The organism is Streptomyces sp. NPDC088745 (assembly GCF_044751045.1).
GTDB lineage: Bacteria > Actinomycetota > Actinomycetes > Streptomycetales > Streptomycetaceae > Streptomyces > Streptomyces cremeus.
On sequence record NZ_JBIVLB010000002.1, the window covers coordinates 86,125 to 142,917 of the forward strand.

At 71.6% G+C, this 56,793-nt stretch carries 52 protein-coding genes and 1 tRNA gene (2 of these 53 cut by a window edge); 18 read left to right on the forward strand and 35 right to left on the reverse strand.

The genetic code is table 11. From position 1 onward, the window contains the following. Positions 1-397, forward strand: partial view of a PepSY domain-containing protein gene (locus ACIP93_RS04980; protein ID WP_401755825.1) — the 3' portion only. It extends 197 nt beyond the left edge of the window; 397 of the gene's 594 nt are visible here — the last part of the coding sequence; its start codon lies off the left edge, out of view; its stop codon occupies positions 395-397. Here the strand turns inward: ACIP93_RS04980 and ACIP93_RS04985 are convergent. The 3 genes from ACIP93_RS04985 to ACIP93_RS04995 form a co-directional block, all read right to left on the reverse strand. Beyond that, positions 325-1,602 carry an MFS transporter gene (locus tag ACIP93_RS04985; RefSeq protein WP_401755828.1) on the reverse strand — a complete coding sequence of 426 codons (1,278 nt, stop codon included), beginning with the start codon at positions 1,600-1,602 and terminating at the stop codon, positions 325-327. The two genes, ACIP93_RS04980 and ACIP93_RS04985, sit on opposite strands and share 73 nt — an antisense overlap. 269 nt (positions 1,603-1,871) lie before the next feature. Continuing rightward, on the reverse strand, positions 1,872-2,831 hold the full coding sequence (gene meaB / locus ACIP93_RS04990) for a methylmalonyl Co-A mutase-associated GTPase MeaB (protein ID WP_345228372.1): 960 nt from the start codon (positions 2,829-2,831) through the stop codon (positions 1,872-1,874). Between the two features lie 37 nt (positions 2,832-2,868). Beyond that, positions 2,869-4,071 carry an acetyl-CoA C-acetyltransferase gene (locus tag ACIP93_RS04995; protein WP_401755831.1) on the reverse strand — a complete coding sequence of 401 codons (1,203 nt, stop codon included), beginning with the start codon at positions 4,069-4,071 and terminating at the stop codon, positions 2,869-2,871. Between the two features lie 138 nt (positions 4,072-4,209). Here ACIP93_RS04995 and mce point away from each other — a divergent pair, with 138 nt between their 5' ends. The 7 genes from mce to ACIP93_RS05030 all read left to right on the forward strand — a co-directional run bounded on the left by mce (position 4,210) and on the right by ACIP93_RS05030 (position 14,418). After that, positions 4,210-4,662, forward strand: coding sequence for a methylmalonyl-CoA epimerase (mce, locus tag ACIP93_RS05000; protein ID WP_345228374.1), 453 nt, complete (start codon positions 4,210-4,212; stop codon positions 4,660-4,662). Positions 4,663-4,903: 241 nt separating this feature from the next. Continuing rightward, positions 4,904-9,067, forward strand: coding sequence for a polarized growth protein Scy (scy, locus tag ACIP93_RS05005; protein WP_401755835.1), 4,164 nt, complete (start codon positions 4,904-4,906; stop codon positions 9,065-9,067). 262 nt (positions 9,068-9,329) lie between these two features. Further along, entirely contained in the window at positions 9,330-10,271 is a 942-nt protein-coding gene (locus ACIP93_RS05010; protein ID WP_345228376.1) for a cellulose-binding protein, read from the forward strand. 74 nt (positions 10,272-10,345) lie between these two features. Further along, a complete protein-coding gene (locus ACIP93_RS05015) occupies positions 10,346-11,344 on the forward strand; it encodes an ABC transporter ATP-binding protein (RefSeq protein ID WP_401755838.1) in 999 nt (332 codons plus the stop codon). 1 nt (position 11,345) lies between these two features. Next, positions 11,346-12,116 (forward strand): ABC transporter permease, encoded by a 771-nt coding sequence (locus ACIP93_RS05020; RefSeq protein ID WP_401755841.1) that lies wholly within the window; start codon positions 11,346-11,348, stop codon positions 12,114-12,116. A 203-nt stretch (positions 12,117-12,319) separates the two neighbouring features. Further along, positions 12,320-13,558, forward strand: a complete 1,239-nt coding sequence (locus tag ACIP93_RS05025) for an ABC transporter ATP-binding protein (protein ID WP_401755844.1) — start codon at positions 12,320-12,322, stop codon at positions 13,556-13,558. After that, positions 13,555-14,418 carry an ABC transporter permease subunit gene (locus ACIP93_RS05030; RefSeq protein ID WP_345228380.1) on the forward strand — a complete coding sequence of 288 codons (864 nt, stop codon included), beginning with the start codon at positions 13,555-13,557 and terminating at the stop codon, positions 14,416-14,418. The genes ACIP93_RS05025 and ACIP93_RS05030 overlap by 4 nt, the downstream gene beginning before the upstream one ends. Positions 14,419-14,496: 78 nt before the next feature. On the opposite strand, the gene ACIP93_RS05035 is transcribed toward ACIP93_RS05030, so the two are convergent. Continuing rightward, entirely contained in the window at positions 14,497-14,832 is a 336-nt protein-coding gene (locus tag ACIP93_RS05035; RefSeq protein WP_345228381.1) for an ATP/GTP-binding protein, read from the reverse strand. Between the two features lie 215 nt (positions 14,833-15,047). On the opposite strand from ACIP93_RS05035, the gene ACIP93_RS05040 reads away from it, so the two are divergent. Next, positions 15,048-16,076 (forward strand): LLM class flavin-dependent oxidoreductase, encoded by a 1,029-nt coding sequence (locus ACIP93_RS05040; RefSeq protein ID WP_345228382.1) that lies wholly within the window; start codon positions 15,048-15,050, stop codon positions 16,074-16,076. A 219-nt stretch (positions 16,077-16,295) separates the two neighbouring features. Here ACIP93_RS05040 and ACIP93_RS05045 read toward each other — a convergent pair whose 3' ends face one another. Next, positions 16,296-16,688: an SCO5389 family protein gene (locus tag ACIP93_RS05045; RefSeq protein ID WP_345228383.1), complete on the reverse strand. Its 393-nt coding sequence runs from the start codon at positions 16,686-16,688 to the stop codon at positions 16,296-16,298. A gap of 234 nt (positions 16,689-16,922) precedes the next feature. Between ACIP93_RS05045 and nucS the strand changes: the two genes are divergently transcribed. After that, positions 16,923-17,594: an endonuclease NucS gene (gene nucS, locus ACIP93_RS05050; protein WP_345228384.1), complete on the forward strand. Its 672-nt coding sequence runs from the start codon at positions 16,923-16,925 to the stop codon at positions 17,592-17,594. Between the two features lie 115 nt (positions 17,595-17,709). Here the strand turns inward: nucS and ACIP93_RS05055 are convergent, their stop codons facing one another. The 4 genes from ACIP93_RS05055 to ACIP93_RS05070 all read right to left on the reverse strand — a co-directional run bounded on the left by ACIP93_RS05055 (position 17,710) and on the right by ACIP93_RS05070 (position 22,807). Next, the gene (locus ACIP93_RS05055) at positions 17,710-20,385 is read right to left on the reverse strand and encodes an ATP-binding protein (RefSeq protein WP_401755851.1); all 2,676 of its coding nucleotides are present in this window, start codon (positions 20,383-20,385) and stop codon (positions 17,710-17,712) included. A gap of 266 nt (positions 20,386-20,651) precedes the next feature. Further along, positions 20,652-20,975, reverse strand: a complete 324-nt coding sequence (locus tag ACIP93_RS05060) for an STAS domain-containing protein (protein WP_345228386.1) — start codon at positions 20,973-20,975, stop codon at positions 20,652-20,654. Between the two features lie 178 nt (positions 20,976-21,153). After that, the gene (locus ACIP93_RS05065; protein ID WP_345228387.1) at positions 21,154-22,002 is read right to left on the reverse strand and encodes a 3-hydroxyacyl-CoA dehydrogenase family protein; all 849 of its coding nucleotides are present in this window, start codon (positions 22,000-22,002) and stop codon (positions 21,154-21,156) included. Between the two features lie 169 nt (positions 22,003-22,171). Beyond that, complete coding sequence (locus ACIP93_RS05070; protein WP_401755856.1) at positions 22,172-22,807, reverse strand: TetR/AcrR family transcriptional regulator; 636 nt, start codon at positions 22,805-22,807, stop codon at positions 22,172-22,174. 100 nt (positions 22,808-22,907) lie between these two features. On the opposite strand from ACIP93_RS05070, the gene ACIP93_RS05075 reads away from it, so the two are divergent. Genes ACIP93_RS05075 through ACIP93_RS05085 form a run of 3 tightly spaced genes read left to right on the forward strand, consistent with a single transcriptional unit; the run spans position 22,908 to position 25,071 of the window. Further along, complete coding sequence (locus ACIP93_RS05075; RefSeq protein WP_401755859.1) at positions 22,908-23,714, forward strand: ABC transporter ATP-binding protein; 807 nt, start codon at positions 22,908-22,910, stop codon at positions 23,712-23,714. A gap of 12 nt (positions 23,715-23,726) precedes the next feature. Then, the gene (locus ACIP93_RS05080; RefSeq protein ID WP_345228390.1) at positions 23,727-24,482 is read left to right on the forward strand and encodes an ABC transporter permease; all 756 of its coding nucleotides are present in this window, start codon (positions 23,727-23,729) and stop codon (positions 24,480-24,482) included. 16 nt (positions 24,483-24,498) lie between these two features. Continuing rightward, positions 24,499-25,071 (forward strand): cob(I)yrinic acid a,c-diamide adenosyltransferase, encoded by a 573-nt coding sequence (locus tag ACIP93_RS05085; RefSeq protein ID WP_345228391.1) that lies wholly within the window; start codon positions 24,499-24,501, stop codon positions 25,069-25,071. Positions 25,072-25,175: 104 nt separating this feature from the next. Here the strand turns inward: ACIP93_RS05085 and ACIP93_RS05090 are convergent, their stop codons facing one another. After that, positions 25,176-25,769, reverse strand: a complete 594-nt coding sequence (locus tag ACIP93_RS05090; RefSeq protein WP_401755863.1) for a hypothetical protein — start codon at positions 25,767-25,769, stop codon at positions 25,176-25,178. A 161-nt stretch (positions 25,770-25,930) separates the two neighbouring features. Between ACIP93_RS05090 and ACIP93_RS05095 the strand changes: the two genes are divergently transcribed. The 3 genes from ACIP93_RS05095 to ACIP93_RS05105 all read left to right on the forward strand — a co-directional run bounded on the left by ACIP93_RS05095 (position 25,931) and on the right by ACIP93_RS05105 (position 29,878). Then, a complete protein-coding gene (locus ACIP93_RS05095) occupies positions 25,931-27,154 on the forward strand; it encodes a sensor histidine kinase (protein WP_401755866.1) in 1,224 nt (407 codons plus the stop codon). Continuing rightward, on the forward strand, positions 27,151-27,828 hold the full coding sequence (locus ACIP93_RS05100) for a response regulator transcription factor (RefSeq protein ID WP_345228394.1): 678 nt from the start codon (positions 27,151-27,153) through the stop codon (positions 27,826-27,828). The genes ACIP93_RS05095 and ACIP93_RS05100 overlap by 4 nt, the downstream gene beginning before the upstream one ends. A gap of 199 nt (positions 27,829-28,027) precedes the next feature. Further along, a complete protein-coding gene (locus ACIP93_RS05105) occupies positions 28,028-29,878 on the forward strand; it encodes a glycosyl hydrolase family 18 protein (protein WP_401755871.1) in 1,851 nt (616 codons plus the stop codon). A gap of 104 nt (positions 29,879-29,982) precedes the next feature. On the opposite strand, the gene ACIP93_RS05110 is transcribed toward ACIP93_RS05105, so the two are convergent. The 25 genes from ACIP93_RS05110 to ACIP93_RS05230 form a co-directional block, all read right to left on the reverse strand. After that, entirely contained in the window at positions 29,983-30,429 is a 447-nt protein-coding gene (locus tag ACIP93_RS05110; RefSeq protein ID WP_345228396.1) for a DUF2550 domain-containing protein, read from the reverse strand. A gap of 166 nt (positions 30,430-30,595) precedes the next feature. Then, entirely contained in the window at positions 30,596-30,970 is a 375-nt protein-coding gene (locus ACIP93_RS05115) for a F0F1 ATP synthase subunit epsilon (RefSeq protein WP_345228397.1), read from the reverse strand. A gap of 135 nt (positions 30,971-31,105) precedes the next feature. Beyond that, positions 31,106-32,557, reverse strand: a complete 1,452-nt coding sequence (gene atpD, locus ACIP93_RS05120; protein ID WP_345228398.1) for a F0F1 ATP synthase subunit beta — start codon at positions 32,555-32,557, stop codon at positions 31,106-31,108. Then, the gene (locus tag ACIP93_RS05125) at positions 32,558-33,475 is read right to left on the reverse strand and encodes a F0F1 ATP synthase subunit gamma (RefSeq protein ID WP_345228399.1); all 918 of its coding nucleotides are present in this window, start codon (positions 33,473-33,475) and stop codon (positions 32,558-32,560) included. A 20-nt stretch (positions 33,476-33,495) separates the two neighbouring features. After that, positions 33,496-35,091, reverse strand: coding sequence for a F0F1 ATP synthase subunit alpha (gene atpA / locus ACIP93_RS05130; RefSeq protein WP_345228400.1), 1,596 nt, complete (start codon positions 35,089-35,091; stop codon positions 33,496-33,498). A gap of 130 nt (positions 35,092-35,221) precedes the next feature. Then, positions 35,222-36,037 (reverse strand): F0F1 ATP synthase subunit delta, encoded by an 816-nt coding sequence (locus ACIP93_RS05135; RefSeq protein ID WP_345228401.1) that lies wholly within the window; start codon positions 36,035-36,037, stop codon positions 35,222-35,224. Beyond that, entirely contained in the window at positions 36,034-36,579 is a 546-nt protein-coding gene (locus ACIP93_RS05140; protein WP_345228402.1) for a F0F1 ATP synthase subunit B, read from the reverse strand. The genes ACIP93_RS05135 and ACIP93_RS05140 overlap by 4 nt, the downstream gene beginning before the upstream one ends. Positions 36,580-36,621: 42 nt before the next feature. Then, complete coding sequence (gene atpE, locus ACIP93_RS05145; RefSeq protein WP_189826685.1) at positions 36,622-36,879, reverse strand: ATP synthase F0 subunit C; 258 nt, start codon at positions 36,877-36,879, stop codon at positions 36,622-36,624. Between the two features lie 105 nt (positions 36,880-36,984). Then, complete coding sequence (gene atpB, locus ACIP93_RS05150) at positions 36,985-37,794, reverse strand: F0F1 ATP synthase subunit A (protein ID WP_401755879.1); 810 nt, start codon at positions 37,792-37,794, stop codon at positions 36,985-36,987. A 228-nt stretch (positions 37,795-38,022) separates the two neighbouring features. After that, a complete protein-coding gene (locus tag ACIP93_RS05155; RefSeq protein ID WP_345229142.1) occupies positions 38,023-38,460 on the reverse strand; it encodes a hypothetical protein in 438 nt (145 codons plus the stop codon). 279 nt (positions 38,461-38,739) lie between these two features. Then, complete coding sequence (locus tag ACIP93_RS05160; protein ID WP_401755882.1) at positions 38,740-40,071, reverse strand: MraY family glycosyltransferase; 1,332 nt, start codon at positions 40,069-40,071, stop codon at positions 38,740-38,742. A 129-nt stretch (positions 40,072-40,200) separates the two neighbouring features. After that, a complete protein-coding gene (gene glyA / locus ACIP93_RS05165; protein WP_401755885.1) occupies positions 40,201-41,472 on the reverse strand; it encodes a serine hydroxymethyltransferase in 1,272 nt (423 codons plus the stop codon). Between the two features lie 87 nt (positions 41,473-41,559). Further along, complete coding sequence (locus ACIP93_RS05170) at positions 41,560-42,207, reverse strand: protein-tyrosine-phosphatase (protein ID WP_345228407.1); 648 nt, start codon at positions 42,205-42,207, stop codon at positions 41,560-41,562. After that, positions 42,204-42,851, reverse strand: a complete 648-nt coding sequence (locus ACIP93_RS05175) for an L-threonylcarbamoyladenylate synthase (RefSeq protein ID WP_345228408.1) — start codon at positions 42,849-42,851, stop codon at positions 42,204-42,206. Before ACIP93_RS05175 ends, ACIP93_RS05170 begins: the two co-directional genes overlap by 4 nt. 74 nt (positions 42,852-42,925) lie before the next feature. Continuing rightward, complete coding sequence (gene prmC, locus ACIP93_RS05180) at positions 42,926-43,771, reverse strand: peptide chain release factor N(5)-glutamine methyltransferase (RefSeq protein WP_345228409.1); 846 nt, start codon at positions 43,769-43,771, stop codon at positions 42,926-42,928. Positions 43,772-43,820: 49 nt separating this feature from the next. After that, on the reverse strand, positions 43,821-44,900 hold the full coding sequence (prfA, locus tag ACIP93_RS05185; protein ID WP_345228410.1) for a peptide chain release factor 1: 1,080 nt from the start codon (positions 44,898-44,900) through the stop codon (positions 43,821-43,823). A 120-nt stretch (positions 44,901-45,020) separates the two neighbouring features. After that, on the reverse strand, positions 45,021-45,242 hold the full coding sequence (rpmE, locus tag ACIP93_RS05190) for a 50S ribosomal protein L31 (protein WP_345228411.1): 222 nt from the start codon (positions 45,240-45,242) through the stop codon (positions 45,021-45,023). A 197-nt stretch (positions 45,243-45,439) separates the two neighbouring features. After that, a complete protein-coding gene (locus ACIP93_RS05195; protein WP_401755892.1) occupies positions 45,440-46,543 on the reverse strand; it encodes an LCP family protein in 1,104 nt (367 codons plus the stop codon). 405 nt (positions 46,544-46,948) lie between these two features. Next, entirely contained in the window at positions 46,949-49,096 is a 2,148-nt protein-coding gene (gene rho / locus ACIP93_RS05200) for a transcription termination factor Rho (protein ID WP_401755895.1), read from the reverse strand. Positions 49,097-49,474: 378 nt separating this feature from the next. After that, a complete protein-coding gene (gene thrB / locus ACIP93_RS05205) occupies positions 49,475-50,407 on the reverse strand; it encodes a homoserine kinase (RefSeq protein ID WP_345228414.1) in 933 nt (310 codons plus the stop codon). Positions 50,408-50,835: 428 nt separating this feature from the next. Next, positions 50,836-51,906: a threonine synthase gene (gene thrC, locus ACIP93_RS05210; protein ID WP_401755899.1), complete on the reverse strand. Its 1,071-nt coding sequence runs from the start codon at positions 51,904-51,906 to the stop codon at positions 50,836-50,838. Between the two features lie 6 nt (positions 51,907-51,912). Beyond that, positions 51,913-53,202, reverse strand: a complete 1,290-nt coding sequence (locus tag ACIP93_RS05215) for a homoserine dehydrogenase (RefSeq protein ID WP_345228416.1) — start codon at positions 53,200-53,202, stop codon at positions 51,913-51,915. A gap of 99 nt (positions 53,203-53,301) precedes the next feature. After that, entirely contained in the window at positions 53,302-54,696 is a 1,395-nt protein-coding gene (lysA, locus tag ACIP93_RS05220) for a diaminopimelate decarboxylase (RefSeq protein ID WP_345228417.1), read from the reverse strand. 13 nt (positions 54,697-54,709) lie between these two features. After that, positions 54,710-55,528: an ArgS-related anticodon-binding protein NrtL gene (gene nrtL, locus ACIP93_RS05225; protein ID WP_401755904.1), complete on the reverse strand. Its 819-nt coding sequence runs from the start codon at positions 55,526-55,528 to the stop codon at positions 54,710-54,712. Between the two features lie 74 nt (positions 55,529-55,602). Continuing rightward, positions 55,603-56,100: a response regulator gene (locus ACIP93_RS05230; RefSeq protein WP_345228419.1), complete on the reverse strand. Its 498-nt coding sequence runs from the start codon at positions 56,098-56,100 to the stop codon at positions 55,603-55,605. Positions 56,101-56,222: 122 nt separating this feature from the next. Here ACIP93_RS05230 and ACIP93_RS05235 point away from each other — a divergent pair. Next, positions 56,223-56,294, forward strand: a tRNA-Arg gene (locus ACIP93_RS05235). Positions 56,295-56,639: 345 nt separating this feature from the next. Beyond that, positions 56,640-56,793 carry the beginning of a hypothetical protein gene (locus tag ACIP93_RS05240; RefSeq protein ID WP_401755907.1) on the forward strand. 857 nt of this gene lie beyond the right edge of the window, so the window shows 154 of its 1,011 coding nt (coding positions 1-154); it begins with the start codon at positions 56,640-56,642; the stop codon falls past the right edge of the window.

Here is a 56,793-nt window from a genome sequence, read left to right on the forward strand (position 1 = left end):
GGAGGACGACGGCCGGCAGTGGGACGTCGACGTCTTCGGCAAGGACGGCAAGTGGCACGACGTGACGCTGGATCCGACGGGTGCGAAGGTACGGAACGACCGCGTCGGCACCGGCGACGACGACCGCGACGACCACGCCCCGAGGGGCGCGGACGTCACCGTCGACAAGGCCGTGGCGGCGGCGCTGAAGGCCGCCCCCGGCCAGGTCACCGAGGCCGACCTCGAAGGCGGCCACTGGTCGGTGGAGGTGCGCGGCGAGGACGGCCGGCACACGGACGTGGCCGTGGACGCGAAGACCGGCGGGGCGGCCGTGGTCCCGCAGGATCAGGACGACGACGGCGCCTCGGACGACGGCACGGCGGACGACGGCGCCCCGGACGACGGCTCCGACGACTGAGCCGGACGCCCGCCCCGCCGGCCCGCTCGCAGCACGAGCCCCGTCGCCGCGACGCACAGCACCGGCGCGGCGACCAGCACGTAGCACAGGGGCAGCGGGACCCGCCCCACCAGCAGTCCGACGCCGGCGGCGCCGAGCGAGGAGCCGGCGTTGAGGGCGGTGTTGACCCAGGCCCCGGCCCGGGCGCGGGAGCCAGGACCGGCCGCCTCGTCGGCGATGAGGTAGGCGGTGGTGACGGCCGGGGCGATGAAGAGCCCGACGACCGCCACGGCGGGCACCAGGACGGCCACCCCGGGTGCGGACCCGGCGGCCGCCAGGGCGCACCCGAGCAGGCTCGCGAGGACCAGCAGCCGGGTACGGCCCCCGGAACGCCAGGTGACCGCGCCGTACGCCAGCCCGCCGACGGCGCTGCCGAACGTGAGCGCGGCCTCGACCCAGCTGACGGCCGTGGGGTGGCCGTGGCTCTCGGTGAAGGCGATGCCGAGGAGCCCGACGCCGCCGAGGGAGAGCCCGGTGGCGGCGGCGACGGCCGCGGGCAGGACGACGCCGGGCAGACGCGCCTTCTTCCGGCCCTCCGTCGCCTTCGCGTCCGGCCCCTCCGCCTCGACCTGGGCGGCGACCGGTGAGGTGACCATGGCGGCCGTGCCGACGAGCACCAGGGCGGCGGCGGCGAGGAGGCCGCTGGCGGGGTACGCGTACACGACCGGGATCGCGACGATCAGCGGGCCGGTCACGAACAGCAGCTCCTCCGCGACCCCGTCCAGGCTGTACGCCCGCTGGAGCAGGGCCCGGTCGGGCACGAGCCGCCCCCACAGGACCCGCATGGTGGGCCCGAGTGGCGGGCAGCTCGCGCCGACGAGGGCGATGAGGACGCCGATCAGCGGGAGGGGAGCGCCGGGCGTCCAGCAGACGAGGGCGAAGGCCACCAGGAACGCGGCGAAGACCGTGGCCAGCGGCAGCAGGGCCCGCCGGGGCCCGAACCGGTCGACGAGCCCGGCCCGCCAGGGCCCGAGCAGGACGGCGCAGGCCGCCTCGACGGCCACCAGGGTGCCGGCGGCGGCGTACGACCCGGTGGCGTTCTTGACGGTGAGGACGAGGGGCAGCGGAAGGACGCCGTAGGCGAGACGCCCGAGCAGGGCGGAGCCGAAGGTGCGGGCGGCTCGGGGGGTGCGCAGGACAGCGCCGTACGAAGGCTTGGCGGACATGGGTCTTCCTCGGAAGGTGTGCGGGAATGAGGACACGCCGGACCACGACCGCGCGCTCCTGCCGGAGGGGGGTCGTGGAGGGGGTGCCGCCTACACACGGGGGAAGATCATGCGGCCGAGCCAACAGGGCCCGCGCGCCCCGCACAAGGGGTTTTCCGGGCCGCGACAGGTTTCCCGGGCCCCGTCAGGGGCGCGGGGAACCGCGCGACGGGGGTCCGGGGGCGGAATCCACGGCAGGAACAGCGGCCGCCAGCCCCGCACGGAAGCCCTCAGTCCCCCTCCCGCACTCCCTCCACCAGCACGTCCGCCGCCGCATACGGGTCCAGCTCCCCCGCCACGATCCGCGCCGCCAGCGCGCCCAGCCGCCGGTCGCCCCGCAGGTCCCCGATCCGCTCCCGCAGCGCGGTCACCGCGATCGTCTCGACCTCGTGCGCGGCGCGGGCGGCCCGGCGCTCGGCCAGCACCCCCCGCTCCTCCATCCACGCCCGGTGCTTCTCCAGCGCCTGCACGACCTCGTCGACGCCCTCACCGCGCGCGGCGACCGTCTTGACGATCGGCGGCCGCCAGTCGCCGGGCCCCCGGGACTCCCCGAGCCCGAGCATGTGGTTGAGCTCGCGCACGGTCGCGTCCGCCCCGTCGCGGTCCGCCTTGTTCACCACGTACACGTCGCCGATCTCCAGGATGCCCGCCTTGGCGGCCTGGATCCCGTCGCCCATCCCGGGCGCGAGCAGCACCATCGAGGTGTCGGCCTGCGAGGCGATCTCCACCTCGGACTGCCCGACCCCCACCGTCTCGACCAGCACCACGTCGAAACCGGCCGCGTCCAGCACCCGGATCGCCTGCGGGGCGGCCCAGGCCAGCCCGCCCAGGTGCCCCCGGGTCGCCATCGACCGGATGTAGACGCCCGGGTCCGAGGCGTGGTCGGCCATCCGGATCCGGTCCCCGAGCAGCGCTCCCCCGCTGAACGGGGAGGACGGGTCGACGGCCAGCACCGCGACCCGCTTCCCGGCCCGCCGGTACGAGGCCACCAGCGCCGACGTGGAGGTCGACTTGCCGACCCCCGGCGACCCGGTCAGCCCCACCACGTACGCGTTGCCCGCCAGCGGCGCCAGGGCCGCCATCACCTCGCGCAGTTGCGGGGACGCCCCCTCGACCAGCGAGATCAGCCGGGCCACGGCCCTCGGCCGCCCTGCCCGGGCCTGCTCCACCAGCGTGGGGACGTCCTGCATCTCAGCGCTCCGCTCATCCGCTCCGTACCTGCGAGAACTACTTGCCCGGCACGCGCACGATCAGCGCGTCGCCCTGGCCGCCGCCCCCGCACAGGGCGGCCGCGCCGACCCCGCCGCCGCGCCGCTTCAGCTCCAGCGCCAGGTGCAGGACCACCCGCGCGCCGGACATGCCGATGGGGTGGCCCAGGGCGATCGCGCCACCGTTGACATTCACCTTTTCCGGGGACACGCCCAGGTCCTTCATTGACTGGACGGCGACCGCGGCGAAGGCCTCGTTGATCTCGATCAGGTCCAGGTCGTCGACCCCCAGCCCCTCCTTCTTCAGCGCGTGCGCGATCGCGTTCGACGGCTGCGACTGGAGCGAGTTGTCCGGGCCCGCCACGTTGCCGTGCGCGCCGATCTCGGCGATCCACTCCAGGCCGAGCTCCTCGGCCTTGGCCCGGCTCATGACGACCACGGCGGCCGCGCCGTCGGAGATCTGCGAGGAGGTGCCCGCGGTGATCGTGCCGTCCTTCGCGAAGGCGGGGCGCAGCTTGGCGAGGCCCTCGACGGTCGTCTCGGCGCGGATGCCCTCGTCGGTGGAGACCAGCACCGGGTCGCCCTTGCGCTGCGGCACCTCGACCGGGGTGATCTCGGCCTCGAAGACGCCGTTCTTCTGGGCGGCGGCGGCGCGCTGGTGGGACCGGGCGGCGAACTCGTCCTGCGGGCCGCGCTCGATGCCGAGCCGGGTGTTGTGCTTCTCCGTCGACTCCCCCATGGGGATGTTCTCGAAGGAGTCGGTCAGGCCGTCGTACGCCATCGCGTCGAGCATCTCGACGGCGCCGTACTTGTAGCCCTCGCGGGACTTCGGCAGCAGGTGCGGGGCGTTGGTCATGGACTCCTGGCCGCCCGCGACCACGATGTCGAACTCTCCGGCGCGGATGAGCTGGTCGGCGAGCGCGATCGCGTCCAGGCCCGACAGGCACACCTTGTTGACGGTGAGCGCCGGGACGTGCATCGGGATGCCCGCCTTGACGGCCGCCTGGCGGGCCGGGATCTGGCCCGCGCCGGCCTGGAGCACCTGGCCCATGATCACGTACTGCACCTGGTCGCCGCCGATGCCCGCACGCTCGACGGCCGCTTTGATCGCGAAGCCGCCGAGGTCGGCTCCGGAGAAGGACTTCAGGGAGCCGAGGAGGCGGCCCATGGGCGTGCGCGCGCCCGCGACGATGACAGAAGTGGTACCGGTCGTTCCAGACATGAGGCACGGCCCCTTGGGAGGTTGGAAGTGAACGAGGGTTCACCCGACGATACTGACGCCGTCCTCGCACGTCACCGGGCAGCCGGTGTGACGGCGCGCACGTTGCGTAACCGGCCCCAACCACGCTGCACTACAAGCATGCTGACGCGAATCGACCACATCGGGATTGCCTGCCACGACCTCGACAGGACAGTCGAGTTCTACCGGGCCACGTACGGCTTCGAGGTGCACCACTCCGAGATCAACGAGGAGCAGGGCGTCCGCGAGGCCATGATCAAGGTCAACGACGCCTCCGACGGCGGCGCCACCTACCTCCAGCTCCTCGAACCGACCCGCGAGGACAGCGCGGTCGGCAAGTGGCTGGCGAAGAACGGGGAGGGCGTCCACCACATCGCCTTCGGCACCGCCGACGTGGACGCGGACGCCGCGGACATCCGGGAGAAGGGCGTGCGGGTGCTGTACGACGAGCCGCGCACCGGCTCCATGGGGTCCCGGATCACCTTCCTGCACCCCAAGGACTGCCACGGCGTGCTGACCGAACTGGTCACGGCCGCCCCGCCCGCCGAGGGGGGCAGTCCGGAGGACCACTGACTCCCGCCCGACCCGGCCGGTACAGTGGGCCGTTCCGGGCCGGGGCCGGGAATCGGGCCTGCGAGTTGTGGCCCGCTGTTGATCTGACACCATTCCCCCGGGGGCCCGCCCGCTGTCAGGGTGGGGCCGTACGGATCGCCCGTGCGCGCTCGCCGCGCCCGGACGGGCCGATACGACCACGAACGTACGACAACAGAGTCACGACAGTCAGTTGCGACCAGGGGACGGATGGGACCGCGCAGTGCGGGGCTACGAACGCCAGGAGGGCCCTCTACGGGCTGAGTCCGACCATCTCTCGCGGTTCGAGGCCGAGATGGACCGGCTGAAGACCGAGCGGGAGAAGGCGGTCCAGCACGCCGAGGACCTCGGCTACCAGGTCGAGGTGCTGCGCGCCAAGCTGCACGAGGCGCGCCGCAACCTCGCGTCCCGGCCTGCCTACGACGCGGCGGACATCGGCTACCAGGCCGAGCAGTTGCTGCGCAACGCGCAGGTGCAGGCGGACCAGCTCCGCACCGACGCCGAGCGCGAGCTGCGCGACGCCCGCGCGCAGACCCAGCGCATCCTCCAGGAGCACGCCGAGCACCAGGCCAGGCTCCAGGCCGAGTTGCACCAGGAAGCCGTCACGCGCCGCCAGCGCCTGGACCAGGAGCTGGCGGAGCGCCGCCAGACCGTCGAGTCGCACGTCAACGAGAACGTGGCGTGGGCCGAGCAGCTTCGCGCCCGCACCGAGGCGCAGGCCCGCCGTCTCATGGAGGAGTCCCGCGCCGAGGCCGAGCAGGCGCTGTCCGCCGCCCGCGCCGAGGCCGCCCGGGTCACCGAGGAGGCCCGCCAGCGGCTCACCGCCGACTCCGAGGCCGCCCGCGCCGAGGCCGAGGCGATCCTGCTGCGCGCCCGCAAGGACGCCGAGCGCCTGCTGAACGCCGCCTCCACCCAGGCGCAGGAGGCCACCGCCCACGCCGAGGAGCTGCGCACCTCCACGACGACCGAGTCGGAGGCCGCCCGCAAGCAGGCCGCCGAGCTGTCCCGCACCGCCGAGACGCGGATGCAGGAGGCCGAGACGGCGCTGCGCGAGGCCCGCCTCGAAGCCGAGCGGGTGCTCAGCGAGGCGAAGGAGGCCGCCGCCAAGCAGCTCTCCGGCGCGGAGTCCGTCAACGAGCAGCGCACCCGTACGGCCAGGACGGAGATCGCCCGCCTGGTCGGCGAGGCGACCAAGGAGTCCGAGGCGCTGAAGGCGGAGGCCGAGCAGGCGCTCGCCGACGCCCGCGCCGAGGCCGAACGGGTGGTGAAGGAGGCCGCCGACAAGGCCCGCACCGCCGCGTCCGAGGACTCCGCCGCCCAGCTCGCGAAGGCGGCGCGGACCGCCGAGGAGATCCTCACCAAGGCTTCCGAGAACGCCCAGGAGACCACCCGCAAGGCCGCCGAGGAGGCCGAGCGCATCCGCCGCGAGGCCGAGGCGGAGGCGGAGCGGCTGCGCGGCGACGCCGCCGAGCAGGCCGACGAGCTCAAGGGCGCGGCCAAGGACGACACCAAGGAGTACCGGGCCAGGACGGTCGAGCTCCAGGAGGAGGCCCGCCGGCTGCGCGGCGAGGCCGAACAGTTGCGCGCGGAGGCCGTCGCCGAGGGCGAGCGGATCCGCGGCGAGGCCCGCCGGGAGGCCGTCCAGCAGATCGAGGAGGCGGCCCGCACCGCCGAGGAGCTGCTGACCAAGGCGCGCACCGACGCGGAGGAGCTGCGGGCCGCCGCGGGCGCCGACAGCGAGCAGGTCCGCTCCGAGGCCGCCGAGCGGGCGGCCGCGCTGCGCAAGCAGGCCGAGGACGCCCTGGAGGCGGCCCGCGCCGAGGTGGAGCGGCTGCGCGCGGAGTCCGACGAGCAGGCCGAGCGGACCCGCGCCGAGGCCGAGGAGTCCGCCCGGGCGCTGCGCGTGGAGGCGGAGCGCGCGGTGGCGGCCCGGCAGGCGGAGGCCGACGCGGAGATCGAGCGGCTGCGCGGCGAGGCCGAGCAGCGGCTCACCTCGTCGGAGGAGACCCTCATCGGGGCCCGCGCCGAGGCCGAGCGGATCCGCCGGGAGACCGGCGAGGAGAGCGACCGGCTGCGCGCCGAGGCCGCCGAGCGGGCCAGGACCGTGCAGGCGCAGGCCGAGGAGGAGGCCGAGCGGCTGCGGACCGAGGCCGCGTCGGACGCCGCGCAGGCCCGCGCGGAGGGCGAGTCCGTCGCCGTGCGCCTGCGGGGCGAGGCGGCGTCGGAGGCCGAGCGGCTGAAGGCGGAGGCGCTGGAGAGCGCCGACCGGGTGCGCGCGGAGGCGGCCGCGGCCGCCGAGCGGGTGTCCGGGGAGGCCGCGGAGGCGCTGGCCGCCGCGCAGGAGGAGGCCGTACGACGCCGTCGGGAGGCCGAGGAGACGCTGACCGGCGCCCGCGAAGAGGCCGAGCGGGAGCGTGCGCAGGCCCGCGAACAGAGCGAGGAGCTCCTCGCCTCCGCCCGCAAGCGCGTCGAGGAGGCGCAGGCCGAGGCCCAGCGCCTGGTCGAGGACGCCGAGCGGCGGGCCGCGGAGCTGGTGTCGGCCGCCGAGCAGACCGCGCAGCAGGTGCGGGACGCGGTGGCCGGGCTCCAGGAGCAGGCCGAGGAGGAGATCGCCGGGCTGCGCAGCGCCGCCGAGCACGCGGCGGAGCGCACCACGACCGAGGCGCAGCAGGAGGCGGACCGGGTCCGTGCCGACGCGCACGCCGAGCGGGAGCGGGCCGCCGAGGACGCCGCCCGCATCCGCAGCCGTTCCCAGGAGGAGTCGGACGCGGCGAAGGCGCTCGCCGAGCGGACCGTGGGCGACGCCATCGCCGAGGCCGAGCGGGTGCGCACGGACTCCCAGGAGCGCGCCCAGCAGCTCCGCACCGAGGCGTCCGACGCCCTCGCGGCGGCCGAGGAGGCGGCGGCGAAGTCCCGTGCCGAGGCCCGCGACGACGCCAACCGCATCCGCAACGAGGCCGCCGCCCAGGCCGACCTGCTGATCGGGGAGGCCCGCGGCGAGGCCGAACGGATCGAGCGGGAGGCCGCGGAGGTACGCACCAGGGCCGACGAGGAGGCCGCTCGCGCCGTCGCCGAGGCGACCGCGGAGGCCGAGCGGATCACCGCGCACGCGGCGGCCGCCCTGACCACCGCCGAGCAGGACGCGGCGCGGCTGCGCGCCGAGGCCGAGCAGGTCAAGGCGGACGGCGAGGCGCAGGCGGAGGAGCTGCGGGCGGCCGCCCGCGCGGACGGCGAGCAGGTGCTCGACGAGGCCCGCAAGGCCGCCGACAAGCGGCGCACGGACGCCGCCGAGCAGGTCGACACGCTCATCACGGAGGCGGCGGCCGAGGCCGACAAGCTGACCACCGAGGCGCTCCAGCAGGCGGAGCAGCTCGTCACCGACGCCACGCAGCAGTCGGAGCGGCTGGTGGCGGACGCCACCGGCGAGGCCGAGCGGCTGCGCGCGGAGGCCGCCGAGACGGTCGGCTCCGCCCAGCAGGCCGCCGAGCGCATCCGCAGCGAGGCCGCCCAGCACCGCGAGGAGACCGAGGCGGCCGCCGAGCGGCTGCGCACGGAGGCGCGGAGCGAGGCCGACCGGCTGCTCGACGAGGCCCGCGAGGCGGCGTCCAAGCGGCGCGCGGACGCGGCCGAGCAGGCGGACACCCTCGTCGCGAAGGCCCAGGAGGAGGCGCTGCGCGCGGCCACCCGGGCCGAGGAGCAGGCCGACACGATGGTCGGCGCGGCCCGCAAGGAGGCCGAGCGGATCGTCTCGGAGTCCAAGGTCGAGGGCAACTCCCTGGTGGAGCGGGCCCGTACGGACGCCGACGAGCTGCTGGTCGGGGCCCGCCGGGACGCGACGGCCATAAGGGAGCGGGCGGAGGAGCTGCGGGCCCGCCTGGAGGGCGAGATCGAGGAGCTGCACGAGCGGGCCCGCCGCGAGACCGCCGAGCAGATGAAGACCGCCGGGGAGCGCGTCGACAAGCTGATGAAGGCGGCGACCGAGCAGCAGGCCGAGGCCGAGGCGAAGGCCAAGTCCATGGTCTCCGAGGCGAGTTCGGAGGCCGGCAAGGTCCGCATCGCGGCGGTCAAGAAGGCCGAGCAACTGCTCAAGGAGGCCGAGCAGAAGAAGGCCGAACTGGTCCGCGAGGCCACGAAGCTGCGGGACGACGCGAAGGCCGAGGCGGACCGCATGGTCGCCGACGGCAAGCGCGAACTGGACGTCCTGGTGCGCAGGCGCGAGGACATCCAGGCCGAGATCTCCCGTGTCCAGGACGTGCTTGAGGCGTTGGAATCATTCGAGGCCCCGTCCCAGGGCGGCAAGTCGGCCGGCGGTCCGGGTCCGGGCGGTGTCAAGGCCGGTGCGGCGGCGGGCGGGACTCGATCGGGTGGCAAGTCCTCGAACGGCTAGCGGAATCGGGCGGCGGTCGAGGTGCGGCAGTCACGGATGTTTCGAGAAATCTCATCCGTGACCGACGGGCCACTTGTGAGGGAGCCGTGATTCCGGGCAGGTTTGACGGTGTGTTCATCCGTGCGAGTGGCAAGCGTCTGGACGGGTTGCCACTCAAAAGGAGGGTCATTCTCCAGATCAAACCGGCAATGGCTCGATGACACGCCGCTATGGCCCCTAGGATTCCCCTATCACCTCACCGGTCTCATTCGACAGGAACCTCATGAGCGACACATCCGCCTCCCCCTACGGCTTCGAGCAGGTGCGGCGAGGTTACGACCGCGGTCAGGTGGACGACCGCATCGCCAAACTGCTCGCCGACCGCGACAGCGCGCTCGCCCGGATCACCTCGTTGGAGAAGCGCATCGAGGAACTCCACCTCGAAACGCAGAACGCGCAGGCCCAGGTCAACGATGCCGAGCCGTCGTACGCGGGCCTCGGCGCCCGTGTCGAGAAGATCCTGCGTCTTGCCGAGGAGGAGGCGAAGGACCTGCGTGAGGAGGCCCGCCGCGCCGCCGAGCAGCACCGCGAGCTGGCCGAGTCGGCTGCCCAGCAGGTGCGCAACGACGCCGAGTCGTTCGCGGCCGAGCGCAAGGCGAAGGCCGAGGACGAGGGCGTCCGCATCGTCGAGAAGGCCAAGGGCGACGCCACCCAGCTGCGCACCGAGGCGCAGAAGGACGCGCAGTCCAAGCGCGAGGAGGCCGACGCCCTCTTCGAGGAGACCCGCGCCAAGGCCGCCCAGGCCGCCGCCGACTTCGAGACCAACCTGGCCAAGCGCCGCGAGCAGTCCGAGCGCGACCTGGCCTCGCGTCAGGCGAAGGCGGAGAAGCGTCTCGCGGAGATCGAGCACCGGGCGGAGCAGCTCCGTCTGGAGGCCGAGAAGCTGCGCACGGACGCCGAGCGCCGGGCCCGTCAGACGGTGGAGACGGCGCAGCGCCAGGCCGAGGACATCGTGGCCGACGCCAACGCCAAGGCCGACCGGATCCGCAGCGAGTCCGAGCGCGAGCTCGCGGCGCTCACCAACCGCCGCGACTCGATCAACGCCCAGCTCACCAACGTCCGCGAGATGCTGGCGACGCTGACCGGTGCGGCCGTGGCCGCCGCCGGCGCCCCGGTGGACGACGAGCCGATCTCCCGCGGCGTCCCGGCCCAGCAGTCCCGCTAGTCACTCTCGTACGCCCCGTGCCCCCCGTCACCATTCCGGTGGCGGGGGGTTTCGTACGCCCTTAGCGTGTCCGCATGATTGAGGTAACGGGACTGTCGAAGCGGTACGGACCGAAGCTGGCCGTCGACGACCTCACCTTCCAGGTGCGCCCGGGCATCGTCACCGGGTTCCTGGGTCCCAACGGGGCGGGCAAGTCGACCACGATGCGCATGATGCTGGACCTGGACCGGCCCACCGCCGGGGCCGTCCGCATCGACGGCAGGCGCTACACGGACCTCAAGGACCCGCTGACGCACGTGGGGGCCCTGCTGGACGCCAAGGCGCTGCACGGCGGCAGGAGCGCGTACCACCACCTGCTGTGCCTGGCGCAGAGCAACGGCATCCCGTCCTCCCGGGTCGGCGAGGTGCTGGACACGGTCGGGCTGACGGCCGTCGCGAAGAAGCGCTCGAAGGGTTTCTCGCTGGGCATGGGGCAGCGTCTGGGCATTGCGGGCGCGCTGCTCGGGGACCCGCAGATCCTGATGTTCGACGAGCCGGTGAACGGCCTCGACCCCGAGGGCATCCACTGGATCCGCAACCTGATGAAGTCCCTCGCCTCGCAGGGCCGCACCGTCTTCGTCTCCTCGCACCTGATGAGCGAGATGGCGCTGACCGCCGACCACCTGGTCGTCATCGGGCAGGGCCGGCTGCTCGCGGACACCTCGATGGCCGACTTCATCCGGACCAATTCCCGGTCGTACGTACGGCTGCGCAGCCCCCAGCAGGAGCGGTTGCGGGACGTGCTGCACCAGGCCGGGATCACCGCGGTGACGGCCGGGAACGGCACGCTGGAGGTCGACGGGGCGGGGTCGGAGCAGCTCGGTGAGCTCGCCGCCCGGCACCAGCTCGTACTCCATGAGCTCAGTCCGCAACAGGCTTCGCTGGAAGAGGCGTTCATGCAGCTCACGGCCGGTTCGGTCGAGTACCACGCGCATACGGAACCGGCTTCGCCCGCGTCCGGGCCGGGCTGGGGAGCGCCCCGGACGGACTCCGGGGCCTCCGAGGACCGGGGATCGACCGGAGGCGGGAACTGACATGGCGGTCGCCCAGGTATTGACGTCGGAATGGACCAAGATCAAATCGGTGCGTTCCACGGTGTGGACACTCACGACGGCCTTCGCGTTCACGGTCGGACTCGGCTTTCTGATCAGCCTGTTGTCCAAGGACCAGTTCTCGAAGATGAATGCGCAGGAGCGGCAGTTCATCGATCCGACGCTGACGAGTTTCGCGGGGACGAGTCTCGGCCAGCTCGCAATGATCGTTTTCGGGGTGCTGGTCGTCGGCAACGAATACAGCACCGGAATGATCCGCACCTCCCTGGCCGCGGTGCCCCGGCGCGGCGCTTTCCTGTTCAGCAAGATCGGAATTGCCACGCTGCTGGCGTTCGTGGTGGCGCTGGCGACGAGCTTCGTGACGTTTTTCGTCGGGCAGGCGGCGCTCGGGGAGTTCAAGGCGTCGCTCGGCGATCCGGGAGTGCTGCGGGCGGTGATCGGCGCGGCGCTCTACATGACGCTGATCGCGGTCTTCGCGATGGGCGTGGCGACGGTCCTGCGCTCGCCGATGCTGTCGCTGGGCATCCTGATGCCGGTCTTCTTCCTGATCGCGCCGATCCTGGGCAGCGTGGAGGCCACCCGGAAGATCGCCCAGTACCTTCCCGACCAGGCGGGCATCAAGATCATGCAGGTGGTGGCGCCGGAGAACGACGTCGCACCGTACGGACCGTGGGGCGGCTTCGCGATCATGGCGGCCTGGGCGGCGCTTGCGGTGCTGTGCGGCTGGCTGGTGCTGCGGAACCGGGACGCGTGAGCGGGGCCGCCGCGCCGCGGGTCCGCTGCCCGTCGGCGTGAACACCGCTCTCCCGCATCCGGCCCTCCCCTTCCGAACACCCGTTCTTGGCCGGAACGGGCCACCCCTGGTTAAGCTCCTACTGCTTACGGGGGCAAGACGGATCACCGCACACGACCAGGCGCGTGATCGTGGCCCCGACAATCTGTCGATGGGGCTGGAGAATGATCGAGGCAGTCGGCCTGACCAAGCGCTACGGCGCGAAGACAGCCGTGTACAACCTTTCCTTCCAGGTGCGGCCGGGAACCGTCACCGGCTTCCTGGGGCCCAACGGCTCCGGCAAGTCCACCACCATGCGCATGATCCTCGGCCTCGACCGTCCCACCGCGGGCCGTGTCACCATCGGCGGCCACGCCTTCCGCGACCTGCCCAACGCTCCCCGCCAGGTCGGCGCGCTGCTGGACGCCAAGGCCGTGCACGGCGGCCGCAGCGCCCGCAACCACCTGCTCTCGCTGGCCCAGCTCTCTGGCATCCCGGCCAGCCGGGTCGACGAGGTGCTGGGCGTCGTGGGCCTCCAGGAGGTCGCCAAGAAGCGTTCCAAGGGGTTCTCGCTCGGCATGGGCCAGCGTCTGGGCATCGCCGCCGCCCTGCTCGGCGACCCGCAGGTGCTGCTCTTCGACGAGCCGGTCAACGGCCTCGACCCGGAGGGCATCCTGTGGGTGCGCAACCTGATGAAGATGCTGGCCTCCGAGGGCCGCACCGTCTTCGTCTCCTCGCACCTGATGAGCGAGATGGCGCTGACCGCCGAGCACCTCATCGTGATCGGCCGCGGGCAGCTCCTCGCCGACATGAGCGTCAGGGAGTTCATCGCCGCCAACTCCGCCGGTTTCGCCCGGGTGCGCACCCCGCACACCGATCCGGCCCAGCGGGAGAAGCTGACCGGCGTGCTCACCGAGGCGGGCGGCCACGTCCTGCCGGAACAGGACGGGGCGCTGCGCGTCACGGGTCTCGCGCTGCCGCGCATCGCCGATCTCGCGCACGAGGCGGACGTACGGCTATGGGAACTCGCCCCGCACCAGGCCTCGCTGGAGGAGGCGTACATGCGGATGACGCAGGGGGCGGTCGACTACCGGTCCACCGACGACCAGCTCGCGGGCTTCGCCACGCAGCAGGGCGCGGACGGCGTGCTGCCGGGCGTGCTCCCGGGCGCGCAGGCCGCCGTGCCGCAGGAGGCTCCGCAGCAGGGCTGGTACGCGCCCCCGCCCCCGCAGCCGGGCGTGCCGCACCCGGGAGTGCCGGGCCCGGCGCCGGGCGCCCCCGGTCCCGTACCGCCGGACCAGAACCCGTACGCGCGGCCCGTGCCGCCCGCCCAGGCGCCCGCGCCCACTCCCCCGGCCGCCGCGCCGGCGACGCCCCCGAGCCTCAGCAAGAGCGACGACACCACCCCCGAGGACGCCCGATGACGACTCCCTCGACCCCGCACCCGCAGCAGTACGGAAGCGTCGCCGCCCCCGAGCCGCACGGGCAGGGGCAGCGGACCGGTTACGTCTCCCCCGTGCCGCTGCGCCGGGCCACCCTGATGGACGCGCTCGCCTCGGAGTGGACGAAGATCCGTTCCGTGCGCTCCACCCTGTGGAGCTTCGGCGTCATGCTCGCGCTGGTCCTCGGCATCGGCACGCTGATCGGCGTCGCGCTCTCCCGGTCCGACCTGCCGGAGGGCGGATCGGCGATCGCCCTCGGCTTCGTCGGGGTGCTGCTCGGCATCATGCCGGTGATGACGCTCGGCGTGATGACGATCTCCTCCGAGTACGGCACGGGCATGATCCGTACGACCCTGACCGCCTGCCCCAGCCGGGCGCGCGTGCTGGCGGCGAAGGCGATCGTCTTCGCGGCGCTGACCTTCGTCGTCTCGCTGGTCGCCACCGCGCTCGTCTCGGCGATCCTGGTCGGTACCCTCGGCGGTCGCACCACCGCCCCGATGTGGGGGTGGGCGACGGTGGGCGTCAGCGTGTACGTCGCCCTGATCGGCCTCTTCGCGCTCGCGATCGGCGCGCTGCTGCGGCACTCAGCGGGCTCGATCACCCTGATGATCGGCTTCGTGCTGCTGCCGCTGGTGCTGGCCCTGTTCCTGGCCGCGACGCCGCTGGGCGGACTCCAGACCTTCCTGCTGGAGTACTCCATCCCCAGCCAGCTCGGCGTCTTCTACGGCACGGCGATGGCCCAGGACGCGCCGGGCGGCTGGGAGGCGCTGGGCATCATGGGCGGCCTGACGGCGCTCTTCCTGGGGCTCGCGTTCTTCCTGCAGGACCGCCGGGACGTCTGACGGGCGAAACACTGATGTGCTGATGTGCTGATGTGCTGACACGCCGGCGTGCCGACGCCGTGACGGGGTGGCGCCGGCTCAGTGCCGGGGCGCGTTCCGGGACCGCTGCACCTTCGTGGTGCGGCGGTCCTTCGCGTTCCAGCAGGCCTTGTGCCAGTGCCGGCGGTCGTCGACGCCGCCGTAGTCGGGCCAGGCCACCACGTGCGGAACGCCGGAGGGGATCTCCTGGTCGCAGCCGGGGCAGCGGTAGCTCTTGCCCCGCGCACTGGCCCCGGCCACCTGGCGCACCAGCCACTCCTCGCCCTGCCAGGTCTCCGTGCGCTGGAGTCCGTAACGGTCCGGTGAGCCACCGGCGCCTCCGCTGTTCGCGGTCGGATACTCGCCGCCTCGGGGGCGGTTGCGGCGCGGGGACACGTAGCACCTCATGGGGCCGTACGGGCAGGTTTCCTCCAGCCTAGGCCCAACCGGCGGGGGTAGGCGTACCACTGAAGTGGGTACCGCGGAACTCCCGGCGCGCGGCCGACCGGAAAATCACAAGAACTTTGCGCGGGCCCGTGCCTTTGGCACTTGTCAGACGTTAATGCCGATGGGGGATCGCCGATTTCGGAGCCTGAAGGAGGCAGAGGGCGATGCACATTGGAGCTTTTGTACTGGCGGCCCAGTTCCCTGGTCAGGGGCAGGGGGAGACGCTGCACCGGGCCGTGCGGACGGCCGAGGTCGCGGAGGAGGCCGGGCTGGACTCGGTCTGGCTGGCCGAACACCACTTCGTTCCGTACGGGGTGTGCCCGTCCGCGGTGACGCTGGCCGCGCTCATGCTCGGCCGCACTCGCCGGCTGCGGGTCGGCACGGCGGTGACCGTGCTGCCGACCGCGCATCCGGTCAACGTGGCGGAGCAGGCGGCCCTGCTGCACCTGACGTCGGGCGGACGGTTCTCGCTCGGGGTGGGGCGCGGCGGGCCCTGGGTCGACCTGGAGGTCTTCGGCAGCGGGCTGAAGGCGTACGAGGAGGGCTTCCCGGAGGCGCTGGACCTGGTGCTGCGCTGGCTGCGCGAGCCGCGGGTCGGGGCGGACGGGGAGCGTTACAAGTTCCGGGAAGTGGCGGTCGTACCGCGCCCGGACGAGCAGTTGGAGGGCGCGCCCGGACCCGAGGTCGTCGTCGCGTGCACCTCGCCCAGGAGCGTGCGGCTGGCCGCCGAGCGCGGGCTGCCGATGCTGCTGGGCATGCACTGCGGCGACGAGGACAAGGCGGAGATGACCGCCCTGTGGCGGCGGTGCGCACGCGAGGCGGGCCGCAGCGCCGAGGAGATCGCCCTCGTGGGCCATGTCTCGGCGGGCGTCGCGCAGATCGCCGACAGCACGGCGGACGCGCGCGAGATCCTCGCCAAGTCGATGCCCGGCTGGCTGAAGCAGGGCCTCGACGCCCATGTCACGGTCGACGGCCGGCACCGCGCGATGCGCGATCCGGTGGAGTACACGGAGAAGCTGTGCGAGCTGCACCCGGTGGGGACGCCGCAGTTGGCGGCGGACCGGCTGGCGGCGACCGCCGAGCGGACCGGCATCACCCGCTTCGCCCTGCTCACCGAGGGGTCGGGCGACCTGGCCTGCACGGAGCAGAACGTCAGGCGGCTGGGCGGCGAGGTCCGGGACCTGCTCGCGTGAGACACGGGTGCGGCACCTGCTCGCGCGGGGCGGCGGCGCGCCGGTTGCCGGACGCGCGGGACCGGGCTCGTACCCCCGTACCCCCCGTCTCCTCGTGGCTCATCTTTCGTCGTACGCCTCGTACGTCCTCTGCGCCTCGTCCTCCTCGCGCCGAAGGCCGGGGGCTGCCGCCCCTGGGTCAGTACACCTCCCGCGACACGGGAGCGGCAGCCTCACACGTCAGCAGTCCCGCAGTTCCGGCGACTGGTTGAGCAACTGGCCGCGGATCGAGGTGAAGCGGGCGAGCCGCTCGTCGACCGAGGAGTCCAGCGGGAACACCGCGACACGGTGACAGTTCTGGAACGCGAGACGTACTCCGAAGTGGCGTTCGAGCGATCCGCGGATCGCGTCGCTCGCCAGGGCGCGCAGCAACTGGCCGCGGGCCTGCTCGTCGGGGGGCGGCGTCTGGTTGTCGGCGAACTGGCCGCCGTCGACCTTCAACTGGGCCACCAGCGAGCTGATCATCTCCCACGCGAAAGGCAGGGAGGTCCGGACGCAGTCGACGAAGTCGGCTTCGTCGACCTCGCCTCGCTCGGCCTGTTCCAACAGTGCCGGTGAGACGTCGAGCGACATGGGTTCTCCTCTCGCGACCCCGCACCGAGACGGGGTCTTCCGGGCAGGGCAGGAGGCGGCCACGCAGCGTGCACGCACGGCGACCTCCTGCTTCCACCGTAAGCGCGGCACCCTTGCCGCGACAGGGGATTGCGCACACAACCGGCCACCGGGGGAAGCACGTCCGCGCTCTGCGAAGCGTGCCTTACAGGGCGAATCGCGCCCACCCCGTGTCGTGAAGTAGCGTTGCTCCCCATGCGTCTCGTCATCGCCCGTTGCTCCGTGGACTACGCGGGCAGGCTCACCGCCCATCTGCCCTCCGCCCCCCGTCTGATCCTGGTGAAGGCGGACGGCAGCGTCTCCATTCACGCGGACGACAGGGCGTACAAGCCGCTCAACTGGATGTCGCCGCCGTGCACCCTCAAGGAGGGCACCGGTGACGAAGCCGGTGTCTGGACGGTGATCAACAAAGCGGGCGAGAAACTGATCATCACGATGGAGGAAGTCCTCCACGATTCGTCGTACGTCCTGGGCACCGACCCGGGGCTCATCAAGGACGGCGTGGAAGCGCACCTCCAGGAGCTCCTCGCGGACCGCATCGAGACCCTGGGCGAGGGCTACACGCTGATCCGCCGCGAGTACATGACGGCGATCGGCCCGGTCGACATCCTCTGCCGGGACGCCGACGGCGCCACGGTGGCCGTCGAGCTGAAGCGGCGCGGCGACATCGACGGCGTCGAGCAGCTCACCCGCTACCTCGAACTCCTCAACCGCGACCCGCACTTGGCCCCGGTGACGGGCGTCTTCGCCGCCCAGGAGATCAAGCCGCAGGCCCGTGTGCTGGCCACCGACCGCGGCATCCGCTGCCTGGTCCTGGACTACAACGCGATGCGCGGCATCGAGGACGACAAGCTGCGGCTGTTCTGACCCCCGGGCCGTCCCGCCCGCGCCCCCTCGATCGGACACGACGCACGAAACGGCGGCGGCCCGCCTGACTCCAGGCGGGCCGCCGCCGTTCTTCTCTTCGCGCGCGTACGGGCCGCTAGGCGATCGTGCCCGAGGGCGAGTTCCCGCCGGACGACGAGGCCGGGGGCTTGTCGTCCGTGGGCGGGGGCTCCACCGGCGAGGACGGCGGGTCCGTCTTGGGGTCCGTCGGTTCCGGGTCCGTGGTGGTCGGCGGATCGGTCGGCTTGGTCGGCGGGTCCGTCGGCTTGGTGGGCGGATCGGTCGGCTTGGTCGGCGGGTCCGTCGGTTTCGTCGGCGGATCGGTCGGCCTGGTCGGCGGGTCCGTCGGCTTGGTGGGCGGGTCCGTGGGCTTGTCGCTGGTCGGCGGTGCGGTGGTGCCCGGCTTCCCACCGGGCTTGCCGGTCGGTCCCGGGTCGCTGGTCGCACCGGGGGTGACCCGGCCCCGGCTGGTGGAGTCGGCGGCGGGGACGCCGGGCTCGGCGGGGCCCTTGACGCCGCCACCGCCCGCGCCGCCGCCACCGGTGGCGCCGTTGCCCGAGGTCCCGTCGGCCCGGTCGGCGTCGAGGCCGCCCCGGCCGGAGTCCTCGTTGGCGGACTGCTGCGGGGACACCCGCTCGCCGATGCCGTCCTTGTTCCCGGTGGCGCCCAGGGTGACCACGGTGCCGAGCACCGCGACCAGCAGCGCGCCCGCCCCGGCCGCGACCAGGTTGCGCCGGGCGCCGCTGAGCATCGACTGCCTGCTCGGCGCACCGGAGCCCGCCGCGGAGGGGCTGCGGCGGATGACCACGGCCCCGTGCGTGTCGGGGAGTTCGGCTCCGGCCGGCGGAGCGGTGACCCCGGCGGGCGGCGACGCGGACTCCTCGTACCGGGCGGCGGGCATCTCCTCCCCGGCCGAGGGCGAGCCGTACCCGTCGTAGTCGGACTCGAAGGGGTTGAACGGGCTGTCGAAGGGTGAGCGCGACGCCGTGCCCGACACCGACCCCGGCACCGGGCCCGGTGCGGACAGCACCAGCGGCGGCAGTCCCGCTCCCCCGCTGCGGTCGGTGACCAGCGCCAGGGCGCGCCGGGCGGCGACCGTGCCCCGGCGGTCGGCGAGGGCGCCGCGCAGCCCGACCGAGGTCTCCAACTCGGCGCGGGCACGGTCGAGTTGACCGGTGCAGAGGGCGAGGATGCCCAGCTCGTGGTGGAAGTACGCCTCCTCGGCGACCTCGCCGGCGATCCGGGACGCCTCCGCGCCCGTGCGCAGGGAACGCTCCCAGGCCCCCCACTGCATGCCCGCCGCGAACGCGGGCGCGGCCGTGCGGGCCAGCAGCACGGCGGCGCTCGGGTGCCCCGACTCCGTGCCCGGCACCAGGGCGGAGAGCGCGGCCAGCACGGCGTCCGCCTCGGCGCTGACGCGCTCCGCGGTCACCGAGGGGTGTCCGGCCCACCAGGCGTAGTGCTGGGCGGCGGTCAGCGCGTGCTCGACGGCGTCCTCGCCGTACCCGGCGTTCTCCAACTGCACGGCGGTCCCGGCGGCCAGCCGGTGGTTCGCCCCGGAGACGGACAGCAGCCCGCACGCGACGAGCTCGCCCAGCGCGGCGTCCGCGTGGGTGTCGCCGACCAGTGCGGGCAGGTGCGCCCGGTGCGGGACCTCGCCGCCGAGCGCCAGCGCGATGCGCAGCGTGGCCCGGGCGGACTCGCTGAGCCGGGCGGCCAGCGGGGCGACGGGGGCGATGCCCTCGGCGAGGGTGGGCAGCGGTACGTCGTGCCCGTCCTCGGCGTCGAGGGGCGCGTCCTGCGGCGTCCCGGTGGCGTCTTCGTGCGCGTCGAAGGCGCCGGGGCCGGCGCGCAGCGCGTCGCGCTGCCGCAGCAGTGCCCCGGCCTGCACGAAGCGCAGCGGCAGCCCCTCCGACTCGAACCAGAGGTCGCCCGCCCAGTTGGCCTCCTCGTCGGTGAGCGGCCGGCCGACGGCCAGTTCCAGGAGTTCCAGCGAGGAGCCCCGGCCGAGCCCGCCGAGCAGCACCTCTTCGAGGCGGCCGGCCGGGAGGCCGGCGGCGGTCTCGGGTGTGACGGCGAACAGGAACGCGCACTCGGGCGTGGCCCGGAGCAGTTCCTCCAGCCCTTCCGCGCCGATCTCCAGGTCGTCCACGACGACGACCGCGCCGATCTCGTGGACGCGGCCGAGCAGTTCGTCGCGGTCGGGGCGGTGCAGCGGGGCCCGGAAGACGGCGGCGAACAGGTCGTGCAGCAGTTCCGCCGCGGTGCGCCGGTGCCCGGACAGCCGTACGACGCCGTCCGGTGCGAGTTCCGCGCACTCCTCGGCGACCGCGTCGAGCAGTGCGGTGCGGCCGGAGCCCGGCGAGCCGACCAGCCGCACGGAACGCCCGCGCGACAGCAGCCCCACCAGTCGCTCGCGCTCCTCCTGCCGCTCCAGGAGCGGCAGTTCGGGCCCGGCGGCGCCCGGCGGCACCGGCGGCTTGGCCGCGCGCGCGAGTTCGGCGCGGTCGACGGCCGGACGGCGCACGGGCACGGCGGGCCGCTCGCCCGGCGGGCACGGCTCTATCTCGCTCCCGTCGACCGGGTTGACGGTCAGCAGGAAGTCCCCGGACGTGAACTGGACGGTGCGGGCGAGCGAGTGCGGCCCGCCCTGCGCGAGATCGCGGGTGACGGGGTCGCGGTGCACCGGGGCGCGTTCGCGCTCCCGCGCGCCGTCCGGTATGCCCCGTTCGTCGTGGTTGCGGATGTTGTCCTGACCGCGCTCTTCAGACATGGTCAAAGCCCCCCAGATGCGTTGCGTGCTGACTGCCCCTCCCGGCCTTTCGCACGCTCGCTGTCGCTTCTGGTCCGGTGCCCGCCGACGTGGGTGCATCCATTGCGTGGGCTCGTCAAGCGGCAGGCGACCGAACCCTAGACCTTCGCACATTATCTACGAACGTCCGGGGCCCCGGGGGGCCGGGCACGTCACAGTCCTGTGAGGATTGCGCCGCCGGGCGGCCCTCGCCGGGGCGCGCGGGACGGGCCCCGCCGGGAGGGGTCTCAGACCCGCGGCAGCGAGTCCGCCGCGAGTCCGCCCTCGATCGCCAGGATCCGGTGCAGCCGGGTCGCCACGAGCAGCCGCTGCATCTGCGGGGGCACTCCGCGCAGCACCAGCCGCCGGCCGCACCGGCCGGCTCTGCGGTGGGCGCCCATGATGACGCCGAGCCCGGCGGCGTCCCAGGAGTCCAGCTCGGTCAGGTCGAGCACGAGGTCGCCGGCGCCGTCGTCGACGGCCGAGTGCAGGACCGTACGGGCGTCCGCCGCGCTGCGGACGTCGAGGCGGCCCCCGACGACCAGCTCGACGTGATCGCCCCTGATGTGCATGTGCGCTCCCCGAGAGTGCGTGTCCGTGACGCCGTGACGTCTACGTCATCTTTTTTCTTTCCATCAACTGACTGCTGTACGGGCAGATAAGTTGCCGTCTGTAAGCGAATCGATACCGAATTCACCCGCAGGGGTGAAGACCGTGCCCGTTATGACACGGTTCCGCTCCCGTACCGGCTCAGTGCTTGTAGAAGCCCTGGCCGCTCTTGCGCCCGATGTCGCCCGCGTCGACCATGCGCCGCATCAGCTCCGGCGGCGCGAACTTCTCGTCCTGCGACTCGGTGTAGATGTTGCCGGTGGCGTGCAGCAGGATGTCGACGCCGGTGAGGTCCGCGGTGGCGAGCGGGCCCATCGCGTGGCCGAAGCCCAGCTTGCAGGCGAGGTCGATGTCCTCGGCGCTGGCCACGCCCGACTCGTACAGCTTGGCGGCCTCGACGACGAGCGCGGAGATCAGACGGGTCGTCACGAAGCCGGCCACGTCGCGGTTGACGACGATGCAGGTCTTGCCGACCGACTCGGCGAACTCGCGGGTCTTCGCGAGGGTCTCGTCGCTCGTCTTGTAGCCGCGCACCAGCTCGCAGAGCTGCATCATCGGCACCGGCGAGAAGAAGTGCGCGCCGACGACCCGCTCCGGGCGCTCCGTCACGGCCGCGATCTTGGTGATCGGGATGGCGGAGGTGTTGGAGGCGAGCACGGTGTCCTCGCGGACCAGCTTGTCGAGGGTGCGGAAGATCTCGTGCTTGATCTCCAGCTTCTCGAACACGGCCTCCACGACGATGTCCACGTCCGCCACGGCGTCCAGGTCGGTGGTCGTGGTGATCCGGCCGAGGGCGGCCCCGGCGTCCTCGGCGGACAGCCTGCCCTTGCTCACGAACTTGTCGTACGACGCCTTGATGCCGTCCGTGCCGCGGGTCAGGGCCGCGTCCGTCACATCGCGCAGGACCACCTCCCAGCCCGCCTGGGCCGAGACCTGGGCGATGCCCGATCCCATGAGACCGGCACCGATGACGGCGAGCTTCCTGGCCACTGCACACTCCCTCTGACTGCCGCGCCGACTGCCGCGAGCACGCGCGTATTCGTTGTCCTGTGGCGGAGGCTATCGCCGGATCGGGCCGCTGGGGCGGCGAAGAGATGCGCGTCACGTCTCAGATGACGGACATCACACTGGTACGCGCCGGCGCGCGGGGCCCGGGGCGTCAGGCCGCGTCCCGCACGGCGTAGTTGAGCACCGGCGCGCTCAACAGCCCCTCCATGTCGTCCAGGAGGCCCAGCGCCTCCCGCGACACCTCGGCGGGCGCGCGCCCCTTGACCATCTCGCGGCCGATCCACGCCATCAGCGTCGAGTGCACCCAGCAGATCTGTCCGGCGACCAGCTCCGGCATGTCGTCCTCGGCCCCGGTCTCCTCGACCAGCGCCCGCTGGAGGTTCTCCAGCGACTCCTGCTGGATGTACCAGAGCCGGGAGCGCAGGGTGTGGGCGCCGTGCACGACCTTCAGGAAGCGGTCGTAGCCCGCCATGAGGCCGACCCGCGGCGAGACGGCCTCCACCTCGGAGCGCAGCTCGCGCAGGACGGCGGCGGCCGCGGACTCGCCCCGGTCCCGCCCCCTGACGTACCGGGCGAGGAGGTCGACGACGCCCGCGCTGCGGTCGAAGAACAGGTCCTCCTTGGCCGGGAAGTAGTTGTAGACGGTGTTGACGGAGACGTCGCAGGCGGCGGCGATCTCGGCGATCGTCACCGCGTCGAAGCCCTTGTCCAGGAACAGCCCGGTGGCCACGTCGGAGATGTACTGCCTGGTCTGCCGCTTCTTGCGCTCTCTCAGTCCCTCAGCCATGCGGCCATCGTACGCAGCGTCCTTGAACCGACTGGAAACTTGCTCTCTCTTAATTTTTGGGGTGATTGCAAATTTGGCCCGTCTCTGTTTTTCTGGAGCCATGACAGCGAACGAAGTCCCGCCCGCGGTCGTCAGCACCACGGGCCTCGCCCGCACCTTCACGACCGCGGCAGGCCCGGTCGAGGCGGTCCGCGGCATCGACCTGACCGTCCGCCGGGGCGAGATCCTCGGCTTCCTGGGCCCCAACGGCGCGGGCAAGACCACCACCCTGCGGATGCTCACCACGCTCCTCGCCCCCACCGGCGGCACCGCCACCGTCGCCGGCTGCGACCTGCTCACCGACCCCACGGGCGTGCGGCGGAAGATCGGCTACGTCGCCCAGTCCGGCGGCGTGGACCCGCACGTCCCGGTCCGCGAGGAGCTGGTCACCCAGGGCCGCCTCTACCGCCTCACCCGCGCCCAGGCGACCGCGCGGGCCGAGGAGCTGGCCCACGAACTGGACCTCACCGGCTTCCTGGACCGCGACTGCTCCGCCCTCTCCGGCGGGCAGCGGCGGCGCCTGGACATCGCGATGGGCCTCACCCACCGCCCGGAGGTCCTCTTCCTCGACGAGCCGACGACCGGTCTCGACCCGGGGGGCCGCAGCGACCTGTGGGACCTGGTGCGCCGCCTGCGGGACACGTACGGCACGACGGTGGTCCTCACCACCCACTACCTGGACGAGGCCGACGCGCTCTCCGACCGGCTGGTGATCATCGACAAGGGCCGGGTCGCCGCCGACGACACCCCCCGCGCGCTCAAGGCCCGCCACGCGGGCTCGCCCGACGCCTCCCTCCAGGACACCTTCCTGGCCATCACCGGACGCGCCGCCCCGGCGCCGAAGGACAACACGCCCGCAGCGGTCTAGGGGAAAACCGAGATGCCCTCCGTACTCAGCGACACCTCGATCGTCCTCGGCCGCTATCTGCGGCAGACGATGCGCTCGAAGTTCCAGATCTTCTTCGGCGTCCTCATGCCGCTGCTCTACCTGCTCTTCTTCGGCCCGCTCCTCACCGACCTCCCCCTCGCCTCCAAGGGCGACTCCTGGCAGGTCCTGGTGCCCGGCCTGCTCCTGCAACTCGGTCTGTTCGGAGCCTCGTTCGCGGGATTCGCGCTGATCCTGGACAAGGGGACGGGCGTGGTGGAGCGGATGCGGGTCACCCCGGTCAGCCGGCTCGCGCTGCTCCTGGGCCGGGTGCTGCGGGACACGGTCCTCTTCGTCTTCCAGGCGGTACTGCTGGTGGCGGCGGCCCTGCTGATGGGGCTGCGCGCACCGCTCGCCGGGATCCTGATCGGCTTCGCGTTCGTCGCGGTGCTCACCGTCGCGCTCGCGTCGCTCTCGTACACGCTGGCGATGAAGGTGGCGACGCCGCAGGGCTTCGGGCCGGTGGTGAACGCGGTCTCGATGCCGGCGATCCTGCTGTCCGGCCTGATGCTCCCCATGGCGCTGGCGCCGACCTGGCTGGACGTCCTCTCCCACTTCATGCCGTTCCGGTACCTGGTGGACGCGGTGCGGTCGGCGTACGTCGGCGAGTACGCGAACACCACGATGCTGTACGGAGTCCTGGTGGCCGTCGCCTTCACGGGCCTGGCGGTGTTCGCGGGCACCCGGGAGTTCCGCCGGGCGGGCGCGTGATGGCTACCCTCGGGGCATGGTCAATCTGACGCGCATCTACACCCGTACCGGCGACAAGGGCACCACCGCGCTGGGCGACATGAGCCGCACCGCGAAGACGGATCTGCGGATCTCGGCCTACGCGGACGCGAACGAGGCGAACGCGGTGATCGGGACGGCGATCGCCCTGGGGAACCTGGACGAGGACGTGGTCAAGGTCCTCACCCGCATCCAGAACGACCTCTTCGACGTGGGCGCGGACCTGTCCACCCCGGTGGTCGCGGACCCCGAGTACCCGCCCCTGCGCGTGGAGCAGTCCTACATCGACAAACTCGAAGCGGACTGCGATACCTACCTCGCGGACCTGGAGAAGCTCCGCTCCTTCATCCTCCCGGCCGGGACGCCGGGGGCCGCCCTGCTCCACCAGGCCTGCACGGTCGTCCGGCGCGCGGAGCGCTCGACCTGGGCGGCCTTCGAGGTGCACGGCGACACGATGAACCCGCTCACCGCCACCTACCTCAACCGGCTCTCCGACCTGCTCTTCATCCTGGCCCGCACCGCCAACAAGTCCGTCGGCGACGTGCTGTGGGTGCCGGGCGGCGAGCGGTAGGCCAGGCGGAGCGGCAGGTCAGGCGGGGCGGTACGCCTGAAGGGCGGCCCCGGGCGTGCGGCTCTCCGCGCGCCCGGGGCCGGGGACCGCCGCTGCCACCGGCCTCACCGCTCGGTGAACGCCCCCGGCCGCTGGACGCGCTCCGGCTCCCGCGGGGCCGTTCCCTCCGGCTCCTTCTTCGGGAAGAAGGTGTAGCCGGCCGCGATGATCACGTTGATCAGCGCCACGACCCCCATCCGCTGCTGCCACTCCCGCAGGGAGGAGACGTCGCCGCTCTCCCCCACCAGCCACACGGCCCCCTGCAACAGCCCCGCCGCGATCGCGCACGCCAGGATCCACCGCGCCGCCGACTGCAGCTCGAACTTCGTGCGTCCCCACCCGTACTTCGGCGGCTTCACCGGCGGCGGCCCGCCCGCGTACCGGTGGGCGAAGCGCGCGTCCATCCACCGGATCACCCGGTGCGCCATGACCACCGTGAAGCCGATGTAGACCGCCGCCAGACCGTGCTTCCAGTCCGGCCGCGCCCCGTTGCGCAGGTCGAGCACGGTCACCACGAGCAGCACGACCTCCAGCAGCGGCTCGCACAGCAGCACCGCCGCCCCCAGCCGGGGCATCTTCGCCAGGTACCGCAGCCCGAGTCCCGCCAACAGCAGCACCCAGAAGCCCACTTCACACGCGACGACCAGCGCGACGATCACGACAGCAGCTCCTCCCGTACGCACTCCGGTGAGCGCACTCCCACGATCGCCCGTACGCCCCTGGCCGTACATCGTCACCAGTGACGAAACCCCACTGCATCCTTCGGTGTACCCGGGCTTCGGCCCGTGCGGGGAGGACGCGCCGGGAAGATCCGTGTTGGATGGGAGGCGTGCCCCTCCGCCGCCCGCCCTTCCGCCCGCACTGCGACGACGTCCTGCTCGCCGTGTGCAGTTGGCTGGGCGGACTGCTGCTGTGGCTGCTGGGCCTCTACAGCCAGGGCAACCGCGACCTGCTCCCCGCCTGGGTGACCCTGCTCCCCCTGACCCTGCTCGCCGCGCTGGAGCTGATCCGCAGGTCTTCTCCGCAGCTCGCCCTGGTCCTCGCCACCCTGGGGGTGGTCGCGGACCAGTTCACCCGGGGCAACCTCGCCACCGTGATCATGTTCGCGGACATCGTGTACGCGGCCGTCGTCTACGGCACGCCCTCGGCCGCCCGGCGCATCCCGATCACCACGGGCATGATCACGCTGATCACGACCATCGGCTTCGTCGCCTGGTTCAGGACGGCGGAGGCCCTGCTGTTCGGCCTGATCGTCGCCGCGGTCAGCTTCGCGCCCGCCCTGACCGGCGTCACCCTGCGCAACCACCGCCAGGCCGCCGACGCCGCCCGGCTGCGCGCCGAGCAGACCGCCCTGCTCGCCGAGATCGACCACAACCAGGCCGTCCTCGCCGAGCGCACGAGGATGGCCCGGGAGCTGCACGACATGGTGGCGAACCACCTCTCCGCCATCGCCATCCACTCCACCGCGGCCCTCTCCATCGACACCCCCGAGACCTCCTCCCGCGCCCTCGCCGTGATCCGGGAGAACAGCGTCCAGGGCCTGGCCGAAATGCGCCGGCTGATCGGACTGCTCCGGGCGGGCGGCGAGAGCGAGGAACCGGCCGCCGCCCCCACCCTCGACGGGCTCGACGCGCTGCTGGCGCAGTCCCGGGCCTTCGCCGCGGACACCGGGCTGGCCTTCGCGCTCGACGACGCCCGGCCGCCGGGGCTGAAGCTGCCGACGCCGGTCGAGCTGGCCGCGTACCGGATCGTCCAGGAGTCCCTGACCAACGCCCTCAAGCACGCGTCCCCCGGCCCGGTCACCGTCGCGCTCACGCACGCGGACGACACCCTGACGGTGACCGTGACCAGCCCGTACGACGGCGACCGCGCGGGCCCGCGCGCCCCCGGCTCCGGAGCGGGCCTGGTGGGCATGGAGGAGCGGGTGGCGCTCCTCCACGGCGTGCTCGCGACGGGGCCCGTCCCCGGCCCGGACGGCACGAAGACCTGGCAGGTGCGGGCCGAACTGCCCGCCGAGGACAACAGCAAGGAGCTGCCCATATGAACGCCGAACCCCGAGGAGAGGGCCGGGTGCGGGTGCTCGTCGCCGAGGACCAGTCGGCGGTGCGGGCGGGACTCGTCCTCATCCTGGGCAGCGCCCCCGACATCGAGGTCGTCGGCGAGGCCGCGGACGGCGAGGAGGCCGTGCGCCTGGCCCGTGAGCTGCGCCCCGACCTGGTCCTGATGGACGTCCAGATGCCGCGCCTGGACGGGGTGTCGGCGACGCGGCAGGTCGTCGACGGCGGCTTCGCCGACGTGCTCGTCCTGACCACTTTCGATCTCGACGCGTACGTCTTCGGGGCGCTGCGGGCCGGCGCGGCGGGCTTCCTGCTGAAGAACACCGAGGCCAAGGACCTGCTGGAGGCGGTGCGGACCGTGGCGCGCGGCGAGGGCCTGATCGCGCCCGCCGTGACCCGGCGGCTGATCGCGGAGTTCGCCGCGCCCGCCCCCGCGCGCCGCGAGGACGCTCCCGATCCGGCCGTGCTGGACCCGCTGACCCGGCGCGAGCGGGAGGTGCTGGCGCGGCTCGGCGAGGGGCTGTCCAACGCGGAGATCGCGGTGCGCCTCGACATGGCGGAGGCCACCGTCAAGACGCATGTCAGCCGGCTTCTGGGCAAGCTCGGACTGCGGAGCAGGGTCCAGGCGGCGGTCCTCTCGCAGGAGTTGGGGCTCTCCTGAAACGGTGACGGGTCCCGAACGGGAGTTCCCCTTCTCTGGTCCAGACCTCTTGACGATTGGTCCAGACCTTGGCACGCTCGCCGCACTGTGTGGTGAGCACGCCAAGGCCCGCCTCCCCATCTCCATCCGGGCCGTGGCGTGTTCACCGGGCGGCGCAGGTCCCACCCCCGTCATGTCGGACCTCTCTCGGGAGCAACCCTTGAGTACAGCAACCCCCACGCGACAGCGCTACAGAACACGCATCGCGGCCACGCTCACCGCACTCGCCCTTCCCCTCGCCGCGATGGTCGGCCTGGCCTCCCCCGCCCAGGCCGCCCCCTCGGCCACGGCGACGTACACCAAGAAGTCGGACTGGGGCACGGGCTTCGAAGGCTCGTGGACCGTGAAGAACACGGGCACCACCACCCTGTCCTCCTGGACCGTGGAGTGGGACTTCCCCACCGGCACCAAGGCCGGCTCGGCCTGGGACGCCACGCTCACCTCCGCCGGGAACCACTACACGGCCAAGAACCTCTCCTGGAACGGGACCCTGGCACCCGGCGCCGCCGTCACCTTCGGCTTCAACGGCACCGGCCCCGGCAACCCGTCGGGCTGCAAGCTCAACGGCGGCTCCTGCGACGGCGGTTCCCAGCCCGGCGACACCGCCCCGACCGCCCCCGGCACCCCGGTCGCGAGCGACATCAAGGACACCTCGGCCAAGCTGACCTGGACCGCCGCCACGGACGACAAGGGCGTCAAGAACTACGACGTCCTGCGCGACGGCAAGGCGGTCGCCACCGTCACGGGCCTGACGTACACCGACAACGCCCTGGCCAAGGGCACCAGTTACTCCTACGCCGTCCAGGCCCGCGACACCGCCGACCAGACCGGTCCGGCCAGCGGATCGGTCACGGTGAAGACCACCGGCGACGACGGCGGCCCCGGCCCCCAGCCCGGTGACCAGGTCAAGCTGGGCTACTTCACCAACTGGGGCGTCTACGGCCGCAACTACCACGTCAAGAACCTGGTGACGTCCGGCTCCGCCGCCAAGATCACGCACATCAACTACGCCTTCGGCAACGTCCAGGGCGGCAAGTGCACCATCGGCGACGCCTTCGCGGACTACGACAAGGCGTACACCGCCGACCAGTCGGTCGACGGCGTCGCCGACACCTGGGACCAGCCGCTGCGCGGCAACTTCAACCAGTTGCGCAAGCTGAAGGCCAAGTACCCGCACATCAAGGTGATCTGGTCGTTCGGCGGCTGGACCTGGTCCGGCGGCTTCGGTGACGCGGCCAAGAACCCGGCCGCCTTCGCGGACTCCTGCTACAAGCTGGTCGAGGACCCGCGCTGGGCGGACGTCTTCGACGGCATCGACATCGACTGGGAGTACCCGAACGCCTGCGGTCTCACCTGTGACACCAGCGGCCCGGCCGCCCTCGGCAACCTGGCCTCCGCGCTGCGCACCAAGTTCGGCGCGAGCAACCTGGTCACCGCGGCCATCTCCGCCGACGGCTCGGACGGCGGCAAGCTCGACCTCGCCGACTACGGCACCGCCGCCAAGTCCTTCGACTGGTACAACGTGATGACGTACGACTTCTTCGGCGCCTGGGACGCGAAGGGCCCGACCGCCCCGCACTCCCCGCTGACCTCGTACACCGGCATCCCGAAGGCGGGTTACACCTCCGCCGAGGCCATCGCCAAGCTCAAGGCCAAGGGCGTCCCCGCCAAGAAGCTGCTGCTCGGCATCGGCTTCTACGGCCGCGGCTGGACCGGCGTCACCCAGAAGGAGCCGGGCGGCACCGCCACCGGCCCGGCCGCCGGAACGTACGAGCAGGGCATCGAGGACTACAAGGTCCTCAAGGCGAGCTGCCCCTCGAACGGCACCGTCGCCGGCACGGCCTACGCCCACTGCGGCACCAACTGGTGGAGCTACGACACCCCGGCGACCATCACCTCGAAGATGGCCTGGTCCAAGGCGCAGGGCCTGGGCGGCGCCTTCTTCTGGGAGTTCAGCGGTGACACCGCCAACGGCGAGCTGGTCTCGGCGATCGACTCCGGCCTGAAGTAGCCCGCAGGGCACGACGAAGGACTCCCCCCATGGGAAAAGCCGGGGGAGACGGGACCGCTCCCCGTCTCCCCCGGCTTTCGTCCGTACGAAGTACCTCGCCCGGTCTACGCCACATTGACTCGTTGCCCCGGCGGCGCCGCCTCCAGCCACGCCAGGAACCCGGTGAGCGCGTCCTCGCTCATCGCCAGCTCCAGGCGCGTGCCGCGGTGGACGCAGCCCAGGATGTGCGCGTCGGACAGCAGCGCCAGCTCCTCCTCGCCCTCCGGGGCCCGGCGCGCGACGACCTCGATGGCCGAACGCTCCAGGACGCGGCGGGGCTTGGGGGCGTAGCTGAAGACCCGGAACCAGGCGATCCGGTCACCGCTGTAGCGGGCCACGCCGTACACCCAGCCCTTGCCGGACCGGTCCGACTCCTCGGGGGTGTCCCAGCGCAGCGAGCAGTCGAAGGTGCCGCCGGAGCGCTGGATCAGCCTCCGGCGCAACCCGAAGACGAACAGCCCCACCAGCACCAGCAGGACGACAGAGCCGCACACAAGCAGAGCGAGGATCATCTCCTACGACCTCCTCGCCTCATCCAGTACCGCTACGGAAAAGCACTTCAGCACTACAACACCACGCGACGGCGTCCGCTTCCGCATCCGCGTCAGCCGCGACCCGTCCTGGAAGTATCCAGTACGAGCCGCGGCTGAGGGCGGATCACGTGGGGTGAGGCAGGACTCAGTGTCCCGCCACCGCGCGCAGACGGACGTCGGCGCGACGCTCGGCGGCGGAGTCGTCCGCCGCCTTCGCCGCTTCCAGCGCCCGCTCGGCGCGCGCCGTGTCGATCTCGTCGGCCAGCTCGGCGATCTCCGCGAGCAGCGACAGCTTGTTGTCGGCGAACGAGATGAAACCGCCGTGGACGGCGGCGACGACGGTGCCGCCCTCGCTCGTACGGATGGTCACCGGGCCCGATTCCAGCACACCCAGAAGCGGCTGGTGACCGGGCATGACGCCGATGTCGCCGGACGTGGTGCGCGCGACGACCAGGGTGGCCTCGCCGGACCAGACGTTGCGGTCCGCTGCGACCAGCTCGACGTGCAGCTCAGCAGCCAAGGGTGGCTCCTCGGGTCACCACCCGGCAGTGGCTGCCGGGTGTTGGGTCAAAGTCTAGGGGGTGTACGGAGAGAGGGGCGGGGCGGGCCCGCCCCTCTCACGCGTACGGCACTGCACTACAGGTGGGGCCTGACGTCAGCTGACGCCGAGCTCCTTGGCGTTGGCCTTGAGGTCCTCAATGCCACCGCACAGGAAGAACGCCTGCTCGGGGAAGTGGTCGTAGTCACCGTCGCAGATGGCGTTGAACGCGGTGATCGACTCGTCGAGCGGAACGTCCGAACCGTCCACGCCGGTGAACTGCTTGGCGACGTGGGTGTTCTGCGACAGGAAGCGCTCGACACGACGGGCGCGGTGGACGACCAGCTTGTCCTCTTCGCCCAGCTCGTCGATACCGAGGATCGCGATGATGTCCTGGAGGTCCTTGTACTTCTGCAGGATCGCCTTGACGCGCATCGCGGTCGCGTAGTGGTCCGCCGCGATGTAGCGGGGGTCCAGGATGCGCGACGTGGAGTCGAGCGGGTCCACCGCGGGGTAGATGCCCTTCTCCGAGATCGGGCGCGACAGCACGGTCGTCGCGTCCAGGTGGGCGAAGGTGGTGGCCGGCGCCGGGTCGGTCAGGTCGTCCGCGGGGACGTAGATCGCCTGCATCGAGGTGATCGAGTGACCGCGGGTCGAGGTGATGCGCTCCTGGAGGAGACCCATCTCGTCGGCCAGGTTCGGCTGGTAACCCACCGCGGACGGCATGCGGCCGAGGAGCGTGGAGACCTCGGAACCCGCCTGCGTGTAGCGGAAGATGTTGTCGATGAAGAAGAGCACGTCCTGCTTCTGCACATCGCGGAAGTACTCCGCCATGGTCAGGCCCGAGAGCGCGACGCGAAGACGCGTGCCCGGCGGCTCGTCCATCTGGCCGAAGACGAGGGCCGTCTTGTCGATGACGCCCGAGTCGGCCATTTCCTCGATGAGGTCGTTGCCCTCACGGGTGCGCTCACCGACACCGGCGAACACCGACACACCGTCGTGGTTGTTGGCCACGCGGTAGATCATTTCCTGGATCAGCACGGTCTTGCCGACACCGGCGCCACCGAACAGACCGATCTTTCCACCCTTGACGTACGGGGTGAGCAGGTCGATGACCTTGATGCCGGTCTCGAACATCTCGGTCTTCGACTCGAGCTGGTCGAACGACGGGGCCTTGCGGTGGATGGGCCACCGCTCGGTCACCTCGGCGTTGGCCTCCGGCTTGTTCAGGATCTCGCCGAGGGTGTTGAACACCTTGCCCTTGGTGATCTCGCCGACGGGGACGGTGATGCCCTCGCCGGTGTCGGTCACCGGGGCCTGGCGGACCAGGCCGTCGGTGGGCTGCATCGAGATCGCACGGACCAGGCCGTCGCCCAGGTGCAGGGCGACTTCCAGGGTCAGCGTCTTCAGGGCGCCGTCCTCGGCCGGGTCTGCGACCTGGACCTTGAGGGCGTTGTAGATCTCCGGCATGGCGTCGACGGGGAACTCCACGTCGACGACCGGGCCGATGACCCGGGCGACGCGGCCCGTGGCAACGGCCGCCACTGCGGTCTCAGTGTTCGTCGTCACTTACTTGTCACTCCCCGCGGTCGCGTCGGCCAGGGCGCTGGCGCCACCGACGATCTCGCTGATTTCCTGGGTGATTTCGGCCTGGCGGGCCGCGTTGGCAAGCCGGGAGAGGCTCTTGATGAGATCCCCGGCGTTGTCGGTCGCCGACTTCATCGCACGACGACGGGCGGCGTGCTCGGAAGCGGCGGCCTGCAGCAGTGCGTTGTAGATACGGCTCTCGACGTAGCGCGGCAGCAGGGCGTCGAGAACGTCCTCCGCCGACGGCTCGAAGTCGAAGAGCGGAAGGATCTCGTCCTTCGCGCCCTCCTCCTTCTCGACCTTGTCGAGGCTGAGCGGCAGCATCCGGTTCTCGACCGGGGTCTGCGTCATCATCGACACGAATTCCGTGAAGACGATGTGCAGTTCGTCGACGCCGCCCTCGGCCGTCTCGGTGGTGACGGCCTCGATGAGGGGGCCGGCCACGCGCTTGGCGTCCGCGTAGGTCGGGCTGTCGGTGAAGCCGGTCCACGAGTCCGCGACCTTGCGCTCACGGAACCCGTAGTAGGCGACGCCCTTGCGGCCGACGATGTAGGTGTCGACCTCCTTGCCCTCGCCGCGCAGCCGCTCGGTGAGCCGCTCCGCGGCCTTGATGGCGTTGGAGGAGTAGCCGCCGGCCAGACCGCGGTCGCTCGTGAGGAGCAGGACCGCGGCGCGGGCCGGGGCGTCGGCCTCGGTGGTCAGCGGGTGCTTGGTGTTGGAGCCGGTCGCCACCGCCGTCACCGCGCGGTTCAGCTCGCTGGCGTACGGCGTGGAAGCCGCAACCTGGCGCTGAGCCTTGACGATGCGAGAGGCGGCGATCATCTCCATCGCCTTGGTGATCTTCTTGGTCGCGGTGACGGATCGGATGCGACGCTTGTAGACCCGGAGCTGCGCTCCCATGAGTCAGGTCCCTTCCGTCGTCACTTGGAGACGTTGACGGCCGGTGCGTCCTCGCCCAGGGACTTGCCGTCCGAGGTCTCGAACCGTCCCTTGAACGTGGTGATCGCCTCGGCGATGGACTGCAGGGTGTCGTCGGACATCTTCGCGCCCTCGGCGATCGAGGTGAGGAGCTCCTTGCGCTCGCGGCGCAGGTAGTCCAGCAGCTCGCTCTCGAAGCGGCGGATGTCGTTGACCGGGACGTCGTCCATCTTGCCGGTGGTGCCGGCCCAGACGGAGACGACCTGCTCCTCGACGGGCATCGGCTGGTACTGGCCCTGCTTCAGCAGCTCGACCAGGCGCTTGCCGCGCTCCAGCGACGACTTGGAGGCCGCGTCCAGGTCGGAACCGAAGGCGGCGAACGCCTCCAGCTCGCGGTACTGGGCGAGGTCCAGACGCAGTCGGCCGGAGACCTGACGCATCGCCTTGTGCTGGGCGGAACCACCGACGCGCGAGACCGAGATACCGACGTTGAGCGCCGGACGCTGGTTGGCGTTGAAGAGGTCCGACTCCAGGAAGCACTGGCCGTCGGTGATGGAGATGACGTTGGTCGGGATGAACGCCGACACGTCGTTCGCCTTGGTCTCGACGATGGGCAGACCCGTCATCGAGCCGGCGCCCAGGTCGTCCGACAGCTTCGCGCAACGCTCGAGGAGACGCGAGTGCAGGTAGAAGACGTCGCCCGGGTAGGCCTCGCGGCCCGGCGGACGGCGCAGCAGCAGCGACACGGCGCGGTAGGCGTCGGCCTGCTTCGACAGGTCGTCGAAGATGATGAGGACGTGCTTGCCGTCGTACATCCAGTGCTGGCCGATGGCCGAACCGGTGTACGGGGCCAGGTACTTGAAGCCGGCCGGGTCGGACGCGGGGGCGGCGACGATCGTCGTGTACTCGAGCGCGCCGGCCTCCTGGAGCGCACCACGCACGGAGGCGATGGTGGAGCCCTTCTGGCCGATGGCGACGTAGATGCAGCGGACCTGCTTCTTCGGGTCGCCCGAGCGCCAGTTGTCACGCTGGTTGATGATCGTGTCGACGGCCAGCGCGGTCTTGCCGGTCTGGCGGTCGCCGATGATCAGCTGACGCTGACCGCGGCCGATCGGCACCATCGAGTCGACGGCCTTGTAGCCGGTCTGCATCGGCTCGTGCACGGACTTGCGGACCATGACGCCCGGAGCCTGCAGCTCCAGGGCGCGGCGGCCCTCGGTCTCGATCTCGCCGAGGCCGTCGATCGGGTTGCCGAGCGGGTCGACGACGCGGCCGAGGTAGCCCTCGCCGACGCCGACGGAGAGCACCTCACCGGTGCGCTGCACCGGCTGGCCCTCCTCGATTCCGCTGAACTCGCCGAGGACGATCGCGCCGATCTCGCGCTCTTCGAGGTTGAGGGCGAGACCGAGGGTTCCGTCCTCGAACTTCAGCAGCTCGTTCGCCATGGCCGAGGGAAGTCCCTCGATCTTCGCGATGCCGTCGCCGGCAACGCTGACAGTTCCGACCTCCTCGCGCGAGGCCGCGTCCGGCTTGTACGACTGGACGAAGTTCTCCAGTGCGTCCCGGATCTCCTCCGGCCGGATCGTGAGCTCCGCCATCTGGGTTCCCTGCTCTCCTTGTTGGGCCCGAAGTTTTCTAGGGGTCTGGGGTCGGCCCCCAGGAATCCTCTGCGGCCCAACCGGGCCGCTGGCAATGCGTGGTGCTGCGTACGTGATACGGGTACCGGCGTCAGCCGGCCATGCGCCGGGAGACCTCGTCGAGGCGCTCCGCGACCGTGCCGTTGATGAACTCGTCGCCGACGCGGACCTGGATTCCGCCGAGGACCGCGGGGTCCACGTCGAGGTTCAGGTGCATCTCGCGACCGTAGATCTTGGCGAGGGCGGCGCCGAGGCGCTGCTTCTGCTGGTCGGTGAGGGGCACCGCGGAGGTGACCTCCGCGACCATCCGGCTGCGGCGCTCCGCGGCGAGCTTGGAGAGGGACTCGAGTCCCGCTTCCAGGCTACGTCCACGGGGCTGCGTCACAAGACGGACGACCAGACGCTCGGTGACCTGCTCGGCCCGACCCCCGAGCAGGCTGCGGAGCAGCGAGCTCTTGGCGGCGGCGGTGGCCGCCTTGTCGGTGAGCGCGGAACGGAGCGCGGCGTCCGACGAGACGATCCGGCCGAAGCGGAACAGCTCGTCCTCGACGTTGTCGAGGGAGCCGGCCTGCTGAGCGGCGGTGAGGTCGGCGGTGTTCGCCAGCTCCTCCGTCGCGTCGACCAGGTCGCGCGACTGCGACCAGCGCGAGCGGACCATGCCCTTGACCAGGTCGACGGCCGCGCCGTCCACCTGACCGGTGAGCAGGCGCCCGGCCAGCTCCGCCTTGGCCTCGCCGGGCTGCGACGGGTCGGTCAGGACCCGGCGCAGCGAGACCTCGCGGTCAAGCAGCGCGGTGACGGCGGCCAGGTCGCCGGCCAGCTTCGTCGCGTCGACGGACGGGGTGTCCGTCAGCGCGTCGAGGCTGCTCCGGGCGTTGCCCAGGGCCTCACGGCTCGCGCCGTTCATCGGGCGGCCTCGGCCTTCTCCTCAAGCTCGTTGAGGAAACGGTCGATGGTGCGGCTCTGGCGGGCGTGGTCCTCGAGGGACTCGCCGACCAGCTTGCCGGCCAGGTCGGTGGCGAGCTTGCCGACGTCCTGACGCAGCGTCAGAGCAGCCTGCTTGCGGTCGGCCTCGATCTGGGCGTGACCGGCAGCGATGATCTCCTCGCGCTGCCGCTGACCCTCTGCGCGCAGGTCTTCCTTGAGCGCAGTGCCCTGCTCCAGCGCCTCCTGACGGAGCCGCGCGGCCTCGTGGCGGGCCTCGGCAAGCTGGGCCTTGTACTGCTCCAGGACGCTCTCGGCTTCGATCCGGGCCTCGTCGGCCTTCTCGATACCGCCTTCGATGGCCTCGCGGCGCTCTTCCAGAACCTTGTTGATGTTCGGGAGGAGCTTCTTGGCGAGGAAGCCGAAGACGATGACGAAGGCGATCAGACCGATGACCAGCTCGTCGAGATGCGGGATCAGAGGATTCTGAGGCTCCTCCGCCGCCGCAAGGAACAGAGCGTTCACATCAGTGCCTTCCGTGAAAGGTAGTTGGCTGTCGGTCCGGGCTTACTGGTAGACGAAGCCCATGACGATGCCGATGAGGGCGAGAGCCTCACAGAAGGCGAAGCCCATGATCTGGTTGGTGCGGATCAGGCCGGCGGCCTCGGGCTGACGCGCGAGGGCCTGGGTGCCGTTACCGAAGATGATGCCGACGCCGACGCCGGGGCCGATCGCGGCGAGGCCGTAGCCGATGGAGGCGACGTTGCCGACGACGTTCTCCTTGGCACCGGCAGCGAGGTTGACAAGCTCGAGAGCAGCGGACATGCCGTTACTTCCTTCTCTTTCACGGACCGGTGGGGGTTGGCCACCGGACGTCTGTTGGTTCTGGGGGGCGAGGCCCGCGCTGCGCGCCGGCCCGGTCGTGCTGGCTCAGTGGCCCTTGGCGAGTGCGCCCTGGACGTAGCTGGAGGCCAGGAGCACGAAGACGTAAGCCTGGACGGCCTGGATGAAGAGCTCGAAGACGGTCATCACCAGGACCATGACGAAGGACACGGTGCCGTAGGCGATTCCGATGCCGTTCATGAGGTACCAGGAGGCCAGGGTGAACATCACGATGAGCAGGTGGCCGGCGAACATGTTCGCGAACAGTCGCACCGCGTGCGTGAAGGGCCGGATGACCAGGTTCGAGAAGAACTCGATGACCACGACGAGCGGCAGGACCCAGCCCAGCGACTTGTCGTAACCGGTGATGTTCTTCCAGCCGCCGACGAAGCCGTGCTTCTTGAAGGTCAGCGAGACCCAGAGCACGTACACGATCAGCGCGAGGCCGGCCGGGAAGGCGATCAGCGACGGGACCGGGAACTGGGCGACCGGGATGATCGACCAGACGTTCATGATCCAGACGAAGAAGAAGAGCGACACCATCAGCGGGACGTACTTCTCGCCGTCCTTCTTGCCGATGATCTCGTAGACGATGCCGCGGCGGACGAAGTCGTACCCGGCCTCACCGATCATCTGGACCTTGCCGGGCACCAGCTTCGGCTTGTTGAAGGCCGCCCAGAAGAAGGCGACGATCACGAGCGTGCTGAGCAGCGCGAGCAGCATGGGCTTCGTGAACTCGAAGCCCGCCACCTCGAACATCGGCTTGTACAGGAAGGTGTGGAGGCCCGGAGCCGGGAACCCGCATCCGGAGAAAATGTGGCAGCTCGCATCAAAGGCAAGCGTTGTGTCAGCACTCACCGCGGGCTCCTTCAGCGTGGCGCATAGGTACGGCAACCTCGTTGTGTCGGCGCGGCAGGAAGCCGCGGGTCGGCACTGGACTGGTGGTCTTGGAAAGCTGGGCGGGGCGGTTCGGCATCGAGCCTCGCGCTGGGACAGGCGTCAGCTCGAATGCCCGCGCCCGCAGTGCCGCAGTTGGCACCGGACGATAGCAGCATCTCGAACGGCCATTTATCCCGGCCCTACCCTTCACGTCGGGGACCCGGTCTTCTGGGGCTTCTGGGCCTCGGACGAGTCGGGGTCGACGTAAAGGATCTTTGCCTTCATGTAGGCGCGCGCCTGGGCGGCGATCCACATGATGGTGACGGCGAGCAGTGTGAAACCGAACGCCTTGAAGTCGAACAGCTCTGTGCCCTTGAACACTGCCAGGAAGACGAACAGCAGCAGCAGTTGGAGCACATAGAGCAGGAGCCCCATGGCCTGGAAGAGCTGCGGCAGCCGCTTCGCGGTGCGCTGGAGTGCCACCAGCCCACCCCCCATGAAAGCGAGCGACACCCCCGTGCCCACGAGTGCCCCGAGCGCCCCTTCGCCGCCGCCGACCAGCGCGGCGACCAGGACGGCGACAGCGCCGACGGCAGCAGCGGGTACGGCGGTTCGAAGGAGTGTCCGGGCGTCGTTGGACGGCATGGCGGCAGCTCCGCTTTGCTTGGTGGGGGCAGTGGGTGTCGTCATGGACGAGCGTAAGCCCGGATCGAGAAGGGTCCTCGGGCCGCCGGACCGTCGCACCGCGGTCCCGCGGCTCTGTCGCCGGGTCTCGTGAACCGTATCACAAACTATTTGATGCAGTCTTTACCCAGAAAGTGTGGTTGCTGTCACACATGAGAGTGACAGCGCCCGTGTGTGCACTGCACTCTGGCGCTTTGTCTGGTATTGGGCTTCGCTGGGGCAATCGTCAATGCGGGAGGCTCAGTTGAAACGCGAACGGGGGCCCACCGCGGTCGCTCCGTTGACGCCCGCCGCCACGGGCGAACGGTCCCCTTCGTCGCTGTTGTCGCCCTCTGCGCGCGGCGCCTCGGCGGCCTCCTGGGCCCCCGTGGAGGCCGCCGCGGACGACGCGACCACCTGGGTGCGGCCGCGCCGGTAGCGGGGCGGCACGAACGCCTCCATCCACCGCGGGGCCCGCGGCGTGAAGCGCGGCAGGAGCAGCAGGACCAGGCCCAGCGCGCTCAGGCCGACGATCACCAGCACAATCCACATGCTGGCCGAGTTCACCGAGTACGCGACCATCCCGAACGCGATGAGCGCCGACCAGAAGTACATGATCAGCACCGCCCGGCTGTGCGAGTGCCCGATCTCCAGCAGCCGGTGGTGCAGATGCCCGCGGTCCGCCGCGAACGGCGACTTGCCCTGCCAGGTCCTGCGCACGATCGCCAGCATCAGGTCCGCGAACGGGATCGCGATGATCGTCAGCGGCAGCAGCAGCGGGATGAACACCGGCAGCATCGCGTGGGTGGCCGCCCGCTCGCCGCCGATGAAGAGCCTCAGCGCGTCCGAGTCCACCTGGCCCGTGATCGAGATGGCGCCCGCCGCCAGCACCAGGCCGATCAGCATCGAGCCGGAGTCGCCCATGAAGATGCGGGCCGGATGCATGTTGTGCGGCAGGAAGCCGATGCACATGCCGACCAGGATCGCCGCGAACAGCGTCGCGGGGGCCGCCTCCTCGATCCCGTACCGGAACCACATCCGGTAGGCGTACAGGAAGAACGCGGTGGCCGCGATGCACACCATGCCGGCCGCGAGGCCGTCCAGGCCGTCGACGAAGTTCACCGCGTTGATGGTGATGACGACGAGCGCGACGGTGAGCAGATTGCCCTGCCAGCCGGTCAGCGAGACCGCGCCGACGCCGGGGACCGGCAGGTACAGCACGGTGAGGCCCTGCATCACCATCACGCCGGCGGCGATGAACTGCCCGCCCAGCTTGATCAGCGCGTCGATCTCGAACTTGTCGTCCAGGACGCCGATCAGCCAGATCACGGCGGCCCCGGAGAGCAGTGCCCGTGGTTCGTTCGACAGGTCGAAGACGCCGTTGAGGCTCTCCAGGTGGTCCGCCACCAGCAGCCCCGCGCACAGACCGCCGAACATGGCGATGCCGCCGAGCCGCGGTGTCGGTTCCCGGTGGACGTCGCGGGCGCGGATCTCCGGCATCGCTCCGGAGGCGATGGCGAACTTCCGCACCGGCCCCGTCAGCAGATAGGTCACCGCGGCCGTGACGCAGAGCGTCAACAGGTATTCACGCACGGGCTGCCCCACAGTTGTCGCTGGCCTTCTCAGCCCCACACCCTAGCTTCGCGGCCACGGGGTTGAGGACACTCGGGTGCCCCGGACGGTTGCACACCGCCCGTCCGTCCCCGGTAAGGAGGAACGGTTTCACCCCCGGAACGGGGCGTCCGGGTACGGCGGAAACCGCCTCGCCAGCTCGCGCACCCCGCCCGCGGCACGCCGTTCCCCTCGCAGCGCGAGCGCGAACAGCGCCGCCACGCGCGCCATCTGCGCCTCGCCCATGCCCTGCGTGGTCACGGCCGCGGTGCCCAGCCGCAGCCCGCGCCCCTCCCCGTACGGCAGCGCGCACGTGTCCAGGACGATCCCGGCCGCCGCCAGCCGTGCCCTGGCCTCCCGCCCGTCCAGTCCCAGCGGTGCCGGGTCGACGGTCAGCAGGTGCGTGTCCGTGCCGCCGGTGGTCAGCGCGAGGCCCTCGGCCGCCAGGCCCTCGCCCAGCACGCGCGCGTTGGAAACCACCTGATGGGCGTACGTGGTGAAGACGGGCCGCGCCGCCTCGCCGAACGCGACCGCCTTCGCCGCGATCGTGTGCATCTGCGCGCCGCCCTGGGTGAACGGGAACACCGCCCGGTCGATCCGCTCGGCCAGCTCCTCGCCGCACAGCAGCATGCCGCCGCGCGGCCCGCGCAGCACCTTGTGCGTGGTCGCGCACACCACGTCGGCGTACGGCACGGGGCTGGGCGCCGCTCCCCCGGCCACCAGGCCGATCGGGTGCGCGGCGTCGGCGACGAGGTACGCGCCGACCTCGTCGGCGATCTCCCGGAAGGCCGCGTAGTCGGGGTGGCGCGGATACGAGATCGACCCGACGACGATCGCCCGCGGGCGGTGCGTGCGCGCCAGCTCCCGCACCTGCGCGTAGTCGAGCAGCCCGCTTCGCGCGTCGACCCCGTAGCCGACGACGTCGAACCACCGGCCGGAGAAGTTGCCGGGCGCGCCGTGCGTGAGGTGCCCGCCGGACGGGAGCCCCATGGCCAGCAGGGTGTCCCCCGGCTTGAGCAGGGCGGCGTACGCGGCCAGCACGGCGGCCGACCCGGAGTGCGGCTGCACGTTGGCGTGCGCGGCGCCGAACAGCCCCTTCGCCCGGTCCACGGCGAGGCGCTCGGCCTCGTCGACGACCTCGCAGCCGCCGTGGTGCCGGGCGCCCGGGTAGCCCTCCGCGTACTTGTTCGCGAGTACCGAGCCGAGCGCGGCCAGCACGGCGGGCGAGGTGAAGTTCTCGGCGGCGACGAGCTGGAGGCCGGCCGCCTCGCGCTCGGCCTCGCCGCGTACGACGGCGGCGATCTCGGGGTCGAGCCGTTCCAGGGTGCCGAAATCCGCGCCCGGGTGCGCGGGGGCGGTCGGTGACGCGTCGACGACGGGCATCTCGGGCTCCGGGCCTGCGGTGGGGGACCGTAAGGGGCGTGTCCCCCAATGTAGGCCCGGTACGCCGATGACGCCCGGCGTGGTTCCTCAGTCCTTGCCGGGGATGCCCGTCAGGGCGGTGACGACCGGGTCCAGGGCGAGCTGGATCTCCTCGCCGACAGAGCGGAAGAAGGTGATGGGCGCCCCGTACGGGTCGTAGACCTCGTCCGCCTCCTCGGTGGGCGCCAGCAGCCAGCCCCGCAGCGCGGCCGCCGCGCGCACCAGGGCGCGGGCCCGCTCCACGACGCCGTGCTCGGCCGCGTCGGGCAGCGTCAGCGGGTCTATGGCCCGCACCAGCCGGTTGAACTCCTTCAGCGTGAAGGTGCGCAGCCCGGCCGAGTGCCCCATGGAGATGACCTGCGCCCGGTGGTCGCGGGTGGCGGTCAGCACCAGGTCGGCCCGGATGACGTGCTCGTCCAGCAGCTCGCGGCCGGTGAAGCCGGAGGCGTCCGCGCCGAAGTCCGCGAGGACGGCGGCGGCGTTGGCCTCCATGGGGGCGCCCTCGTGGCCCCAGGTGCCGGCGCTCTCGACGACGAGTCCGCCGAAGTGCGGGTCGCCCAGGCGCTCCTCCAGGGCGTGCCGGGTCAGCCGCTCGGTGATCGGTGAGCGGCACACGTTGCCGGTGCTGACGTGGAGGATACGGAAGGTGGTCCCCGATATGCCTTCTGCTGTGCCACGCCCGTCAAGGGCGGTCAACTCGCCACCTCAAGATCGGGCACGACCTTGCGGAGCTCCTCCGCACTGAGCACTCCGGCGCGCAGCAGCACCGGCACGGGGCCGGTCACGTCCACGATGGAGGACGGCAGGTTGCCGGGGGTGGGGCCGCCGTCCAGGTACACCGAGACGGAGTCGCCCAGCATGTCCAGGGCGGCGTCGCAGGTCTCGGGGGACGGGTGCCCGGTGAGGTTGCCGGAGGAGACGGCCATCGGGCCGACCTCGGTGAGCAGCTCGATCGCGATGGGGTGCAGCGGCATCCGGACGGCGACGGTGCCGCGGGTGTCGCCGAGGTCCCACTGGAGGGACGGCTGGTGCTTGGCGACCAGGGTCAGCCCGCCCGGCCAGAACGCGTCGACGAGCTCCCAGGCCTGCTCGGAGAAGTCGGTGACCAGGCCGTGCAGGGTGTTCGGGGAGCCGATGAGGACGGGGCTCGGCATGTTGCGGCCGCGGCCCTTGGCCTCCAGCAGGTCGCCGACGGCCTCGCTGCTGAAGGCGTCCGCGCCGATCCCGTACACGGTGTCGGTGGGCAGGACGACCAGCTCGCCGCGGCGCACTGCCGAGGCGGCTTCGCGCAGACCGGTCTTGCGGTCGGTCGCGTCGTTGCAGTCGTATCGCCGTGCCATTTAACGGACCCCCTCGGGCAGGAACTTCGGGCTGTGCGCAATGCTGGGAGCAATCGGGACGTACGGAGCACTGGTCACGGCATCGCCTTGCGGGCGGTGGCGAAGCGCGGCCGGTTGTTGAGGTCCGGGTGGTCGGCGGCGTCCGCCCAGCCCCGCTCCTCGGTGAAGATCCACGGGACCTGGCCGCCCTGGGTGTCGGCGTGCTCGATGACGACGACGCCGCCGGGGCGCAGCAGGCGGTGCGCGGTGCGCTCGATGCCGCGGATGAGGTCGAGGCCGTCCTCACCGGAGAACAGCGCCAGCTCGGGGTCGTGGTCCCGGGCCTCGGGGGCGACGTACTCCCACTCGGTGAGCGGGATGTACGGCGGGTTGGAGATGACGAGGTCGACCTGGCCGTCCAGCTCGGGCAGCGCGGTGCGCGCGTCCCCGTGGTGCAGGACGACGCGGGACCCGTCGACGTTCTTGCGGGTCCACTTCAGGGCGCCCTCGTCCAGTTCCACGGCGTGCACGCGGGAGCGCGGCACCTCCTGGGCCAGGGCGAGCGCGATGGCGCCGGAGCCGGTGCACAGGTCGATGATGAGCGGCTCGACGACGTCCATGGCGCGTACGGCGTCTATGGCCCAGCTCACCACCGACTCGGTCTCCGGGCGCGGCACGAACACGCCCGGCCCGACCTGGAGTTCCAGGTAGCGGAAGAAGGCGCGGCCGGTGATGTGCTGAAGGGGTTCGCGGGCCTCGCGGCGGGCGATGGCCTCCCAGTAGCGGGCGTCGAAGTCGCTGTCGGGGACCCGGTGCAGCTCTCCCCGCTTGACGCCGTGGACGAACGAGGCGAGCTCCTCCGCGTCGAAGCGCGGTGAGGGCACGCCGGCGTCGGCCAGCCGCTGGGTGGCCTGCGCCACCTCGGCGAGCAGCAGATTCATCCGGTTCCTCCGGCTTGCAGGGGTTGAGCGGGACTGGCCGACGCTGCCGCTACTGCGCGGCGGCGAGCTTGGCCGCGGAGTCGGCGTCGACGAGGGCCTGGATGACGGCGGTGAGGTCGCCGTCGAGCACCTGGTCCAGGTTGTACGCCTTGAAGTTCACCCGGTGGTCGGAGATCCGGTTCTCCGGGAAGTTGTACGTCCGGATCTTCTCGGAGCGGTCGACCGTGCGCACCTGGCTGCGGCGCACGTCGGAGGCCTCGCGCTCGGCGGCCTCCTGGGCGGCGGCCAGCAGCCGGGAGCGCAGGATGCGCATGGCCTGCTCCTTGTTCTGGAGCTGGCTCTTCTCGTTCTGGCAGGAGGCGACGACACCGGTCGGCAGGTGCGTGATGCGCACCGCGGAGTCGGTGGTGTTGACGGACTGGCCGCCGGGGCCCGAGGAGCGGTAGACGTCGATGCGCAGGTCGTTCGCGTTGATCTCGACCTCGACCTCCTCGGCCTCCGGGGTGACGAGCACGCCCGCGGCGGAGGTGTGGATGCGGCCCTGCGACTCGGTGGAGGGCACGCGCTGCACGCGGTGCACGCCGCCCTCGTACTTGAGGCGGGCCCAGACGCCCTGGCCGGGCTCGGTGGCGCCGTTGCCGCCCTTGGTCTTGACGGCGACCTGGACGTCCTTGTAGCCGCCGAGCTCGGACTCGGTGGCGTCGATGATCTCGGTCTTCCAGCCGACGCGCTCGGCGTAGCGGAGGTACATGCGCAGCAGGTCGCCGGCGAACAGGGCGGACTCGTCGCCGCCCGCGCCCGCCTTGACCTCCAGGATGACGTCCTTGTCGTCGTTGGGGTCCCGGGGCACGAGGAGGAGCCGCAGCTTCTCGGTGATCTCCTCGCGCTGCTTCTCCAGGTCCTTGACCTCGGCGGCGAAGTCGGGGTCGTCCGCGATGAACCCGCGGGCGGTCTCGATGTCCTCGCCGGTCTGCTTCCAGGCCCGGTAGGTGCCGATGATCGGGGTCAGCTCGGCGTAGCGCTTGTTGAGCCTGCGCGCGTTCGCCTGGTCGGCGTGGACCGACGGGTCGGCCAGCTTCTTCTCGAGATCGGCATGCTCGCCGATCAGGTCCTCGACCGCCTCGAACATCTTCGGGCTCCTGGTTCGCTGATTTCGCTCAGTAGTGAAGGGTGAGTGCCTGCGTCACGACAAAGCGCCGGTCCTCCCCCGCTCCGGTGGGGAGCGGTAAAGGACCGGCGCGATGACTCGCTACTTCGCGGCGGAGCCGGCCTTGCCGAAGCGGGCCTCGAAGCGGGCCACGCGGCCACCGGTGTCGAGGATCTTCTGCTTGCCCGTGTAGAACGGGTGGCACTCGGAGCAGACCTCGGCACGGATGGTGCCGTCCGTCAGGGTGCTACGGGTGGTGAACGACGCGCCACAGGTGCAGCTGACCTGGGTCTCGACGTACTCGGGGTGAACATCGCGCTTCAAGGTGACTCCTAGAGTTTCGGAGGGCGCCGGGTCGCATCCGCGGATTTGCGGGATACGTGAACCGGGGCCGACGGACCAGTCTGCCAGGGCTGGCCCGCGCTTCAAAATTCGAAGGTAATCATCTCAACGGGGGCGGGCCCCGAGGTATTCCGCGCCACGGACGGGCGGCGGTTTCCGGCCACTCCCCCGGGCCGGCCTCAGCCGCCGCCGACGATCTTCCCGGCGTCGCCCTTGTCGCCCGCCGACCCCTCGGTGACGGACGCGGGGACCGGCCGGTCGCCGCGCAGCGCCGTCCACAGCTCCTGGGACTGCCGGTCCAGCGGGACGACGCGGTTGGGGTCGCGGGGGTCGTACCTGACGGGCAGGGTGACCATCTTCATGTCGTCGGCGCCGATGCCCTTGAGCCCGTTGGCGAAGGACACCAGGCTGGAGACGGAGGCCAGGTCGCTGTCGGTGGTGACGGCCTTGGTGGCGGCGTCCCCGAGGTCGTACAGCTTCTTCGGGTTGGTGAACACCCCGACCTCCTTGACCTGTGCCAGCAGGGCCTTCATGAAGGCCTGCTGGAGCTGGATGCGGCCGAGGTCGGAGCCGTCGCCGATGCTCTTGCGGGTGCGGACCAGGCCGAGGGCCTGTTCGCCGTCGAGCCGGTGGGTGCCGGGCGGGAGGTCGAGGTGGCTCTTGGTGTCCTTGATCGCCCTGTGGGTGGTGACCGGGACGCCGCCGAGTTCGTCGATGAGCTTCTTGAAGCCGGTGAAGTCGACCTCGACGTAGTGGTCCATGCGGATGCCGGACATCTGCTCGACGGTCTTCACCGCGCAGGCCGGGCCGCCGACCTCGTACGCCGTGTTGAACATCTGGCGCCCGGCCGCCGGGACGACCGTCTTCCCGTCCTTGTCGGAGACGCACTCCGGGCGGGATATCAGGGTGTCGCGCGGCAGGGAGACGAGGGCGGCCTTCCGGTGGCCCTCGTACACGTGCAGGATCATCGCCGTGTCCGAGCGGGCGCCGCCCTCGTCGGTTCCGTACTTGGCGTTGTCGCCGTGCCGGGAGTCGGAGCCCAGGACGAGGATGTCCTGCGAGCCGTTGTCGACCTCGTCGGGGCGGTCGGTGCCGAGGGCGCCGTTGATGTCGACGCCCTTGAGATTGCCGTCGAGCTTGAAGTAGACCGCGCCGAGGCCGCCGCCGCCGACCAGCACGACGCCCGCGGCCACCCAGGCCAGGGTGGTGCCCTTGCGGCGCTTGCGTGCTGCGCGGCGTTTGCCGGTGGCCCGTATTCGGCCGCCCCTGCCCTGGTCGGTCATGCGCTCCTCAGTCCTCCGTGGATGCCCGCGTACCCCCTGCCGTGGTGGATCAGGCACGGTTTGTCGACACTTGTCAGACGTTGAATCACCCAGAAGGGTTGCACAGGGGGCTGGGCGCTCCGGGTGCGGCGGGGGTGGTGGGCACTCTGCCGAAGGCGTCTAAGAGCCGTTCTTATCCGCGCTGAGCTGGGACTTCCCGGACACGTGGGCGGGGCCCGCGGGCGCGGGGCCCGGGCGGCGGATGTGGCGTACGTCTCGGCGTGCCGCCGGAGGCGGGCGTGCACGGGGCGCGGGGAACCGCGCGGCCGGCCGCGGCGCGCCCGCCCGGAAACGGGGCGAGCCCGGGCGCCGGTCACCTTTCCGGTGACCCGCGCCCGGGCTCGTACGAACAGGACCCGTCAGGGACTAGTCGTTGCCGTTGCCGTTGCCGGACGGCGTCGTCTTGGCGATCTGCATCAGGAACTCGGCGTTCGACTTGGTCTGCTTCATCTTGTCGAGGAGCAGCTCGATCGCCTGCTGCGAGTCCAGCGCGTGCAGCACCCGGCGCAGCTTCCACACGATCGCCAGCTCCTCCGCGTTGAGGAGGATCTCCTCCTTGCGGGTGGAGGACGCGTCGACGTCCACCGCGGGGAAGATGCGCTTGTCGGAGAGCTTGCGGTCGAGCTTGAGCTCCATGTTGCCGGTGCCCTTGAACTCCTCGAAGATCACCTCGTCCATCCGCGAGCCGGTGTCGACCAGCGCGGTGGCCAGGATGGTCAGCGAGCCGCCGTCCTCGATGTTGCGCGCCGCACCGAAGAAGCGCTTCGGCGGGTAGAGCGCGGTCGAGTCGACACCGCCGGAGAGGATGCGCCCGGAGGCCGGGGCCGCCAGGTTGTACGCACGGCCCAGGCGGGTGATGGAGTCGAGGAGCACGACCACGTCGTGGCCCAGCTCCACCAGGCGCTTCGCACGCTCGATGGCGAGCTCGGCGACGGTGGTGTGGTCCTCGGCGGGGCGGTCGAAGGTCGAGGAGATGACCTCGCCCTTCACCGACCGCTGCATGTCGGTGACCTCTTCCGGACGCTCGTCGACCAGGACGACCATCAGGTGGCACTCGGGGTTGTTGATCGTGATCGCGTTGGCGATGGCCTGCATGATCATCGTCTTGCCGGTCTTCGGCGGCGCGACGATCAGACCGCGCTGGCCCTTGCCGATCGGGGCGACGAGGTCGATGATCCGGGTCGTCAGGATGCCCGGGTCGGTCTCCAGGCGCATCCGGTCCTGCGGGTACAGGGGGGTGAGCTTCTGGAACTCGGGGCGGCCGCGGCCGCTCTCCGGCGCCATGCCGTTGACGGAGTCCAGGCGCACCAGCGCGTTGAACTTCTCGCGGCGCTCGCCGTCCTTGGGCTGGCGGACCGCGCCCGTGGTGTGGTCGCCCTTGCGCAGGCCGTTCTTGCGGACCTGGGCGAGGGAGACGTACACGTCGTTCGGGCCCGGCAGGTAGCCGGACGTACGGATGAACGCGTAGTTGTCGAGGATGTCCAGGATGCCGGCGACGGGGATCAGCACGTCGTCGTCGTTGACCTGCGGCGGAGCGTCCTGGCCGAACTCGTCGCGGCCGCGGCGGCCACGGCGGTCGCGGTAGCGGCCGCGACGGCCGCGACGGCCGCCCTCGAAGTCGTCGTCGTCCTGAGGACCATTGTCACGGTCGCGGTCGCGGTCACGGTCCCGGTCGCGGCCCTGGTTGCCCTGGTTGCCGCCGCCCGCCTGGCCCTGGCTGCCCTGGTTTCCGCCCTGGCCCTGGCCCTGGCGCTGCTGGCGGCCCTGGTCGTCGCCGCCCTTGTTGCCGCGGTCGCGGTCACGGTCGCGGCGGCTCTGGCGGTCCTGGCGGTCGCCGCGGCCCTGGCGGTCGCCGCGGTTGCCGCGCTCGCGGCGGCCCTCGGCGTTGTCGACCGCCTGGTCGGTCCTGGCGTCCGTCCTGGTGTCCGTCTGCGCCTCGGTCTTGACCTCGGTCTTCACCTCGGTCTTGAGGTCGCCCTTCGGCTCGGACTTCTGGCGGTCCGTCACCTCGCTTGCGGAGGCGGCCTGTTCGGGGCTTCCGGCCGCCGCGGTGGCGCGACGGCGGCGGCGCTCGCCGGCCGGCTGGTCGTCGCTCGCGGGCTGGCCCGGGATGTCGATCTGCTGCTGGGCGACGGCCTTCTTCTCGGCCTTCGGCGCGGGCTCGGCCTCGGGGGCCGTTTCGGCCGGCGCGTTCGCCTCACCGCGCGCCTTGGCGGTGGTGCGGCGCTTGGGCTTGGCCTCGGCCTCGGCGGGGGCGGCGCTCTTGGCCGGGGCGGAGCCGCCGCCCGCCTGCGTCTCCTTGATGACCTCGATCAGCTGGCCCTTGCGCATGCGCGCGGTGCCCTTGATCCCGAGGCCGGACGCGACCTGCTGCAGCTCGGCCAGGACCATGCCGTCCAGGCCGGTGCCGGAGCGGCGGCGCCGTGGGGCACTGCCGGTGGCAGCACCTGCGTCGGACGCGTTGTCGACATTCTTGTCGGCAGTCACGCCCATCAGATCGGTGGTGTCGCTCACGAAGGGTCCTTCCCTGGAGCGGACGTCGGCCTGTCTGGCTCGGCGACCGGTTGTGCTGTGCCGGCGGCTCCCTCTGGAGAACCGTGCCGGGGCGGTGGTCCGCCGGATGTGGCGGAGAGATGAACGTGCGTGGGGTTCCGACCCGAAGTCCCCAGTTGCCCCCTCTGGGAAGAACACGGGGTGTCGTGCCGGTTCCGGAGCGTGCTCAGAACTGCTCAGGCAGGCTGCTCAGGCAGTTTGGGGAGGCTCCCGGAGGAAGATGGTCCCGAAGGGGACACGATGCACCGCGCCGCAAGGGCGTCGGATGCAGACTTGAGATTAACACTACCGGCTCCAACAAACATTCCCCCTCTCTTCCGCCGGCAATCGCCCGCGGTCCTATTCGGACACGTCCTGCGGTGCGAGCGGAAGCACACTCGCACCGGCGGCGTCGAAGTCGAGCCGTGCCGCGGCCCAGCCCTCGCCCGCCAGCCGCACGACCTTGTCGGCCGCGTGGTCCTCGGTGAGCGCCAGGACCGTGGGCCCGGCGCCGGAGATGACGGCGGGAACGCCGTCCGCGCGCAGCCGGGCCACCAGCGCGAGGCTCTCGGGCATCGCGGGGGTCCGGTAGTCCTGGTGGAGGCGGTCCTCGGTGGCGGGCATCAGCAGCTCGGGGCGCCTGGTCAGGGCCTCGACGAGCAGGGCCGCGCGGCCCGCGTTCACGCTTGCGTCCACATGGGGGACCGTACGGGGAAGAAGGCCGCGGGCGGCCTCGGTGAGGACCGGCGTGGCGGGGACGAAGACCACCGGGACGAGGGAATCGGCGGGGTCCATCCTGATGGCGCGGGCCGCGCCGGAGTCCGTCCAGGCGAGCGTGAAGCCGCCCAGGAGGCAGGCAGCGACGTTGTCGGGGTGCCCCTCGATCTCGGTGGCGAGCTCCAGCAGGGCCGCGTCGTCCAGCTTGGCGTCGCCGCCTATGGTCACCGCGCGGGCGGCCATGATGCCGGCGCAGATGGCGGCGGAGGAGGAGCCGAGGCCGCGGCCGTGCGGGATGCGGTTGGCGCAGACGATCTCCAGGCCGCGGGGCTGCCCGCCGAGCGCGTCGAAGGCGGTGCGCAGGGACCGTACGAGAAGGTGCCGCTCGTCGCGGGGCAGGGTGGCGGCGCCCTCGCCCGCGATGTCGACGTGCAGGCCGGAGTCGGCCACACGGACGACCACGTCGTCGTACAGCCCGACCGCGAGGCCGAAGGCGTCGAAGCCCGGGCCGAGGTTGGCACTGCTGGCGGGGACGCGCACGCGCACGGCGGCGGCTCGGAAAGCGGGACCGGCCATCGCTCGACGATCTCCTTGGGTGGCGGGGGTGCTGGCGAGGTGCTGGGTGAACTTCGCTCCGGGATACCGGATGCCCGGGGCCTGTACGGCAACGACACCGCGCATATGCGGCGTGGCGGGTTCGGTACAGCCTATCGAAGGAAGGTTCCCCGGCGACATAGGGCGCACGTGTCGCTTGGGCGCGGGGCAAAGGAGTGGGGCTCGCTCGCCCGTGCCGGGTGCGCGGGACGCGCGGGACGGGGCCCGGGGCCCGCCGGGGGCGGGTGGGGGGCCGTGGGTTCGTCGTGGCTGGTCGCGCGGTTCCCCGCGCCCCCGGGTGCGCCCCGGAGGGCGTGCCCGGGCGGGGCGGGCCCGGGCGGCCCGGAACCCGGGCGGGCCCCCGGGCGGCGGGGCCGCGGATCGACCGCGGCCCCGCGCCCTCGCGGGGCTCAGGCCAGGCCGAGCTTCTCGGCGGCGATGGCCGCGTCGACCGGGACGGCCGTCGCCGGGGGCGCGCCGGCGGTGGCCCACTCCGGGTCCTTGAGGCCGTTGCCGGTGACCGTGCAGACGATGCGCTGGCCCCTGTCGACCTTGCCCTCTTCGGCGGCCTTGAGGAGACCGGCGACCGAAGCGGCCGAGGCGGGCTCCACGAAGACGCCCTCCTGCGAAGCCAACAGGCGGTAGGCGGCCAGGATCTGACGGTCCGTCACCTCGTCGATGCGCCCGCCCGACTCGTCGCGTGCGGCGAGGGCGAAGTTCCAGGAGGCCGGGTTGCCGATCCGGATGGCGGTGGCGATCGTGGCCGGGTCCTTGACGACCTCGCCGCGCACGATCGGCGCAGAGCCGGAGGCCTGGTAGCCCCACATGCGGGGGGTGTGCGTGGCGAACGCGTCGGCCGCGTACTCCGTGTAGCCCTTCCAGTACGCGGTGATGTTGCCCGCGTTGCCGACCGGCAGGACGTGGATGTCGGGCGCGTCGCCGAGCGCGTCGACGATCTCGAAGGCCGCCGTCTTCTGGCCCTCGATGCGTACCGGGTTGACCGAATTGACCAGCGCCACCGGGTAGTTGTCGGAGAGCGAGCGGGCCAGCGTCAGGCAGTCGTCGAAGTTTCCGTCGACCTGGAGGATCTTCGCGCCGTGGACGAGCGCCTGGCCCATCTTGCCGAGGGCGATCTTGCCCTGCGGCACGAGGACCGCGCAGACCATGCCCGCGCGGACCGCGTAGGCGGCGGCGGAGGCGGAGGTGTTGCCGGTGGAGGCGCAGATGACGGCCTTCGCGCCCTCCTCCTTGGCCCGCGTGATCGCCATGGTCATGCCGCGGTCCTTGAAGGACCCGGTCGGGTTGGCGCCCTCGACCTTGAGGTACACCTCGCAGCCGGTGCGCTCGGAGAGGACCTGTGCGCGGACGAGCGGCGTGCCGCCCTCGCCGAGCGAGACGACCGGCGTCGTGGCCGTCACCGGGAGCCGGTCCCGGTACTCCTCGATGATGCCGCGCCACTGGTGGGTGCCCTGGATGGTCATGGGTCCTTACTCCCCTTCAACACGCATGATGCTGGCGACACCTCTGACGGTGTCGAGCTTGCGCAGCGCTTCGACGGTCCCGGAGAGGGCGGCGTCGGGCGCGCGGTGGGTGACGACGACGAGGGAGGCCTCGCCGTCCTTCCCCGACTGGCGGACGGTGTCGATCGACACGTCGTGTTCGGCGAAGACCGTCGCGACCTGGGCGAGCACGCCCGGCTTGTCGGCCACGTCGAGGCTGATGTGGTACCGGGTGACGACCTCGCCCATGGGGCTGACGGGCAGCCGCGTGTAGGCGGACTCGCCGGGTCCGGTGGTCCCGCTGAGCTTGTTGCGGCAGACCGCCACCAGGTCGCCGAGGACGGCGGACGCGGTGGGCGAGCCGCCCGCGCCCGGCCCGTAGAACATGAGCTGGCCGGCCGCCTCCGCCTCCACGAAGACCGCGTTGTACGCCTCGCGCACGGAGGCCAGCGGGTGGGTCAGCGGGATCATCGCGGGGTGCACGCGGGCGGTGACGGACCTGCCGTCGGCGGCGCGCTCGCAGATGGCGAGGAGCTTGACGGTGCAGCCCATCCGCTTCGCGGAGGCGATGTCCGCGGCGGTGACCTCGGTGAGCCCCTCGCGGTGCACGTCGCCGATCCTCACCCGGGTGTGGAAGGCGATCCCGGCGAGGATGGCGGCCTTGGCGGCGGCGTCGAAGCCCTCGACGTCGGCGGTCGGGTCGGCCTCGGCGTACCCGAGGGCGGTGGCCTCGTCGAGCGCCTCGGAGTATCCGGCGCCGGAGGAGTCCATCTTGTCGAGGATGAAGTTGGTGGTGCCGTTGACGATGCCGAGCACCCGGTTGACCTTGTCGCCGGCGAGGGACTCGCGCAGCGGCCGTACGAGCGGGATCGCGCCCGCGACGGCCGCCTCGTAGTACAGGTCGCGGCCGTGCTCCTCGGCGGCGGCGTGCAGGGCCGCGCCGTCCTCGGCGAGGAGCGCCTTGTTCGCGGAGACCACGGACGCGCCGTGCTCGAAGGCGGCGGTGATCAGGGCGCGGGCGGGCTCGATGCCGCCGATGACCTCGATCACGACGTCGACGTCGCCCCGTTTGACCAGGGCGGTCGCGTCGGTGGTGATCAGCGCGGGGTCGATGCCCGCGCGGACCTTGGAGGGCTGCCGTACGGCGACGCCCACGAGCTCGACGGGGGCGCCGATGCGGGCCGTGAGGTCGTCGGCGTGCGTCGTCATGATGCGCGCGACTTCCGAGCCGACCACACCACAGCCCAGCAGCGCCACCTTCAGTGGACGCGTACGCATCATCCGACCTCACTCCTCATACTTCTTACGGTATTGACCAGTCTCACCCACCGGACGGGAGTTTCTGCCCCCCGTCCAGCAGGTGAGACGTGTATTTCATCAGCCGACATCGAGCCGCAGGAGATCTTCCTCGGTCTCGCGCCGGACGATCACCCGTGCCGCGCCGTCCTTGACGGCGACGACCGGCGGGCGCAGCGCGTGGTTGTAGTTGCTGGCCATGGAGCGGCAGTACGCCCCGGTGGCGGGTACGGCGAGCAGGTCGCCGGGGGCGGTGTCCGCGGGCAGGAAGGCGTCCCGTACGACGATGTCGCCGCTCTCGCAGTGCTTGCCGACGACGCGCACCAGCATCGGCTCCGCGTCGGAGCGGCGCGAGACGAGCGCGACCGTGTAGTCGGCGTCGTACAGCGCGGTGCGGATGTTGTCGGACATGCCGCCGTCGACGCTGACGTACGTCCGCAGGCCCTCCAGCGGCTTGACGGTCCCGACCTCGTACAGCGTGAAGGCGGTGGGGCCGACGATGGCGCGGCCGGGCTCGACCGAGATCCGGGGGGTCCTGAGCTTCGCCGCCTCGCATTCGCGAGTGACGATCTCGGTGAGCGACTTGGCGATGTGGTGGGGCTCGCGGGGGTCGTCCTCGGAGGTGTACGCGATGCCGAGGCCGCCGCCGAGGTCGATCTCGGGCAGCTCGACGCCGTGCTCGTCGCGCACCTCGGCGAGGAGCTGCACGACCCGGCGGGCGGAGACCTCGAAGCCCGCCATGTCGAAGATCTGCGACCCGATGTGGGAGTGGATGCCGATCAGTTCGAGCCCGTCCAGCTTGAGCGCCCGGCGCACGGCCTCCGCGGCCTGTCCCCCGGCGAGCGCGATGCCGAACTTCTGGTCCTCGTGGGCGGTGGCGATGAACTCGTGGGTGTGGGCCTCGACGCCGACGGTGACCCGGATCTGCACCCGCTGGCGCGTGCCCAGCTCCTGCGCGATGTGCGCGACGCGGACGATCTCCTGGAAGGAGTCGAGCACGATGCGCCCCACCCCCGCCCCGACGGCCCGGCGGATCTCGCTCTCGCTCTTGTTGTTGCCGTGGAAGGCGATGCGCTCGGCGGGCATCCCGGCGTCGAGCGCGGTGGTCAGCTCGCCGCCGGAGCACACGTCGAGGTTCAGGCCCTCCTCCTTCAGCCAGCGCACGACCGCCCGCGAGAGGAAGGCCTTGCCGGCGTAGAAGACGTCGGCCTCGGTGCCGAAGGCGTCGGCCCAGGCACGGCAGCGGGCCCGGAAGTCGGCCTCGTCGAGGAAGTACGCCGGGGTCCCGAACTCCTCGGCCAGGCGGGTGACTTCGATGCCTCCGACGCGTACGACACCGCTGTCCTCGGCACGCTCGACGGTCCGCGCCCAGACCTTCTCGTCGAGGGCGTTGAGGTCGTCGGCGGGGGCGGTGTAGTGGCCCTCGGGGAAGACGTCGGCGTGGCGGGGCCCGGCGGGGTGGGCGGAACGGCTCATGGTTCTCTCTCACTCACAGGTGGTCTGGTGCGCTGACGCCGAGCTGGGACAGGCCGCCGGCCAGCACCGTCCCGGCGGCTTCGGCGACTGCCAGCCGGGAGCGGTGGGCGGCCGAGGGTTTCTCGTCGCCGAGCGGCAGCACCCGGTGGGTGTCGTGGAAGCGGAAGAAGGCGTCGGCGACGGCGACGAGGTGCCGGGCGAGCCGCTCGGGGGCGGCAAGCCGCACGGCGGCGTCGAGCTCGACGGGGTAACCGCCGAGGAGGCCGATGAGCTCGGGGGCGTCGACCGTGCTGTCGTACGCGCTGGAGAACCCCAGGTCGGCGGCGTTCCGGCGCAGTGCCCTGGTCCGGGAGTGGGCGTACCGCACCCGGAAGAGCGGATTGCGCTCGTGCTGGGCGAGGAGGTCGGGGCCGGGGAGCAGGGCCGCCCAGACGGCGGCGTCGCGCCCGAGCCGGGCGACGTCGGCGGCCTCGGGCTCGGGGGCGGGCAGGCGGGGGTCGGGGACCAGACCGCGCTCCAGCAGCTCGCGTACGACATGGTCCTGGGCCTCGTCCGCGAGGGTGAAGCTGAGGAATCCGGGGCCAGTGACGTCGACGGCGGCGATCCCGGGGGTGTCCGCGAGCCGGGCCCTGAGCACGTCGGCGACCTCGCGGGGGGTCTTGCCGGCCTGCTTGGCGAGCCGGAGCGCGACGTTGCTGGCCCAGTCACCGGTGCCCCCGGGGCGGGTGCGCTCGACGGCGGCCCGTTCGGGCACCGGAGCGCTCAAGGCGTCCTCCTCGACGGCGCGGCGCACGGCGCGCAGCACGGTACGGGAGAGCTCTGCGGGGGTCACGGGGCCAGCCTAGGCGAGGAGGGGGGCTCCCCCGCCAACCGGTTTCAGCATGCGGGCGGAGCCGGGCGGGGGCCTCACGGGGCGGGCCGGCATCCTCCCGTGGGGCGGACGCACTCACCGGCATGGCCGCCGTCGGCTGACGGCGGCTCCTCCTGACCCGCCAGCCTGCGCACGAGCCGGACCAGTTCGGCGGGCTCGAAGGGCTTGGCGAGGAAGGCGTCCACTCCGGCGGCGAGGCCGCTCTCCACTTCGTACTGGGTGCAGGCGCTGACGATGGCGAGCGGCAGCCCGCTGGTGCGCGGGTCGGCCCGGAGCCGGGCGGCGGTGCTGATGCCGTCGAGGCGGGGCATGACGACGTCGAGGGTGATCACGTCGGGGCAGGTCCGGTGCACGATCTCCAGGCATTCGGCACCGTCGGACGCGGTCACGACCTCGAAGCCCTCCAGTTCGAGATTGACCGTGATCAGTTGGCGGATGGCCTTGTTGTCGTCGACGACAAGGACCCGGCCGAACGCGCCTGGCACTCTTCGAGGGTAGGTCGCGCTCCCGCACCGCGTCCGGGTTTTGCCCACTTCGGTCCCGCGCGGGCGAAGCGCTTGCGGGAGGCTGACGTGCGCGGGCCGCGGAAATTCGGTTCACGGGCACACTCCGGGAGCTGGTAAGGTTCACCACGTCGCCGACACACCGGCGACACGCCCCCGTAGCTCAGGGGATAGAGCATCGGCCTCCGGAGCCGGGTGCGCAGGTTCGAATCCTGCCGGGGGCACTTCAGTCCGGACAGCGTCTTCACGGCGCTGACCAGGCGAGGTGCCAAGAATGAAGGGTCGAATCCAGTCTCACTGGGTCCGGCCCTTCGTCGTTGTCTGGCACTGCTCGCGAGTGAGTGGCGAGTGGTTCTAAGAGGCTGCACCTCACCCCCACGCTAGACCCGCGAGGTCTGCATGGAGGCGCCCCCCAGCAATCCGACGAACCTCTCCGCCAGGTCACTACCTCCGCCAGCCTCAAGCCCGGAATCCTCCCCGTTCTTCAACCCTGCTCCACCAGATTGCCTAAACTGGCCCTCCTGTTTCCGCTCAAGTCGGCGCATTGAGCGGCCATTGAGGGAGAGCAGATGGCAAGTCAACAAAATTTCAACGTCTGGTACACGGCGAAGAATTTTCCTTCTTCGGTCGTTCAGCGCAGGACAGATCTAATCACCTTCCCGGTCGATGATCTCGCACACGCACTCTTTGTCACGGGGCGGGCTCCTGCAGACCGAGCAACTC

Coding starts and splice junctions, on each gene's coding strand:
- ACIP93_RS05085 (WP_345228391.1), top strand. CDS start 24,499: ATGGTCAATCTGACGCGCATCTACACCCGTACCGGCGACAAGGGCACC.
- ACIP93_RS05175 (WP_345228408.1), bottom strand. CDS start 42,851: ATGGCACGGCGATACGACTGCAACGACGCGACCGACCGCAAGACCGGT.
- ACIP93_RS05195 (WP_401755892.1), bottom strand. CDS start 46,543: ATGACCGACCAGGGCAGGGGCGGCCGAATACGGGCCACCGGCAAACGC.
- prfA (WP_345228410.1), bottom strand. CDS start 44,900: ATGTTCGAGGCGGTCGAGGACCTGATCGGCGAGCATGCCGATCTCGAG.
- ACIP93_RS05155 (WP_345229142.1), bottom strand. CDS start 38,460: ATGCCGTCCAACGACGCCCGGACACTCCTTCGAACCGCCGTACCCGCT.
- ACIP93_RS05125 (WP_345228399.1), bottom strand. CDS start 33,475: ATGGGAGCGCAGCTCCGGGTCTACAAGCGTCGCATCCGATCCGTCACC.
- mce (WP_345228374.1), top strand. CDS start 4,210: ATGCTGACGCGAATCGACCACATCGGGATTGCCTGCCACGACCTCGAC.
- ACIP93_RS05135 (WP_345228401.1), bottom strand. CDS start 36,037: ATGAACGGCGCGAGCCGTGAGGCCCTGGGCAACGCCCGGAGCAGCCTC.
- ACIP93_RS05080 (WP_345228390.1), top strand. CDS start 23,727: ATGCCCTCCGTACTCAGCGACACCTCGATCGTCCTCGGCCGCTATCTG.
- ACIP93_RS05025 (WP_401755844.1), top strand. CDS start 12,320: ATGATCGAGGCAGTCGGCCTGACCAAGCGCTACGGCGCGAAGACAGCC.
- ACIP93_RS05075 (WP_401755859.1), top strand. CDS start 22,908: ATGACAGCGAACGAAGTCCCGCCCGCGGTCGTCAGCACCACGGGCCTC.
- ACIP93_RS05215 (WP_345228416.1), bottom strand. CDS start 53,202: ATGCGTACGCGTCCACTGAAGGTGGCGCTGCTGGGCTGTGGTGTGGTC.
- ACIP93_RS05055 (WP_401755851.1), bottom strand. CDS start 20,385: ATGTCTGAAGAGCGCGGTCAGGACAACATCCGCAACCACGACGAACGG.
- atpE (WP_189826685.1), bottom strand. CDS start 36,879: ATGTCCGCTGCTCTCGAGCTTGTCAACCTCGCTGCCGGTGCCAAGGAG.
- lysA (WP_345228417.1), bottom strand. CDS start 54,696: ATGAGCCGTTCCGCCCACCCCGCCGGGCCCCGCCACGCCGACGTCTTC.
- glyA (WP_401755885.1), bottom strand. CDS start 41,472: ATGCCCGTCGTCGACGCGTCACCGACCGCCCCCGCGCACCCGGGCGCG.
- prmC (WP_345228409.1), bottom strand. CDS start 43,771: ATGAATCTGCTGCTCGCCGAGGTGGCGCAGGCCACCCAGCGGCTGGCC.
- ACIP93_RS05070 (WP_401755856.1), bottom strand. CDS start 22,807: ATGGCTGAGGGACTGAGAGAGCGCAAGAAGCGGCAGACCAGGCAGTAC.
- ACIP93_RS04985 (WP_401755828.1), bottom strand. CDS start 1,602: ATGTCCGCCAAGCCTTCGTACGGCGCTGTCCTGCGCACCCCCCGAGCC.
- meaB (WP_345228372.1), bottom strand. CDS start 2,831: ATGCAGGACGTCCCCACGCTGGTGGAGCAGGCCCGGGCAGGGCGGCCG.
- ACIP93_RS05060 (WP_345228386.1), bottom strand. CDS start 20,975: ATGCACATCAGGGGCGATCACGTCGAGCTGGTCGTCGGGGGCCGCCTC.
- atpA (WP_345228400.1), bottom strand. CDS start 35,091: ATGGCGGAGCTCACGATCCGGCCGGAGGAGATCCGGGACGCACTGGAG.
- ACIP93_RS05100 (WP_345228394.1), top strand. CDS start 27,151: ATGAACGCCGAACCCCGAGGAGAGGGCCGGGTGCGGGTGCTCGTCGCC.
- ACIP93_RS04995 (WP_401755831.1), bottom strand. CDS start 4,071: ATGTCTGGAACGACCGGTACCACTTCTGTCATCGTCGCGGGCGCGCGC.
- ACIP93_RS05020 (WP_401755841.1), top strand. CDS start 11,346: ATGGCGGTCGCCCAGGTATTGACGTCGGAATGGACCAAGATCAAATCG.
- nucS (WP_345228384.1), top strand. CDS start 16,923: ATGCGTCTCGTCATCGCCCGTTGCTCCGTGGACTACGCGGGCAGGCTC.
- ACIP93_RS05040 (WP_345228382.1), top strand. CDS start 15,048: ATGCACATTGGAGCTTTTGTACTGGCGGCCCAGTTCCCTGGTCAGGGG.
- ACIP93_RS05010 (WP_345228376.1), top strand. CDS start 9,330: ATGAGCGACACATCCGCCTCCCCCTACGGCTTCGAGCAGGTGCGGCGA.
- ACIP93_RS05095 (WP_401755866.1), top strand. CDS start 25,931: ATGGGAGGCGTGCCCCTCCGCCGCCCGCCCTTCCGCCCGCACTGCGAC.
- thrB (WP_345228414.1), bottom strand. CDS start 50,407: ATGGCCGGTCCCGCTTTCCGAGCCGCCGCCGTGCGCGTGCGCGTCCCC.
- ACIP93_RS05015 (WP_401755838.1), top strand. CDS start 10,346: ATGATTGAGGTAACGGGACTGTCGAAGCGGTACGGACCGAAGCTGGCC.
- thrC (WP_401755899.1), bottom strand. CDS start 51,906: ATGACCATCCAGGGCACCCACCAGTGGCGCGGCATCATCGAGGAGTAC.
- ACIP93_RS05110 (WP_345228396.1), bottom strand. CDS start 30,429: ATGATCCTCGCTCTGCTTGTGTGCGGCTCTGTCGTCCTGCTGGTGCTG.
- ACIP93_RS05030 (WP_345228380.1), top strand. CDS start 13,555: ATGACGACTCCCTCGACCCCGCACCCGCAGCAGTACGGAAGCGTCGCC.
- ACIP93_RS05045 (WP_345228383.1), bottom strand. CDS start 16,688: ATGTCGCTCGACGTCTCACCGGCACTGTTGGAACAGGCCGAGCGAGGC.